The organism is Actinoplanes sp. NPDC051861, assembly GCF_040681145.1.
Taxonomy (GTDB): Bacteria; Actinomycetota; Actinomycetes; order Mycobacteriales; family Micromonosporaceae; genus Actinoplanes.
On record NZ_JBFAYE010000001.1, the window covers coordinates 56,032 to 110,964 of the forward strand.

Sequence of the window (54,933 nt, forward strand, 5' to 3'; positions counted from 1 at the left end):
ACCCCGACGGCCCTGTTATCCGCACTATCGCGGAGGTCATCCGCACCATCGCGGAGAAGGCCGAGGTCACCCGATGACCGACAGCCAGCCACTCCCCGAACTCCCTCGTCACCTGCTCGACTCGATGATCGCCAGGGACCCGGCCGAGCCCGAGCCGACATTCCCGACAGCCCCGGACACGGAAGAGCTGGAGCAGGGCGGGGTTTGGCACGCCGACGGCATCCTGCCCTGCGCCACAGGCCGCCCCTACCCCCACCAGAACACCGCCGAGTGCAGGATGGTCGCCCGCCCGGTAACCACCTTCCGCGAGCAGCGCGAGGCCTTCGAGCTGCCCACCGTCGCCGAGTCCCAGAAGCGCATCACCGCGCTCGAAGAGTCGCTCAAGGCTGCGCTCGCCGAGCTCAGCGAAGCCCATGCCGAGAAAGAGCACTACCACCGGAACTACGCCGCCGCCCTGCTCCACTACGACCACCTGGGCGACGTCGCCGGTGTCCTCGTCCAAACCGTCCGCAACTGGAAGCACGGCGACAGCACCGGACCACTCGACAACGCAGCCGCCAAGGTCGCCGCCGTACTCGCAGCCAACGCCGACGACTACCTCGTGATGGTCCTCCTCACGGCCAAAGGCGAGGAATACCTCGACTCCATTCGATTGCCAAGCGACCACCAGGGAAGCGAGGGCGGTTCGGTTCCCCATAACGCGCAAGAGCCTTCGGATTCGCCGATCTTCGACGCCGTCAAGGGTGTGCGAGAGGAAGTAACCGAAAGTGGTGCGCTACACCATAATGGTCACTATGCGGTACGGAATCCGAGCAGTTTTCGCGCTTCTGTTCCGGTCGTAAACAGCGTCAACGACCGGGGCGAAACGCAAGAACCGGTCACGTCCGAGCGTTACATGATGGCGACCCACGCCCATCACACCTACGCCGGCCAACTCAGCCGCTTCCCCGCCCAACTCGCGATCATCCACGGCGAGGACAGCGACGACTGGGTCGGCGAGTGGGCCGAAGGCTACGGCTACGTCAACGTCCGGTTCCCGAAGAAGACGACCCGGGAGCTGACGCCCGCAGAGATCGACCACTACGACGGCGCGTACATCCAGATCGGCGCCGCGGTCCGGAAGATCCAGCTCAGGCCCACCGGCGACACCGTCCAGGGCACAAGCCAGCCGATCGCGACCGTCGGCGGCCCCATCGCGCCGCAGTACGCCATCGAGGACGACGTTCAATGAGCGACACGATCAGCATCCTCGGCGTCCGCGTCGGCCCTACCGAGGCCCGCATCCTCGCCATGTACGCCGCCGACCTCAGCGCGGACGACATCGTCCAGAAGACGGGCGCTGAGCCCGTCGCCGTCAGCCGCGTGCTGACCAGCGTTCCCGGCGGCGGCCGCGCCGGCGCCGGCCGAATGGTCGCAACCTGGCTGATCCGCACCGGTCGAGTCGACATCGCGACTGCCGCCGCCGCATCAACGACCGACGGAATCTCCGCGGTCGTTGCCCGCGCAATCGCCAGCGAACGGCCGAACCTCGTCTCCCTGGCCGACCGGATCGCCGACCTCGCCGACGACCTGGAGAAGCAGCTCACCGAGCATGAGAAGACGGCCGAGCTGCGCGCCGAAGCCGACAAGCTGGAGGCGCGACTCGCGGAGATCCGAGCCCAGATCGGTACCAGCAGGCGAGGCAAGACCGACCCCGTCACCACACCGTTCCCGGCGCCTGACGCCAAGGCGGTCCGTGCCTGGGCGGCTGAGGCCGGCGTCGACTGCCCGAAGCTGGGCAGGGTGCCTGCGTCCGTGGTCCAGGCCTACGAGCGGGCCCAAGCGACCGGGGGACCGGCATGACGGCCCTGATCGAGCACGTCGACCCCGACCCGAATCTGCTCGGCTGGGCCATGATCGGCTGCGCGCTCATCGGCCTCCGGCTCCTCTGGAGGCTCTGGTGACCATGCCTTTCCGGATTCTGCGCTGGGAAGACCCACCCCACGCCCAGGCACCGGCCAAGGGCGGCGGGCGCAGCAAGTGGACCGAGGTCGCCGACGCACTCCGCGAGGAACCCGACAGGTGGGCGGTTCTCTACGAAGGCCGACCGTACGCGGCCACCACGCTCGCCACGGTCATCCGCTCCGGGAAGATCCGCTGCTTCTGCCCGACAGGCTCATTCGCCGCGGTCAGCCGCAAGCACAACGACGTGGTCACTGTGTACGCCCGCTACGTCGGCGAGCGCGCTACGTGAGCGCACTGGCCCTCGTGTTCGCGGTTCTCGCCGCCGCGTTTGCTGCCGCTCGCTGGGCCGGCCTCGGCCGCTGTCTGGTGTGCGGTCGGCTGTGCCGGTTGTGGACCGACCTCTGCTGGCTTCACCGCAACAACCCGTAGACCCGTGGACCGCCGACCGCCCCCGGCGGCCCACCACACCCAGGAGCACCAATGGCTCAGAAACATGCAACCGTCCACCTGCAGGTCGAGGGAATGCCCGAAGTCAAGGCCCGAATCAGCGCGCTGACCTCGGTACTCGCCGAGCGTGAGCGCGAGCTCCTGGAACTGAAAGGGCCGTGCAGCAGCACGGCGTGCCGGCTCCACTACGCCCACAGCGGCCCCTGCGACACCCGGGAGAAGCGATGACCAAGCAGCAAGCCCTGGCCAGAGCGCACATGATCGCCGCCCAGGCCATCCGGAACGCCATGGCCGACCCAACCGCGCTCGACCACCTTGACCCGGACGAGGCCCTGGAGATCAAGGCCGTGGTGGACGAGCTGGAGGGCAACCACTGGCGGACCGCGCGCCGACTCAACCACGACTCCTGGCCGAAGCCGGAGAGCACCCGATGACCAACGTCAGCATCACGATCGCCCACCCCGACGACGAACACCTCCGCGTCAAGGTCAACGGCAGGACGGTCGCCACCGCAAACCACGACGAGCACGGCTGGTCCGGCATGGATGCCGTCGAGAAGACCGCCCGTGCGATCGCCCAAGCAGCCGGGATCGCCGTCGACGAGACGTGGGACGACGAGGACGACGAGTGATCCAGCATCCGCACCAGTTGCACGCCCAGGCCGCCCTCTGGTCCCTCCGCCGCGCCCTACGCCACCTCCACGACAACCGCGACACGTTCCTCGCCCGCCGCCCCCAACTCGGCCCCAGCACGTCGCGGCCGCGCTCGCTCGCCTCCCTCCAACGACACGACGCGCGTCTCCTCGAGGAGAAGCCCGACCGGATCCGCCTGGCCGGCTCGAAGGCCGGCGCCACCTCGGCGCCCGGCGACGTCCCCGGTCTGAGCGACCTGGAGCGGGAGGTGAACCAGGCCCTGGTCGAAGCCCACGGCCTGCTCGCCTACCATCACCACCGCGATCCGCTGCTCGCCTGGTCCGGGCACTGGCGCCAGCTGCTCGACGAGTGGGGTGTGCGCCGGGACGCACGGTGGACGTGGCTGTCGACGGTGCTGCCGGTGACCCGTCCGAAGATCGCCCAGGCGGTCGGCATCACTTTGGCGGACGCGGATGCCCGGGTGCGCGCGTACGCTCGCCTCGACGAGGACCTGGTCGTCCCGCCGTACGTGCCGCCGTGCCCGGCGTGCGACCGCCGCCGGCTGCGCATCCAGACCAGCGCGCCGGACTCGGCGCGGTGGACGATCGTGTGCGCGCCGTCGTGCATCTGCGCAGGTGAACGGTGCATTCCCTGTGGCGAGGAGTGCGAGGCCGACTGCGAGGGGCACGCCTGCTCGATGGATGTGCCGACCCACGGAGTGAGGCATATCTGGGCTGCGGATTCTCCCCTTGCGGCGTCGATCCGGGCAGGCGTGCAGATTGTGGGGCTGGCCGCATGACGGGCTTCGACGAGTGGCCGGAGGAACTGCTCAATGCCCCTGTGCGGATGTGGTTCTGCCCAGACCGGCAGGTGCACGGATACCCGCTGAATTCGGGTCACGTTGAGTGGGATCGATACGGCATTGCCCGGTGCCTGGCTGACGGATGCGAGCGGACTAGCCGTGATCCGCGATCCTGAGACAGGCCAGCCGTGGGGTACCGCCCGCGAAGTCGCCCAAGAACTTGGCCTGGACCGCCGTACGGGCCCCGAGCTCATACGCTTCTGGGCCCGCCGCAGTCGCGTTGCCCGCAAGCTCCTCCCCGGCCCGGGCCGCGGCATCGTGTACTACAACCTGGCCGAGGCGATCGAGGAGGAACGCAGGTCACGCCGCACGGGGAAAGGCCGGCCTCGCGCTTGACAGAATCGGATCACGAACGCAATATCTGACTTGTCCGTTTGAGCAGGTGCTGACGAACCCTGCCCAAACATCGAAATCTGCGCAGCCCCGGAGTGCCCACGCCACTCCGGGGCTGTTGTCGTCTCCAGAGGCTGCGGGGCCAAGGGCTGGAGACGGCACAGGGTGTGGCCAGGGCACAGGGGACTCCGGCCACACCCGCAGAACTTCGGGCCCGCAAGGCGGGTACCCGGCGACGCCGGCAAGGCCCGGCCCGCACCCACGGAGGCGAAACCATGGGCAAATACCGTCCCGTCACCGAGGAAGAGAAAGACCGAGTCTGGGCACTCCACGCCGATGGCCTCTCCCGGAACGCGATCGCCAAGGAGATGAAGCGCGGCGCCCGCACCATCTCCAAGATCTGCGACGAAGCCGGCCTCCGCTTCGACGCCCACCGCACCAGCGAAGCCGTCCAGGCCGTGAAGGACGACGCCCGAGCCCGCCGCGCCGCCCTCTCGCTGAAGCTCCTGGACGACGCCGAAACGCTGCGCACGCGGATGCACCAGCCGCACACCGTGCACCGGCTCACCAACGACGGCATGATCACCGGCACGATCTCCCGCCCAGACCCGCGGGACCAGCGCGATCTGATGTTCGCCGCCGGCATCGCCATCGACAAGAGCCTGCGCCTGGAAGAGTTCGACGCCGACCCCGGCATCAACGGCGCGAAGAGCATGCTCGGCGCGCTCGCGAAGGGCCTGGGCGAGGCGTACAGCGAGCTGGTCGACCAGCCGCCCAGCGATGGGGATTGATGTCGATGCAGTACGCCGACAGCTGTCGCCGATCCACATCCGCTCCCTGGTGGAGTCGACCGCGCGCCTGAACATCTGGCAGGGCTCGGTCCGCTCGGGCAAGACGGTGGCGTCGCTGCTGCGCCTGCTGATCGCGATCGCGGCCGCGCCCACCCACGGCCGGATCCTGATCTTCGGCAAGACGCGCGAGAGCGTCAACCGCAATGTCTTCTCCGTCCTGCAGGACCCGGACATCTTCGGCCCCCTCGCCAAGATGACGAAGTACAACCCCGGTGCCGCCCTCGGCTCGATTCTCGGCCGCCAGGTCGACGTGCTCGGCGCGAACGACGCCAAGGCCGAACCCAAGGTCCGCGGCATGACGCTGTGCCTGGCCTACGGCGACGAGATCACTACCATCCCCGAAGCCTTCTTCACGCAGGTCCTGGCGCGCCTGTCGGTACGCGGCGCCCAGCTGTTCGGCACCACCAACCCCGACAGCCCAGCGCATTGGCTGCGGAAGAAGTACCTGCTCCGCGGGCAGGGCTACGGCGGCACCGGCGAGCTGAACCTGCGCACCTGGAAGTCCACCCTCGACGACAACCCGCACCTGGACCCGCAGTACGTCCGCGACCTGAAGACCGAGTACGTCGGGCTCTGGTACAAGCGGTTCATCCAGGGCGCCTGGGTGATGGCCGAAGGTGCGGTCTTCGACATGTTCGACGAGGACCGGCACGTCATCGAGACCCTGCCGCCGATGTACCGGTGGATCTCGCTGGGGATCGACTACGGCACCCGCAACGCCACCGCCGCCCTGATGCTCGGTGTCTCCGACGACGGAGAGCTGATCCTGTCGCACGAGTGGCGGCACGACCCGGCGATCGCCCGTCAGCAGCTGACCGACTGGAAGCTGTCGAAGCAGCTGCGCGCCTGGATGGCCGGCCTCGACGACCGGGGTCAGGTGGGCATCTCGCCAGAGTGGCTGTGTGTCGACCCGTCAGCGGCCAGCCTGCGGCTGCAGCTGCACGAAGACGGTTTGACGCCGGCGCTCGCCGACAACGACGTCCTCGACGGCATCCGGCTCGTGTCGTCGATGCTCGGCACCGACCGCCTCAAGGTCCACAAGTCGTGTAAGGGGCTCCTCGACGAGATCCCCGGCTACTCGTGGGACGACGAGGCGGCGGAGAAGGGCGAGGACAAGCCGGTCAAGGCCGACGACCACAGCATCGACGCCGCCCGGTACGCGATCACCACCACGGAGGTCCTGTGGCGGCCGCTCGTCCGGGCGGCCGTCGAACTCGCCGCATGAAGGAGTCTCCCGCATGCCCACGCCCCGCCAAGCAGCACAACAACAGCGCCTGGCCGAGCTCGGACCGTTCCTGAAGGGCTCGGAGGTCGCCGCCATCTTCGGTGTCGACCGTAAGACCGTCGGTAACTGGGCACGGGCCGGGAAGCTCAGCAGCGTGCGCACCCCGGGCGGGCACCGCCGCTACTCGGAGCCGGAAGTCCGCGCCCTCGCCGCCCCAACCCCCGCCTGAACAGGAGTCCTTATGCAGCTCAGCATCGGCCGCACCGTCCACTACAAGCTGTCCGCTGGTGACGTCGTGCAGATCGACAACCGCCTGCCGGTGTACCGCGGCCAGCAGGTCCGCAACGCGGTCCAGGAGGGCCAGGTGCTCCCGGCCGTCGTCACCGCGACATTCGGCGCTGGCCTGACGGCGAACCTGAAGGTCCTGCTCGACGGCGAGGACGACTACTGGGCCACCTCGCGCACCCTCGGAGACGGGCCCGGCCACTGGTCCTGGCCGCCGCGCGTCTGACGCGGGCACGTGAGACCCGTCCGGAACAACAACTATGTCCCGATCGATCTCCAGGACCGCGCCAAGCGCGTCGTACTGAAGCTGGTCAAGGATCGCCTCGACAAGTCCGACCCAGAGATCGAATTCGACCTCTCGAACGTCTTCGTCGTCTGGTTCGCCAAGACCCTCGGCAACTGGAAAGCGCTCGCCTCCACCACCCTGCCCGACGGCAAGTACTACGAGCTCACCTACAACGGCGCCAGCTCCGAGCTCTACGTCGACACCTACGTCAAGGTCGACAACGTCTGCCTCAAGGCCGACGAACTCGACAACTTGCCCTGACCATCTGACCCGAAGGAGGCCAGCGTGCCGATCCCCACCGGCGGCACCTGGCCACCCCCGGAGTTCGTCCCCGCGTACCAGGCCTACCGCGACTGGGACGCCTGGTACGACGGCTCCGCCGACAAACTCCGCGACGTCTACCGCTGGCGCGACAGCAGCGGCCAGTCCCTTCCACCGTCGCAGCGGGCCCGCGCCGGCCAATACGCCGGCGGCGTCATCGGCGCCGTCTCCCGCTGGCTCTGGGGCAGCCCACCTCCAGTCGGCGCCCGCGACGGCCGACTCCACATCCCGCTCCCCGCCGACCTCGCGCGCACAGCCGCGGACCTGATCTTCTCCGAGCCCCCGGCGATCACCAGCGAGAACAAAGCGGTCCAGGAGCGGCTGGAGCAGCTGGAGGAAGACGGCCTCCACACCCTCCTCCTCCACGCCGCCGAAGCCGCCTCCGCCCTCGGCGACGTCTACCTCCGCCCCGTGCGCGATCCCGAGGTGTACGCCGACCGGGCGTTCCTGGCTACCGTGCACGCCGACGGCGCCATCCCCACCATCCGCTGGGGCCGCCTTGTCGAGGTCACCTTCTGGTCGGTCCTGGCCACCGACGGCTCCAAAGTCGTCCGGCTACTCGAGCACCACGAGCCCGGCCGCATCGTCCATGCCGTCCACGAAGGCACCCAGGAAAAACTGGGCCGACCGGTGCCACTCACCGAGTACACCGCCTCGGCGCACCTGGCGGACCTGGTCGACGCAGACGGCGCCGAAGAGACGAGGCTGGGCCGGCTGGATGTGGTCCGGATCCCGAACGCCGGCCCGCAACGCAAGTGGCGCACCATCGCCGGCCTGAAGTACTTGGGCCGCAGCGATTTCGACGGCAATGAGCCGATCTTCGACAACTTCGACGAGACCTGGACGTTGTGGATGCGCGACGTCCGCCTGGCCAAGGGCCGGATCGTCGTCCCGGAGTACATGCTCCAGTCGAACGGCCGCGGCCAAGGCGCCACCTTCGACGCCGACCGCGAGGTGTGGGCCGCCGTAAACGCCTCACCGGGCAAGGACCCGAACCTCGGCCAGCAGCTGTCCGCCAACCAGTTCGACATCCGCTGGGAGGCCCACAAAGCGACGGCGGAATCCCTGTTCGAGCAGGCGCTCCGGCACGCCGGACTGAGTAGCCAGACGCTCGGCGAGGAAGGCGACATCGCGGCCACCGCCACCGAAGTTCAGGCGCGCGAGCGCATGAGCTTCACGACCAGGGGAAACCGGATCTCGGGTGCGTGGCGGCCTGGGATCCCCCAGGCCATCGAGCTGCTTCTGGAGTACGAGAACGCCTGGAACCTCGCCGCCGCGGTGGAGCCGGAGCGGCCCGCCGTGGAATTCCCGGACGGCGTCCAGGACGGCCCGGAAACGATCGCGAGGACCATCCAGCTTCTTGACGCTGCCACGGCCATCTCGATCGAAACCAAGGTCCGTATGCGCAGCCCAGACCTCGACGACACGCAGGTTGCCGAGGAGGTGAAGCGGATCAAGGACGACCAGGGGGCTGGCCTCGATCCGGAGCTGTCCCTCGGCGGCCTCGCCGGAAACAAACCACCCGGCGACAAGGCCGAGAACGAGGTCGACCCTGAGGAGTAGCCGATGGCGGTCGACCCGGAACGCATCGAACAGATCGTCCGAGCCACCGCCGACCTCTACCGCGAAGCCGAACAGCAACTCGTCCGCGCCATCACCCGGCACCTGACCGTCGGGCTCGAGACCCCGCAGTGGGCAACCGAACGCCTCCTCGCCATCGGGAAGGTCCGCGCGGCTGTCGCCGAGATCCTCGACGACCTCCGCGGAGAGCTACCGGACCTGGTGCTGCAGGCGGTGACCGAGGCGTACGAGAGCGCCGACGCCAGCGTCCTCGGCGAGATCCCAGAGCAGGTCGCCGCGCGGCTGCAGGCGGCCGTCGCGCAGCCGGCCCTACCGCGGCCGCAGGTGATCCTGGCCCTCGCCACCGCGCTGGTCCGGGACATCGGCGCACGGCACTCCAACGTGCTGCGCCACGTGATGGACGTCTACCGGCGGGTCATCGCCGAGGCCACCGCGGGAAGCACGATCGGCGGCCTCACTCGCCGACAGGCGGCACAGATCGCCTTCGCTCGGTTCGTCGAGCACGGTGTGGCCAGCTTCGTCGATCGTCGCGGCCGTCGCTGGCGCCTCTCCTCGTACGTCGAGATGGGCGTGCGCACGGTCACCCAGCGGGCGGCCGTGCAGGGCCAGGTCGACCGGCAGCAGCGCCTCGGCCTCGACCTGGTCATGGTCAGCAACGAAGCCCAGGAATGTGTGCTCTGCCGCCCGTACGAGGGTCAAGTCCTCCGGATCGATCCTGGGCCGACTGGGCGGATCACGGTGCCGCACCAGCTCACCGGCGAGCCGATCCAGATTGAGGTGCGGGCGGTGCTGGCTGACGCCCGAGCCGCTGGTTTCCAGCACCCGAACTGCCGCCACAGTGTCCGCGCGTACCTGCCTGGTGTGACGCGGCTGCCGCCGAGGCCGACCGCCGACCCGGCAGGTGACGCAGCTCGGCAGCGGCAGCGTGCGATCGAACGGTCGATCCGGCGGTGGCGCGAGCGCGAGCTGGGAGCGTTGACGCCAGTGGCCGCTGCGCAGGCCCGCGCGAAGGTCCGAGCGTGGCAAGGCCAGATGCGAAAGCACCTGGCCGCCCACCCGAGCTTGAAACGGCTGCCCTACCGAGAGACGATCGGCGCCGGCAGCCAACCCCGCTAGACCGGATCTTCAGTCAGCTCCACGGTCGCTGTCGGCTTCGGCGCGTTGGCCCACTCTCCGCCAGGGAAGGGCGTCGGGATCTGCTCCTCGCCGGCCGGCGGGTCAGCTGGCTCGGTTGGGGTGGCCGGCGTTGTTGTAACGACCGAGACATGCGCGCGGCCAGCTCCGGCGGTCACTTCGACGGCCACCGCCGGTGACTTCTTGCCCGCTTCGATCCCCACTGTGTTCTCCGATCTGGCCTTGGCCGGCTGATCCGACACGCACGCGTTGTACGTCTTCTTGTAACTCCGGTCGGCTGCGACGTCGCCTTTCACCACGCGGTACGGCTTGCCCTCGCGTGCATAGCCGGCCTTGGCGCCCGTCGTGGCGTCGACTTGCCACAGCACGGTGCCGTCCGTGCAGCTGTGCGCCCCGACGGCCTGGATGGTTCCGGACGGGCTCATGCAGCCGGCGGAGGCCTTCGCCTTGTCGACGACCTTGCCCGGGATGAACACGTCGGCGCAGGCCGGTGGCGGCGGTGGCTGGCTGGCGGCGGGGGCGGCCTCGGTCACCACGGGGGCGGGGTCTTCGGTGCCGCAGCCTGTCGTGCTCAGCGCGAGTGCGGCCATCACCACAACGTGACGTGCCCTCATCGATGCTCCTCTGTCAGGGGACGAAATGGGGCGCACGGTAACGACCGCCACGCAAGGCGCGGCGGACAACGAGTCCGCGGACAAGGTGCCGCCATGACACACAGGAGTACCCATGCGTCACACCCGCCGACGTGCCCTGAACCTGATGTCCGGAATCTGGACGGCGCCGCGGCCACCGCGAGGGGGCTGGCACCGCAACGATCCCGGCGACGGCGGAGGGGACGGGAGCGCCGGTGGCGGCCCTGCCGGTGGCGGCGCGAACGACGGCGGCGAGGGCGGTGACAACGCCGGCGACGGCGGCAAGAAGCCGACGTTCGACGGTGACTTCGACGCCGACAAGGCCAAAGCGGCGATCGCCTCAGCCCGCGAGGCAGAGAAGAAGGCCAGGCAGGCCGCCAAGGACAGCAGCGACAAGCTGGCCAGCGTGCTCAAGGCGCTGGGTATCGGCTCCGACGGCAAGGCCGACCCGGAGACCCAGGTCAAGGAGCTGACTGACCGCGCGACCGCGGCCGAGCAGCGCGCGAACGCCCTGGCCGTCAAGGCGGCCGTCCGGGACGCTGCCGACGCGCACCAGGCCAACGCCGGCGAGTTGCTCGATTCCCAGAAGTTCCTCGGCCAGCTGGCTGAGTTCGACCCGACCGCGAAGGACTACGCCGACAAGGTCGGCGAACTGGTCAAGAAGGCGGTCAAGGAGCACCCCGCGAAGTACGGCACCACCACCGCCAAGGGCGGCGGCAGGTCCGGCAGCAGCGACCACACCGGCGGCACCGGCCGCACGCGGCCCACCAGCATCCGCGAGGCCATGGCCCGCAGCAACACCTGAGACCCGCGCCGCACGCCGGCGCCCCGACGACCACGGGAGTAACCGTGACCATCACTCTCGCCGACGCGCAGCGCAACACCGCGTCGGACGTGGACTACGCGGTGATCGACGAGACCCGGCGCACCAGCTGGCTGCTCGACCAGTTCACCTTCGACGACGTCGCCACCCCGGGTGCCGGCGGCGCTACTTTCACCTACACCTACTCGCGGCTCACCCAAACCCGGGGTGGCCAGTTCAGGGCGTTCAACAGCGAGTACACGCCGGCTCAGGCGGCCCGCCAGCAGTACACGGCGCGGCTGTACCCGTTCGGCGGCTCGTACACCCTGGACCGGGCACTCGCGCACCTGGGCCCGCGCGCGACCGACGAGCAGGCGTTCCAGACCAGCGAGCTGGTCAAGGGCGTCGGCGTCACCTTCTCCGACCAGCTGATCAACGGCGACAACGCCGCCAACAGCCTCGGCTTCGACGGCCTGGACGTCGCCCTCACCGGCAGCGTGACGGAGTTCTTCCCGAACACGTCGACCTACTACGCCGACTGGACCGCGGGCACCCTCAACACCACCACGCTGGCCATCCAGGCGACGGACCTGCTCGACGAGTTCCTGAGCCTGCTGAACGGCGAGCCCGGCGCCCTGCTCGGCAACCGGCTCCTGATGAACCGGATCAAGGCGATCGCCAAGCTCGCGGGCATGTACACCCTCGAAACGGACGCCCTGGGCCGCACGATCGAGCGCTACGGCCCGGCCGTCCTGGTCGACCTCGGCACCGTGAACAGCGACATGACCGGGCAGACCAGCTACGTGGTCCCGGTCGAGACCCGCGACCCGGACGGTGGCGGTGGTGGCGGCAACATCACCAACCTCACCGACCTGTACGCGGTGCGTTTCGGCATGGACGGGTTGCACGGTGCGTCCCCGGCCGGTGTGCCGCTGATGCAGCAGTGGCAGCCGGACTGGTCGACGCCCGGCGCGGTGAAGTCGGGCGAGGTCGAGATGATCGCAACCATGGTGCTGAAGCACAGCCGCTCGTGCGGCGTCTTCCGCAACATCAAGGTCAAGTGAGGTCGGCTGATGCGCTACTTCAAGATCTACACCCCGGACCCGACCTACACCGGCCGCATCGGCTCCGTCTCCTTCGCCGACGGCGAAGCGCGGGTGTCCTTCGACGACACCCGCAACGCCGACGGCATCTGCCTGGCCGACGAGCACCAGGTCCAGGTCGGCCGCAGCGCGGTCCTGTTCGCCCGCCGGCGCGGCTACCGCCTCGTCGAAACCGATGAGGCCGGCAAGCCGCTCCCCGACGAATCCGACGAACAGCCGAAGCGGCCAGCGTTCGAGCCGCTGCCCGGCTCCCCGTCACGCGCCGCATCCAAGGCGGACTGGGTCACCTTCGCCACCGACGGCGCCCCAGAGGGCCTGCGGCTGTCGAAGGAGCAGGCCGAGGCCCTCATCCGCGACCAGCTGGCCGAGAAGTACCTCGGCCCGAAGGAGGACTGAGCGATGCAGCTCGGTGGATATACGCGCAACGTGCGCGACCTGCTCGAGTTCGCCAACGCGGCGGACCCGGCCAGCCCGGACACTTTCTTCCGGCGCAACCTGCCCCGGGTAGGCCTGTACGACTCGGCCGGCGACACCGGCCAGGTCGCTCTCGCCACGGGCGTGATGACCTCGGTGCCGGTCTTCCTGAGGGCCGGAGACCTGATCACCAACGTGAACGTCCGGTCCGGCGCGACGGCGGCGAACGGCCCGACCAACCAGTGGGCGGCGCTCTACAGCTCGGCGGGGACGCCGGCGCTGCTGGCCCAGTCGACCGACCGGACCACCGAGGCGTGGGCGGCGAACACCACGCGCACGTTCGCTCTGGCGACTCCGCAGCGGATCGCCGCGGACGGCCTCTACTACGTCGGTCTGATGGTGGCGGCGTCGACGGCGGTGCCGACGCTGCTCGGCAGCGTGGCCGCTCCGGCGATCGTGACGGGGGAGCGGGCGCTGTCGCAGTCGTCCGGCTCGTCGCTGACCGGCAGCGCGCCGAACACAATCGCGTCCACGACGGCGAAGCAGTTCGTCCCGTACGTCGTCCTCACCTGATCTCGGTGCGGGCCTGGGTGCTGAGGAGTCACCTGGGCCCGCACCGTTCTAGCAGCCCAGGAGGGGCGCATGAGCAAGAACATCGGCGGTGGTCGGCCGCTGCGGGTGTGTGACCTGTGCGGCGGCGTGGACGATCACCCGCGGCACGTCCTCACCGACCCAGCCCAGGGGTTCGAGAAGCCGTCGGACGCGGTGGTCGACCAGGTGCTCGCTGAGGCGCCGGCGGCCGAGCGGTCCCGGCTGGTGCGCGAGCTGCTCGACACGTCCGCGTCGGATCGGCACATGGACTGCTGCCGGGTCGCTGGGTGTCCGACTGGCGACTGCGGGACGCAGACGGCTGGTGCGGAGGAGCTGCGGGGTGGGGCGCTGCTGGCGCACCTGATGGAAGGGGCTGGCCGGTGACGACAGGCGTATCGAGCACTTATGCGGACGCGGTCCTGAACGTCCGGCGGAGCACGACCTTCACCGCCTTCACGCCGTACCTGAAGGCGCACACCGGTGACCCGGGCAGCGCGGGCACCAGCAACGCCTCGGCTGAGACCACCCGCAAGGCCGTGACATACGGAGCGCCCAGCACCGTTTCGACCAACCGCTCCATGACCGGCTCGGCGGTCAGCTGGACGTCGTGGTCGGCAGGGTCGGAGACGATCTCCCACGTCAGCGAGTGGGACGCACTGACGTCCGGCAACTTCATGATGTCCGGGGCCCTCGCGAGCAGCAAAAGCGTGACGAACGGGGACACGTTGAGCGTGACGCCGACGGCGACGCAGGGCTCTCTGGCGGCCTGAGATGGCAACCGGGACGATCCTGCTCAATCCGGGGGCGGCCTCGCTCCCGGACGGCAGCGCCAGCAACCTGGCGCCCGGCCTGGCGATGACCAAGTCGTCCGCGACCGCACCAGGCATCTACGTGCTCAAGGCACTGTTCGACGCCACCAACGAAGAATGGTGCTGTTGGCAGCTGCGCATGCCGGACGACTACGCGTCCGGGCTCACCGCCAAAATCCAGTACGCCATGGCCAGCGCCACCTCGGGCGGTGTCGCGTGGGACGTACGGATCTCGGCCACCTCCGACGGCGACGCCCAAGATGTTGACGCGCAGGACTTCGCGTCGGCGAACGTCGGCACGGCAACAGTGCCCGGTACGGCCGGGTACCTCGACGAGGTGTCGATCAGCCTCACCAACGCCGACAGCGTGACAGCCGGCGATTTCGTCGTCGTGCGGCTGGCGCGTGACGTAGCCAACGGGAGTGACACGGCTACCGGCGATGCCGAGCTTCTGGCGTTGGCCTTGAGCTACACGACCAGCTAACCGAGGGGGCGGGCGGATGGCACGCCAGTTCACCACGAGTGGTGACGTTGCCCTGTTCTCGGCAGCATCGGTAACTCGCAGCAACGGCGTGACGCTGGCCGCAGTGATCAGGCCGTCCAGCCTTTCCACCAACGTCTACCCGCTGCAGGTCGGCAATGGCGGCGCAGCAGCGATCCGCATTGAGGCCACCACCACACTAACCGCGCGTTTCGGCGCTACGGCCAACCCCACCTCGAACATGCCGGTGCCCACCAACGCCTGGTCGTTAGTGGCTGTCACGCGCCCGGCCGGATCGACAGTCACACCACGCTGTCATCTGTACGTCTACTCGACGAATACGTGGACACATCTCAACTGCTCCTCCACCGTCACTGCGACCAGCGCGGCGACGGGCGGCCGTATGGGCCACGACTCGATTTTCAACGTCCAGTACGACGGTCAAATCGCCGCCGGGGCAGTCTGGAACCGTGAACTGACCGATGCGCAGCTGGAAAACTTGCCGTACACACTCACGGCATGGAGGTCGCTTAGCCCTCTGAATCTGTGGCTGCTCGATCAGGCATCGACCGGTCAGGCCATCGTCGACCAGATGGGTGTGGCCAACCAGTCATCGCTGACCGGGACGTCGATCGGCACGTCATCGGTGCCGATCGGCTACGGGCTACCGGTCATTCGGGTGTCTCGGACAGCGCCACCGGCCCTGACCGCAGACGCGACGTTCCCCGCCGTGGGGGCTTTGTCCGCGATCGCCGCCACCAGCGCACCGCAGTACCTGTTCACCAACCAGGTACCCACCGCCGGTCACGCCGACGGCACACCGGGGATCACCACCGCGACCAGCGAGGTCTTCGCCAAGGACGGCTATTCCACCGGGATCCGCTTCTACGCCTCCGACACGATCTCCGGCACCTACACGGTGGCGCTGTGGCAGGTCACGGGCGAGGACAACCCCGGCCCGGGTGCGGGGGATCCCCTCGCTACCAAGGTCATGCCGGTGCCGCCAACCCCGGACGCGTGGAATGTCGTCCCGTTCGACGACCCCGTGCCGGTCACCGCGAACACCCTGTACCGGGCCGGTATGCACAACTCCGACGGCCGGTACGTCGCCACCACGAGTTTCTTCACCGGGCCCCTGGTCAACGGGAACATCACCGCCCCGCAGAACGGCGACGACCCGACCGGGCTCGGTAGCCTCCTCCAAGGCACTTACGAGATCAACGCGGCGCTGGCGTATCCGGACAACGCGTTCTCGGCCAGCTGCTACTTCGTTGAGGCGGAGTTCCGGGAGGTCCTGCCGGGCGGCGGCCAGGTCGACGGCGACGCCACGCTCACCGCCGCCGGCGGCCTCACGGCGGTAGGCACGCGCGACGCCGTCACCACAGCCACCCTTGCAGGCACCGGCGGGCTGTCCGGCACCGGCGTGATCGCCACCAGCGCCACAGCCAACCTTTCCGCCGCCGGGGCGCTCACCGCCGCCGGCGTTCTCGCCAAGGTCGCCACGACTGCGCTCGCGGCGACCGGCACCCTGAACGCCGCCGCAGAACGCATCCAGACGGCCACAGCAGCCCTCAACGGCACAGCGGCACTCACCGGCACCGGAACCCTGAGCATGGCCGCCACGGTCACGCTCGCAGCATCGGGTGGGCTCTCCGCGGTTGGGGACGTCACCGGCCTCAACCCCACCGTCGAATTCCCGGCCACCGCCGCTCTCACCAGCGCGGCCAGCCGGACCGCCGTCGACGTCGTCCAGCTGTCCGCGGTCGGCACCTTGGCCGGCACCGCCGCACGAGCAACCGCCGCGGCGCTCACTCTCGCCGGCGTTGGTGCGCTCACCGCCACCGCGGTGGTCACGACGCCCGGCCTCGTCGGATCCGCTCCAACCGACACCTTGGCCACCATCACCCGGCCGACCGTGCTCGGGACGATCACCCGACCTCGGTGGCTCTCCACCGGTCGGCCACCACGCACCACCTGACTGGGAGGCGCCATGCCCCGCTACTTGCTCGGCCAGGGCGTCAACCTGCAGCACACCGTCTACAACCGCGACGGGCAACTCACCGCCGCGGATGTGGTGTTCACGGCCACCGATGAGGACGGCGGCGACGTCGTCCCTTCGGTCACTACGCCGTCGACCGGCCTGTATCGGGCCGCGACCTTCCTGCCCGCGGTCACCGGCCCGTGGACGTACGTCGTCGCCGTCACGGGGGCGGTCAACGACGTCGCCTACGGGGCGTTCACCGTGGTCGACGGCTCCACCCTCACCACCCCACCCACCGGCGCGTACGCCTCCCAGGCCGACCTCGCCGGCGTGCTCACCCCGCTGCCTGACAACGCTGACCAGCTGCTCGTCCGCGCCGCTCTCCAGATCGACCGGGCGCTTCTCACCTCGGTGTACGACACCACCGACACCGGGGTGATTGCCGCGCTGCGCCAGGCGACCCTGGAGCAGATCCTCGGAGACCAGCAGGACGGTGACACCACAGGGCTCGGCGGGGTCACGCAGACGGCCACGAACTTCTCCATCGGCAAGATCAGCGTGCAGAAAGCGGCCACCACCAGCACGCCTGTCCCGCGCGTCGGTGGCCTCGTCGAACAGGCCTGGCTCACCCTGCAGGCCGCCGGTCTCACCGGCGGCGGCCCAGGAGAGCGGTGGGTGAACTGGTGACCTGGGAAGACTTCGTCGCCGAATGCATCCCCAGCGCCATGTCCACGGCGGTCACTGTGCAGCCGCACGAGGGCGCCGGCGCGTACGGCGACGTCCTCGGTACCGCGTTCGCGCTGAGCCCATGCGTCATCGAGGACGTCCGGCGAGCCGTGGTCGTGCAGACCGTCGATGCCTACGGCAAAGAGCAGCTGTCGGCCGCCACGGTGTACGCGCCGCTCGACCCGGAGATCAAACCCGGGTCGCTCATCACGATTCCGTGGCGATCCCGGCCCGCACAGGTCATCGCGGTCGCCCGGCTCACCGCCCCCGGCCTCGCCCTCCCCGAGCACCAAGAACTCAGCCTGGAGTAGCCGTGGCCAAGGATAGCTTCCGGCTCGACTGGGACGGCGAACAGATCAAGGTCGCGATGCGCGCCGCTGAAATGGACGGCCTGGAGCTGGCCGCCGAGCACCTCCTGCAGGTCTCCACCCAGCTGGCCCCGCACGAGGAAGGCGACCTCGCCCGGTCCGGCGAAGTGTCCACCGACGCCAGTCGGCAACAGGCCGCCGTCTCCTACGACCGCGTCTACGCCGCTCGCCAGCATGAAGAGCTGACCTGGCAGCACGACGCAGGCAAGCAGGCCAAATACCTGGAAGAGCCGATGCACACCGAGCGGGACATCATGCTGCAGCTGCTCGCCGGCCCGCTGCGCGAAGAGCTGGGGGAGTGACGTGGCGATCGGAGACGGCTTCACCAGCCGCCTGCTGACCGGGATGGCGGAGCACCTGGCCGACGCCGGCGTCGGCACCTGGGATCCCACCGGAACCGCGTACGCCGATGCGGACACGGCGATCGTGATCCGGGCCATCCCCGACCGGCCGGACCGGCTCATCACGCTGACCGCGTACCCGGTCGACCGGAACCTGCCCGGCATGGCCGATCACTGGGTCGGCGTCCAAGTCCGGCTGCGCGCGGGCCCGGACCCGCGCGACTGCGACGACCTGGCCGACGAGATCTTCGACCTGCTCGACGGCGCGAGAGATCTGACCTGGTCCGAGATCCCCGTCAAGCAGCTGGAGCGGCGCTCGTACACGTCGCTCGGGCAGGACGGCTCCCGCCGCTGGGAGCGCAGCGAGAACTACGCCGTGGACGCCATGCGGGCCACCGCGAACAACACCGACTAGGAGGCCAGCATGGCAACCACGCCCCCCACCAGGGTCACTCAGCTCGCCCGCACACACCGCCTCGACATCAACACCGTCGCCGACCCCGGAACCGGCTACGCCCAGCTGTTCGCCATCGAAGAGATGAAGTACATCGAGGAGCGCCGGACGGAGGATGACGAGGCGTACGAGGACGGCGGCTGGGCCCGCGATGCCGTCCTCGGCGGCAGCTGGCGGCTGGAGATCAAGCTCGACCTGTCGACGAACCTGGCCAAGACCGCCCTCGACACCGTCCACGCGTTCCTGCTGACCAAGTTCAAGGCGACCCGCTCCGCGAGCGCCCAGGCGTCGGAATTCGGGATCCGGTTCTACAACCGCGACGGCCTCGACGACGGTCAATCCTACGAGGGCAGGGTGTACGTCAAGGAGTGGAAGGGCTCCGGCGGAAAGGGCCGCGAGACCCCCGACCTGGTGTTGCAGGGTCAGGGCGCGATCGTCGACATCACCAACCCGCTCGCGTCCGCACTGCCGGTCATCACCAGCCTGTCTCCGGCCGCGGCCGGCACCGCCGCCGGCGGCCTCATCCAGATCTTCGGCCAGAAGTTCACCGGCGCCACCCAAGTGTCGTTCGGAGGCACCAACGCCACCAACTTCACCGTGATCAGCGACGTCCTGATCGTCGCCACCAAGCCCGCCTTGACCGCCGGTACCAAGGACACCGTCGTCACCACAGGCGCAGGCTCCTCCGCCAACACCGCCGCTGACGACCTGGTGATCAGCTAGTGGCAGCCAAGCTCGGCGACCTTGACGACTACTTCAGCCCCGGCCTCACGGTCACGGTCAAGGGCAAGGAGTACACGATCCCGCTCGCTTCGGCGGAGACCGGCCTGTGGTGCCGGCGCATGGCCGTCGCCACCGGGCAACTGCACGAGGCGTCCACTGAGGAAGAAATGCAGGCTGTCGCCGATCGCATGGGCGCGATCCAGCAGCTGCCCGGCGACATGACCCTGCCCGAGTACACCCTCGGCGCTGTCTACACAGAGATGGTCGCCGACGGGGTCGAGGACCCGTACATCGAGTACTGCGGGATGACCGCCTACATCTGGATCATCGCCGGTGAAGATGCCGCCGCGCGCTGGTACCAGTCAGGTGGCCGCCCGGAAGCGACGGGCCCGAACCGGGCGTCTCGGCGAGCCGCGGCCCGAACTGGCGAGACCAGTTCGGGCGCGGCAACCGGCACCCGGTCACGGGCCAGTACGAGTGGTACGACATCCCGCCAGAAGTCCGCGAAGCCGAGGAAGCCCCAGAAATCAGCTGGGTAGATCTTCTGGCCCATTGGGTGCTGATCGAGGCCGACCTGCACGAGCGGTACGGCGTCGACGTGGAGGACCGGGCCCTGATGCGGGCCCGGTCGTGGCGGTGGCTCCAGACGCGGATCCTGGGCCTGCTCTCGGTGCAGAGCAGGCTCCGGCGCGCCCTCAGGCTCGACCAGAAGGACGACGATCATGGCGCTGAAGCTGGGTGAACTGGTCGCGATCCTCGGCGTCGACGACAAGAAGCTGCGCGACGGCCTGGACCGGTCCAAGTCGCGGATGGAGCAGTTCGGCAGCGGGGCTGGGAAGGTTGCCGGGCAGATCGCCAAGGCGTTCGGCCCGGCCCTGCTGCCGGTACTCGCCGCCTCCGCCGCCGGCGTGGCTGGCCTGGGCGCGGCTCTCGCGGGCGCTGGCGCGGCCGGGGTCGTGTTCGGCGCCGTCTTCAAGAGCAACTTCGGGGAGATCAAGGAAGCCTCGGACAAGACGGCCGACCTCCGCGACAAGATCGCCCTGCTGAACGAGCAGATCAAAGTCGCGAAGTCGATGGGCAACAACGAGCTCGCCGGGAACCTGGAGAAGTCCCGCACGCGTGCGACCAACGAGCTGCTGGCCCGGTACAAGCAGCTGCCGCCGGCACAGCGTGCGGTCGTGCAGTCGTACGACCAGATGAAGATGAGCTGGCAGTCGTTCGTCGATGCGAACAAACCTCAGACGTACGCGATCATGACGACCGGCTTCAACACCATCCGCACCATGATCCCGAAGCTGCAGCCGCTGTTCGACGTCGCGAGCGCGGCCGTCTCCCGGTTTGCGGGCTGGCTCGCACACGCGACCGCCACCGGCGGCGTCGACCGGTTCGTAGCCTTCCTCACCGCCCAGGCCGGACCGGCGATCGACCACATCGCGGCGATCGGCCGCAACCTCGGCATCACCCTCGGCGCCCTGTTCAAGAACACCGCGCCATCCGGGCAGGGCATGCTCGGCGCGATCGAGTTGCTGACCGAGAAGCTGGCGAACTGGTCCGCCGGCGGCGGCTTCGAACGGTTCATGCAGTACGTCTCGGCGAACGGGCCCAGTATCTCGGCGACCATGGGCAACCTGGCCACGGCGGCGGGCCAGATCTACGCGATCCTGTCGCCGCTGGCCCCGGTCACCCGGGCGATCGCCACCGCCATGACGCAGCTCATTGCCGCGGTGCCGCCGGAGGTCATCACCACCCTGGTGACGGCGTGGCTGGCCTACAACGTCGTCCTCAAGGCGCACGACGCGATCCTGCTGCTGCTGAAGGGCAAGACGCTGGCGGTGGCGGCTGCCTCGAAGCTGGCGGCTGCTGGGCAGGCGATCTGGAACGCCGCGGTGGTCGCCGGGAACTTCGTGGCCGCTTCGGCGCAGATCGCCGGTTATTTGATCAAGGTGGCTGCGGTGCGCCTGGCTGCCCTGGGCGCGGCCGCAGCGCAGGCCATCTGGAACGCGGCGCTGGTCGTGGGCAACTTCGCCGCGGCGACCGCGCAGATCGCCGGGTACCTCATCAAGGTTGCCGCGGTACGGGTGGCCACCCTGGCCACCGCTGCCGCGCAGGCCATCTGGAACGCCGCCCTCGTCGCGGGGAACTTCGCTGCGGCCACTGCCCAGCTCGCTGGCTTCTTGATCAAGCAAGGCGCGATTGCGATCGCGACCAAGGCGTGGACGGCCGCCCAGTGGCTGCTCAACCTGGCGATGACCGCCAACCCGATCGGGTTGGTCATCGCCGCGGTGGTTGCTTTGATCGCGATCTTCGCTGTGCTCTGGATCAAATCGGAAGGTTTCCGTACTTTCTGGATCAACCTTTGGGAGACGATCAAGAACGCGGCGTCCGCGGCCTGGTCGTGGATCACCACGAAGACGTCCCAGTTCTGGTCATGGATCTCCGCCGTCCCGGGCCGGATCGGCTCGGCCTTCTCCAACGGCTGGTCCACAGTGAAGACGAAAGCCGGGCAGGCGTTCGACTGGGTGAAGAACAAGGCCCTGACCTGGTACAACTGGGTCACCGGCCTCCCGTCCAAGATCAGCTCGAAGATGTCCGGCGCGTTCACCGGCCTCTGGACCGGCTTCAAAGCCGCCGCGAACAAGCTGATCGGTGGCTGGAACAGGCTGTCGTTCGGCATCCCCGGCTTCTCCTTCGCCGGCATGTCCGTCCCCGGGTTGACGATCAACACCCCGGACATCCCGTACCTCGCCCAGGGCGGCATCGTGCCCGCCACCCCAGGCGGCCGTCTCGCCGTCATTGGCGAGGGCGGCCAGGACGAGGCGGTCATCCCGCTCGACCGGCTCAAACAGCTGCTCGGCAGCATGCGCTCGGTCCTGGAGCTGCGCTCCTCCGGATCGGCACTCGACGACCTGCTCGTCGAGATCCTCCGCGGCGCCATCAAATGGCGCGGAGGAGACGTCCAGGTCGTCCTCGGCCAAGGATCAGGAGGCTGACGTGGACGCCCCGTTCGGTGCGCAGATCCAGATCAACGGTGTCTGGACCAACGTGCCTGTGCTCACCGAGGAAGTCGCCCGGATCAGCGGCGGCCGACAGAAGAACGCGGCCGTCGCCGATCCGACCCGGTGCATGCTCAAGCTGCGCAACGACAACGGCGACCTGTCCAGCCGCAACCCCAGGTCGCCGTACCTCGGCTACCTGGGGCGTTCCACACCGATGCGCGCCATCGTGCCCGACACCACCCATCTGTGGATCTCCTCCTCCGGGGACATCTCCTCCACCCCCGACCACAGCTCCCTCGACATCACCGGCGACCTGGACGTGCGGATCGACCTGCAGCCGCTCACCTGGGACGACGAAACCGCTATCTCCTTCGGCGGCAAGTACGTGACCACCGGGAACCAGCGGAGCTGGGCGTGGTGGGTGCAAGACCGGGTGCTGGTCCTGCGGTGGTCGACGGACGGCACCTTTGCCGGCGCGATCACCGTCACGCCCACCGAGCAGTTCGTGCCGCCCGGCGACGGCCGGCTCGCGTTCAGGGCCACCCTGGACGTCAACAACGGGGCCGGCGGGTACACCGTCACCTTCTACACGGCGGCGACGATCGCGGGCCCATGGACGCAGCTCGGCGACCCCGTGACCGGCACCGGTGTCACCAGTATCTTCTCGGGAACCGCCCCGCTGAAGATCGGCTACACGGACATCAACTCCGACGACGGCACCGGCTACTACTACGCCCTGCAGGTCCGCTCGGGCATCGGCGGCACGGTGGTGGCCAACCCGGACTTCACCGCGCAGACCAACGGCGCCACCAGCTTCACCGACTCCGCCGGCCGCCTGTGGACCACGTCGGCCGGTGCCGAGATCCGTGACTTCGACGTGCGCGCCTCCGGCGAGGTCGCGGACTGGCCGATCCGGTGGGTCACGAGCGGCCGGAAGATCACCGCCCAGGTCGAGTTCGCCGGCTGGCTCCGACGCCTCAACATGCCCAGCGAGCCCCTACGGTCGCCGCTGTACCGCGAGGCCACCTCGGCCACCAACCTGCCGCTCATGGTGCTCTACGCACCCTGTGAGGACGGCAGCGACGCCACCTCACTAGCCTCCGGCCTCGGCGGCACCGCGATGACCTTCACCGGGTCACCCAGCCTCGCCGCCAACTCCCGGATCCCCGGCTCCGCCCCGCTGCTGGAGCTGGCCACCGGCGTCACCCTCTCCGGCATCCCCATCGCCCACACCGGCACCGGCGTCATCGCCGTCCGCCTGGTCGCCGACGTCCCCTCCTCCGGCTGGGCCACGGACGCAGTCATCTCCCAGGTCGACGCCTCCGGCGGTTCCTGCGCCCGCTGGGTTCTCGAGGTCTCCAGCACCGGCGGCCTCCGTGTCCGTGGCCTCGACTCCTCCGGTGCTGAGGTCGTCACGAGCGGATACATCGGCTTCGACATCCGCAACCGCCGCCAGATGATCGGCTGGCAGCTGACCCAGACCGGCTCCGACATCTACTGGCAGATCTTCACCCGGCACATCACCACCGGCCTGGACGTCGTCGAAGGCGGCATCGACGGCACCTTCACCAGCCGCACGGTTGGCAAGGCTATGCAGCTGCGGATCGCCCCGAACGGCAACCTCAACGGCGGCGCGATCGGGCACCTCATGCTCGGCACCAGCGCATCACTGGCGGCCGGCATCGACTCGGCGATCGTCGGGAACTCCGGCGAGACGGCAGGCCGCCGGCTGCTACGCCTCGGCGCCGAGCTGGGCATCCCGGTCCGGATCATCGGCGACCCGGACGAGACCGAGCCGATGGGCCCCCAGCAGCCCGGCAAAGTCCTGGACGAACTCAAGGCCTGCGCCGCCGCGGACCGCGGCCTGCTCGGCGAGGCCCGCGACGCCATGGTGCTCGAGTACCGGCCCCGGATCAGCCTCTACAACCAGACCCCGCGCGCGACCCTCGCCTACGGCGCCGAGGGCGAATCCCCGCACCTGGAGCCCGACGAGCCGGCCGAAGACGTCGTCAACGACTACACCGCCGAACGTCGCGGCGGCAGCTCGTACCGGGCGGTCGAGGAGACGGGCCGGCTGTCGGTGGCCGAGTACCCGGACGGGGTCGGGCCGCGCCCAGGCGGCGACACCCTCGACGTCGAGACCGACGCCCAGTTGTACGGGGCTGCGTGGTGGGAGACGCACCTCGGCACCTGGGACGAGTACCGCTATCCGGTCGTGAAGCTGAGCGTGTCACGGCTGGAAGACGCGGGCAAACCCGAGCTCGCCCGTGCGGCCGCGGCCGCACGCCCGGGCGACCGGATCGTCATCACCGACCCGCCGGACTGGCTACCACCGGACCCGATCGACCTGCAGGCCCAGGGCTGGATCGAGGAGATCCGGCCCCGACGTCGCAGCATCACCTTCAACACCGTGTCGCACGGGCCGTGGGTCGTCGGCGTGGTCGGCACCGACCTGGTCGACTCCGACGGAACCACGCTCGTCAGCGGCCTGTCCGCGGTCACCCCGAGCACCTCCCAGGCGGTCTCCGTCACCGTTGTCGGCATCCCGTGGGCGCTGGACTCCGACGTGCCGTTCGTGATGTGGATCCTGCACCCGACCGGGGCGAAGGCCGAGCGGGTCACGGTCACCGCGGTGTCCGGGGCCACCAGCCCGCAGACGCTGACCATCACGCGCGGCCTGGACGGCTACACGCTGGCCCACGACGCCGGCGCCGCGCTCATCCTCTACCAGCCGCTGCGCTGGGCCCGATAGGAGGCGATCGTGCCGCTGATTCCTGGCAAGCCGGCGACGCAATCGAGCCTGGACGACGAGCTGACAACCATCCTGACCGCGATGAAGATCGCGGATGAGACGTTGTCGTCACTCGGCACGGTCCAGGACGACGACCACCTGCTCGTCTCCGTCGAAGCGAACTCGTACTACATCGTCGAGGGCTGGATCCGGTACGTGTCCGCGAGCACCAGCTCGGACCTGCGGATCAACTACAGCTATCCGGCTTCCGCCGCGTTTGCTCGCAACGACTTCGGCACGGCGACGTCGGCGGCCGCCACCGCGGCGGAAGCCGTGGACATGACGGTGGTGACCACTGGCGACAACGGCCGCGGCAGCGGCACGACCGAGCGAGGTGTGTCCGTCAAGGGGTTCCTGCAGACGAGCACGACTGCGGGGACGTTCCGGGTGCGCTGGGCTCAGGTGACGTCGAGCGCGGACAGCTTGACCGTGAAGACGGGGTCCTGGATCAAGCTCACAAAGATCAACTAGGAGGCCTCATGCGGCTCACGACCCAGCTCACCATCGTCATCTGCGTCGGCATCGCCGGCATGGTCTCCATGGTCGCCTTCCTCAGCGCCGCCGGCTGGTCCGAAGGCGGCATCGCCGGGATGGTCACCGGCATCGGCTCAGTGGTCACCGGCCTTATCGTCGCGGTGCGAGCCCAGGCCAAGACCCAGGAGCAACTCACCCAGCAGGACGAGCAGCTCGCCACCATCGCCCACCAAACCAACGGCCTGAGCTCGGAAGAGCGCGAGGACATTGCGCGCCGGGCCGCCGCGGCCGCGCTCACCGCCTACCGGGAGCAGGAAGGAAACCGATGACCAACATCGCCGAGGTGCAGCCCGTCGACCTGGTCGAGGTCGACCCCGATCCGGCCGAACTCGTGGGCCCGCCGCCGCACTGCCCAGCCCCCGACGACGAAGACGAGGAGGCCTGAAGTGGCCACGCTGCTCGGCTTCACCGTGCCGGCGAAGGCCTCCGCGGTGGCGACGTACCTCGTGCCCGGCACGACGGTGAAGCTGACCCTCGCGCGTGATGTGGCGCCCCTGCTGCTTGCGGTAGCGCGGGACTTCGACCGCGAGGTGGAGGAGCTGATCAAGGGGCAATGCGGCGGCTTCAACCCGCGCAAGATCGCGGGCACGGAGAAGTGGTCGCGGCACGCGATCGCCGCCGCGATCGACCTGAACTGGCTCAAGCACCCGATGGGCCGGCGCAACACGTTCTCGCCAGCAAAACAGGACAAGATCCGAGCCATACTGCGCCGCTACACACACAAGGGCGTCCAGGTCATCCGCTGGGGCGGCGCCTACTCCACCCCCGACGACATGCACTTCGAGGTCAACGTTCCTCGGGCCGCAGCTGTCGCCGCGGTGAAGGCGCTCCAGAAGCCACGCAAGCCAGCGCCCGCCGGCGGGCCGAAGCCGGGCGACCGCACGCTACGGCAGGGCGCGAGCGGGCCGGACGTGGCGTACCTGCAGCGCTGGGTTGGCGCCGAGGACGACGGAAAGTTCGGCCAGCAGACCCGGCTTCGGGTGATCCGGTACCAGAAGATCGTTGGTGTGCCGGCGACCGGTGTTGCCGACTCGAAGACCTGGGCCAAGATCCTCGGCCGGTAGCGCGGCAGCCCATCCGATCGTCATACTCGAACCCATGTACGAACCGGATGGGCTTTCTCTGGTCGCGCGCGGCTGGCTGCAGGACAAGGCGGACCGCGACTACGGCGGCGACCTGGCCCGCGCCGCAGACGCCGTACTGGAAGCCGCGTGCGCCGCCGAGCTTGCCCCGGATGATCCATGGGCTGGCCTGCAGGTGCAGGTGGACAGCCGACCGGTACACCCAGGGCGCCCTGGGCGCCTCGCCGGCGAAGCGAGGCGGGCCGCCATGGGTAACCCCTCGCAGGACTCCGCTATCTGACCAGAAGTGCCCTCCGTCACCAGGCCGCCGCGCCTGGTGACGGAGGGCACTTCTTTCGTGTGTCCGAGATCGTGTGACCGGGTATTCGCGCAGTACCGTCGATATTGGCGGGCGGCCCACACCGCACAGCACGCGACCTGGGGAGGCGCGATGCCCAACACCATCGGCGACCCGAGCAACATCGGCGGCAACGTGGCCTACTGGCGCAAAAAGCGCGGCAAGAACCAGCGCGTCCTGGCCGGCCTCGCCAGCATGAGCCAGCCCTATCTCTCCCAGATCGAGCGCGGCATCCGCTCCGTCAACAACCGCGGCACCCTCGCCGCCCTGGCCAACGCCCTCGAAGTGTCGATCGCCGACCTCACCGGCCAGCCCGGCGACCCCAACGAGCCCTCCCGCGCCGCCGCGGCCGCGCACGTGCCGGCCATCCGCGAAGCCCTGATCCGCCGCGAATTCGGCGAACTCGAGGAGCCGCGCCACGACGTGCGCCAGCTGATGGTCGCCGGCGGCCGCTACGACTTCGCCACCGTCGCCCCCCAGCTGCCGAACATGCTTGGCGGGCTCCGCGGCGGCGACCTGGTCCAGGTCGCCCACGTCGGCGTCTACACACTGAAGCACCTCGGATACGCCGACCTCGCTCGCGAGGCCGCCCGCCTGGCCGTCACGGAGGCGCGCGAGCTCGGGGATCCCGCCTGGATCGGCATCGCCGAGTTCATCCGGATCCTGGCCATGCCGCCGGAGATGCCCGGTGCTCCGACCCGGCTCGCTCAGCGGGTCGCGGACGAGCTGCAGCCGCACATCGGGGACCCGCGCGTGAGGCAGGCGTACGGAATGCTGCACCTGCACGCTGGTCTGCGCGCGGCCGTCGACCGCCGCGGTGACACTGCCCACGACCACCTCCTCGAAGCCGGCCAGGCCGCGCGCTCTCTCGGCGAACCGGAAGACGATTTGGGCCTGGCGCGGTTCGCGTTCGGGCCGACGAACGTCGGATTCTGGGAGGTCGCGATCGAGCTGGAGCTCGGTGAGCCGCAGCGGGCTGTCGAGGCGTCGGACCGGGTCGCGCCTGGGCGGATCCCGCTGGCCAACCGGCAGGCTCCGTACTTTGCCGATGTCGGCACCGCGCTGGTCCAGGCAGGCCGCGACCACGAGGCGATCGCCGCGTTCCTGCGCAGCGAGGCGGCCGGCCCGCAATGGTTCCGGCTCCGGCCGACGGTGCGGGACACGATCGGCTCGGTGGTACGCCGGACAAAGCGCAACGCGGTGACGAAGCAGATGCGCCACGCCGCCAACGCGGTCGGCCTGCAGGAGCTGGTCAAGGACTGATTGCCGTCTGATAGCAGGTAGCAATCACGCACGCCTGGTGCGCTAATAACGTGCCGTTCTGGGTCGCGGTCCTGCCGTCGCACGTGGGCAACGGTGTGGCGGTGGAAAACGCGTCCCAGCGGCGGCGGTTCCGCTCGAGACGGGGGTGTGTCTCAGCAGGCTCCCCCGGTGGACCGCCGCCGCCCCGACCTCGAATCGGTGGCGGAGGCGATCGCCGTGAGCTCAGGTTTCCGGATCTTCAGCCAGCAGGTGACGGTGCTCAGGATGGGCGGTCATCCAGGCGTCGACGTCCTCGACCAGCCACACCTGGACGCCGCCCGGGAGGACGTCGAAGGGCTCGGGGAAGAATTTGCGGCGATCGTTGGTGATGGCGAGTGCGTACTGGCGTGTTACGCCAAGCATGTCGGCGATGTCACCGGTTGTGTAGAGCCGCCGTTTTCTCTCGCCCACGGTGATCACCGTAAGCACCAGCGTAGTTCACAATGGACATTCCCAGCGTGTTTACCATGGACAACTGCCCAGGTAATCTTGCTGACGCGGGCGCCGCTCCCCTTGTGGGTAAGGGTGAGCTGCCGCCTGCACGCGGCAGCGGACCGTGTCGTAGCTGTCCGGTCCGCTGCCGCCCACACCTGCCGCGCTCGGAGGTGATGGGGCATGGCGAAGTACACGATCAACCACGGCCCCCGCCGCCACCTCCTGCGCCCATGGCGGCGTGACTGCCGATGCGGCTTCGAGGTCTATCCGTGCCCGCCCGTCCGTCTCGACGTCGTCAAGCCCGCCAGCAGCCGCACCAGGTGGTCGTGGTGACCGGGCACGAACCCACCTGGCCGACGGGTACCTGCATAGCGTGCGGACAGCTCTGGCCCTGTGAGCCGGCCGTGGCCGCCCTGATCGAGGAGTTCGGCGACGGGCTTCCGCTGGCGGCCGCGCTGTGGTGCCTGTTCGACGAGGCGGCGCAGGCATTGCCGCTGGCCTCGTTCCTGGCGCTCTACGAGCGGTGCGTCCGGCAGCCGCTTCGCGCCCGAGGAGCCGGCGAATGAGGCCGCCATCGCGCCGGCCGCTGCCGGGCGCTGGTGATCTTCTGCGTATCACTGCGGCCGCCAGCGTCCAGTTCGCACAGCGGCCGTTCCTGTTCCGCGTGATCCGTGTCCTGCCGCACATCACCTACGACGGCTGGGTGTGGCTGGACGGCTACCAGCTCGACGGGGCGGGCGACGCGGTGGAGCGGCGCTCCATCTTCGTGCAGATCGGCGGGCTGCGCCTGATCGTCAGGGCGCAGCCGGATGCGCGCGCACGCAACTCGCGGCGGCCCAGCACCGGGAGCAGCGGCCGCGACGCCCATCGGTCCCGACGGGCGTAGGAGCCCTACCCACCGCAGACGAAAGAGCCGCCTCCTCTTCCCAGGGGGCGGCTCTTTCGCCTGGTGGGTGGTTCAGCTGGCTGCCAGGATCACCAGCCCACCCAGGAGAATCACGGCGGCCGCCAAGGCGATCGCTCCGAGCGCGGTTCTCCAGCGGGCCCGGGCGACGCTTACGTAGCCAGCCGCTACCGCGCTTGCCGCTGCGGCTGCCTCGTACCGTCGGCCGCCCTGGAATGCCGCGAGACCGCCGACGATCACCCCGAGCCCGAAAGCGATCAACGCTCCCATGATTCACTCTCCGTCACTTCACGTCGTTCGCACGGTTCGCACCGATGTTCACATGGCGCATCGACAGTGCCCATATACAGGACCCGGCCGGACCCGATGGCACGGTGCACACCGTGCACACCAAACCCGTCTTGATCACTGAACGTCATACCTCGATCGGCACCAGAATCCGGTACACGCCCCGCTGGGCCTTGGCCAGCATCGGCTCCTCGCCTGTCACCAGCTCCGACAGCGCGCTGTACAGCCAGGACCCCGACAGGCCCGTCTGCGCCAGCACGTCCCCAAGCTCGCTCGGCTTCACGTACTCCGCGCCGGCGTTGGCCAGATCGAAGATGTACGACCTAAGCAGGCCCATCGCGGCAGTAGTCGGCATCTTGCGCCCACCGTCGAACGCGATCCGGGGCATCCCCTCCGGGATCCGGATCGGCGCTGACGGGTCGACGTCGTCCGGCGGAGCAGCCGGATCCACCCCCGGCACCGGCTCGCCGCCGACCCCGGGTGCGCCGTCACCAGGATCGGCGGCCGCCGAGGCAGCCTGCTCCGTATCGCCGGCCGCCTCCGCGCTCCAGCCCAACACCTCCGCGACGTCCGCCGAGCGCTGCTCGTCATCCTCGATGAAGCTGCGGCACGGCGCCGACCACAACTCCTGCTCGCGGCCAGCCCACTCCAGGTAGAAGTAACCCGGCCGGCCGTTCTTCCACTTCCACGGCGCCGCCCCGGCCCGGAGCGTGTCCTCCGACAGCGAGGCCTCCGCGTCGTCCTCACGCTGGACACCCAGCACCACCCAAGTGGTGACGTTGCTGCGTGCCGACGTCGGCAACCGGTCGTACGTGGCGCGCTGCATCTCCAGGACCATGCAGATGCCGACCGAGCGGACCGACTCCGCCAGGTCGACGATCGCCGGGTTGCCGGCCACGACCGCGGCCGCCTCGAAGATGACGTAGACCTCGAACGGGATGCCGCAGCCCTTCTCCCACTGCTTGAAGCCACGCTTGCCGAGCTCCTCGGCGCGCGACGCCACCCTCTGCTCAAGGGTCTCCAGGAGCGCCTCGGCGTTGTCGCGGCCAGCGGCGGCCTTCTTGGACGCCCTCTTCAGCCAGATCGGTAGCTGGCCGGCCTTGCGGGCGTCGGCGATGAAGAGGTCCGCGTCGTGGCGAGTGACGACCTCCTTGGCCAGCCGGAGCAGCAGCTCGGTCTTCCCGGAGCCGCTCATGCCCACCACACCCATCACACCGACGGCGTTGCGATGCACGGCAGGGTCGCCCGGCAGGATGACCGCCGCGTCGCTGCCGTCCTCAGCCCGCCCCAGCACGATCGGCTCCGCGATCGACCCGCCCGGCGCCGACGGGCCGGGGTCGACGATTGGACCACGCAGCTGGTCGACCGGGACCGCGGCGAGCACGCCACGCCGCTCCGAGTCCGGATCCTCGATGGTGCGGATTGACGTTGCCTTCACATCGAGCAGGGACGCTACCTGTGACTTCGCCTCGGCGACCTCGGCGAATGTCCTGCCCGGTGGCATCTCGATTGCCGCCGTGACCTTCGCACCGTCGATCTTCGGCCGAGCGAAGCGGACGTCCTTGAGCTGCTTCACGGCGTCGCCGAGCTCGGCGAACTCGCCCTGAAGGATGCGCCCGCTCTCGATGTCGCCGCGGCCCTGCCGCATGATCCGGTACACCGCGCAGGCAACGGAGATCACGATCGTGCCCAGCAACCACGTACCGACCATGGCCTTCGACAGGGGACCCTCCAGTATCGCGGGGATCAGCCACAAGAACGCCAGCACCGTGTTGCCGGTGGCCATCCACCGCATCACGATCCCGCGTGGCCGGGACGCCACCGCGACGAACAGGATCAGGCCCACGGCAGCAAGCGCGAGAGCAAACCCAGTCCACCCGGCGTCGATGCCGCGGCCGAAGAAGTAGTGCACTACCCAGGCGCCCGGCAGCGCGGCCAGGCAGCACAGCGGCGCTACCAGGTACGGCCACAGCGGAACGCGGACAGTGTGCACACTGCCGTACCCGTCGTTGGCCGGCCGGAGGTTCGCCTTCTTGACCACGTCAGGCCCTCCGCCTTCCGTCGAGCAGCCCGTACATGGCGACGTGGCGTGCTCCGGCGATAGTGCTGTCGTAGTCGGCCATTCGCTGCACCAGGGCCTGCCGCGACTCGCCGGGCAAACGCTCGATACCGCGAGCCTCCATCTGCTCCCGGAGCTCACCGGCAGTGAGTCCCTCGAACACCTCGGCGCCCATCACATCGCCCGGAACGCGTGACCGGTGCCGCCCGTGTGGCCTTTCCAGCCGGCGGCTTCCAGCTCAGGCAGGTACACCGCCTGGTACCGGTTGCTCGCGGTGATGATGTACCTGGATGCCGCCACGAGGGCCTCGCCGGCCTGCGCGATCGGATTCGACACCTGGTGTGCCCGGTACACCGAGCTCATGTGCGCGATTACCAGGCCCCGGGAGACCCGCCGGAAGCGAGCGTCGGCCTCGGAAGCGAAGATGCCCAGCTCCAGGGCGCCGACGTGCAGGACTTTGCGGGCTCCCTCACACCACTCCAGGAACGTGACGTTGTCCTGCAGGGCGCCGGCGTCGACGCCGAGAAAGCTCGGGCGGGGCCCGGTGTTGGGCTGCGTCATGTTTCTCCTTGATCAGGGGAAGAGGGCATTCACAGGTACCGCGACTTGCGTGCCGCGGGGCAGAAAGTCGCTGACCAGCCGTTGCCGGATACCGGTGACGTCGTCCGAGGCGATGTCGAAGAGGAAGCCGAGCATCCCCACGTGCGGGCGTGGAGCCTGCTGGACGATGTGCGTCGCCTCGTGGACGGTCTTGCACTCGGACAGGTGCAACGGCAGCGCCAGCATCTTCTCTCGGTCGCGGATCCAGTGCTCGATGTCCTCGAAGGTGCCTTGCCGCTGGTCCTCCGGTCCGGCCGAGACTGCTACCAAGAGTTCGCCCAGCCAGTCGTTCAGGCGAGGCGGCCGGTCTGCCGCTCTTGCTGGCGAGAACCGCACCGTCAGCCGAGTCCACGGGTGGAGACGGGGGTATTCGAACGTCCGGGAGGCCCAGGCCGTCCAGCTGCCTTCGGTGGGCTCGTGGAACTTCCATCCTCTGCGTGCGGTGGCCCAGGCGTGCAGGCCATCGGTCATCTCGTTGGCTCTGCGGATCGCCTCGGCGTTCCGGTTGTGCTTTCGCACCCAGCCCGGCTGGCTCATTTGCGGTCTTCTCCTCGTAGTTCGGGGTGCCTTCCGTTGACCGGCACCGTGGGTTGGCCCGGCTGGAGTGCGCGAAGGAGGCCTCGGACTGTGGATGGCGGCACATCGGTCACACGGGCGATCTCGCGTTGCGGCAGCTTCGGGTAAACGATCTTGACCGCCCGGACGGCCAGCTCCTTCTGCTGCGCGGAGCGCGTGTCCTCACGTGGCACCTGAACAGGCCGTTCGCGGATGATCGGGTGCGCGGCGCAGACCCGGCGGCGGGGGCGCCTCTCGCGCACCTTCACCGCCTTCTCCCGCGCAGCCAGCCACGCCGACACGCGGGGAACCGGCGTCGGCTCCGAAGCCTCCTCAAACCACATCGCCCGGTCGACTTGTGCCCGAACGGTGCCGATGATCTCGTCGTCCGCGCTCAGCGACAGGCGGGCAAGCCGCCCAGCCGCGCGTTCACGCTGGCGGTCGGTGCCGTGCCGGCGGCGGAACTCCAGGCGGACCATCTGCTGTGTGAGCCGCTCGCGGTGCACGGTCTCCACGTCGCGCTCGCCCGGCTCGATGGCGCCGATCCGGAGCAGGAGCCGGCGGGGTGTCCACCGCCAGCTGGTCACCCACGCCGGCCGGTGCACCTGGTCGCCGACGAGGCCGTCCCACCACTGCTTGGTGAGCAGCAGCGGGATCGCGAGCCGTAGCAGCGCCTCTGCCAGGCTGTGGGAAACGGCGGCCGCGACGAGGCCCATGGAGACGGCGATCGTCCATGCTGTGTTGCCGGCACGCCCGGGCCAGCCGTGCTCGCGGACATGCCGGTCAGCTCGAATCATGCTGACTACCAGCAGGATCTCGAAGACCGCGAAGAGCAGAAGCCGGGGGCCGGCGGGGAAGCCTGGGATGCGGCCGGTCAGTTCCCAGATGGCCTCCGACGACCAGCCGAGGCCGATGAGCATGGCGATCCGGGACAGCGGCCCGTCGGGGCGTTCGGACCGGGCGATCCGACGGCAGGCCCAGGCGAGGAGTAGCACTGCGGCCAGAAGGCCCAGTAGGACTTCCCGGCGCTCGAAGAGCATGTGGTCGAGAGTCACGACCCCTCCGTGTTTGTGTCTCGATTCCTGTCCGACAATAGGACATGATGCGAGACAGTAAAACACCCGAGAGGGGAGATGTGCCATCGTGGGACATGCGAGTGATACGGTTCCCGACGTGATCAGACCGTCCTGGGAGGGCTCCGAACAGCAGAAGGAGCTCCTCAGCGAGACGGTCGCCGCGTTCCAGGAAGCGCGCCGGGTCGCCCAGGAGGCCGAGAACGCCGCGTGGGCGAAGGCGCAGCAGGCACGTGCCGCCGGAGTGCCGGACACCGTGATCTGCAACCGGGCTGAGGTCACCCGGTCGACGCTGAACCGCAAGCTGGGGCCTCGCCCGGAGCGGTAGACACAGGTGCGCCCGAGACCTGTGGGCGAAGTCTCGGGCGCGTGGCGGGAACGGAATTCAGCTGGGTTGGTCGGCCTCGGCTGGGGTGATACCGGCGATCCGGTCCGAGGCGCCGCGGAGATATCCGTCGGCGTAGCCCTCGTGGTACGCGGCCTGGAGGGCGCGCCGCCACCGGCGCCGGAGGGCGTACGCGGACAATACGCCCGCGACGATCGTGAATCCTGGCCATCCGTGGGTGCTGGCGATTTCGTGCGTGCGGTTAATCCACCACATCGCGAATGCCGATACGCAGACGGCAGTGGGCAGGATCAGCGGGCTGACCGTGCGGCCTATCCCTTTCGGTGCGGCGGTTTTCGTCTTCTCCCACATTCACTTTCCCCGTTGGTCGAGGGTTGACAGTTTCCTGTTGGGTGTCGCCTCCCCAGTTCCGGATTACTTGTCCGACGTTAACTAATGGTCATGATCCATTGAATGGCACAGATAGGGGTATAGGTTGACCGAACGACGTACCACGAAAGGACGCATGCCCGTTTCTGAGCGTCGTTAGAAGTCGCCCATGACGCGGTCATACGCTCGGACCGCGCGAGCGTTGCGGGCCGACCGCCCGTAGTGTGCCAACATCTGGTGACTGTCCCATCCATTGAGTTCCATAAGGTCGCCGCCCTCGCCTCCCCGATCCAGGTAATTATGGGAGAACGTGTGACGCCATTTATGTAGCCAAGTCTCGATACCCAGGGCTTTGGCCCGTTTGGTCACAGCCCCGGTAATGCCGCTGGTGGTCATCCGCCAGCCGTGGCTACGTACACGGCCGATCCAGAGCGGCGCGGCGTCGCCCATCGGGACGTTCTTCACCTTTGCCCGAACCCTCAAGTACCGGTCGAGGGCGATCGCCGTCTTGGAGTCGTACCGGATCCGCCGTTCCTTCCCGCCCTTTCCCCGCACGACCGCCTCTCGGCGAGCAATGTTCAGATCGCCGAGGTTCAGGCCGTGCATTTCCTCGCGCCGAATCCCGGACGCCGCAAAGAGGCGGATCATGGCCGCGTCGCGGCGGCTCTTGAAGTCCCGCCCCTTCTCAGCGTCCTTGATCAGAAGTTCGAACTCGGCGTCGTCATGCACAGGCACCAGTGACTTCCCGACACCCTGTTGAGCAGGCAGCTCAACCCCGTCGACCGGGCTCATGGCGTCTTCCTCCGCCGCCCACCAGGCGTAGAACTGCTGCACGCCGACCGCAGCGTGCCTGACATAACCGATCGCGTACCCCTCACACGCGGCGGGCGCCGGATCGCCAGCGAGCAGCTGATGCGGGCACGGCACCCCCTTGGCCTGGAGCCAGACGAAGTAGTGGCGGATGTCGGCCTTGCAGACGTCCTCCCAGTCCCGGTAGGCCGGCCGGTGCCGCAGGAGCCAGCCGACGAAGAGCCGCAGGTCCTCGACGTAGCCGGTGACGGTCTTCTCGCTGCGCCGTGCGGCCTGGAGCGAGAGTTGCCAGGAGTCAATCCACGGGCGGTACGGACCGAGCTCGTAGAGGGACGGCCTGGTCGTGCGCGGGTGCTGCCGTGGCATGCCCTACCACCCCGATCCGGTGGTGGATCGTGGACTAGACGGGTGGTCGTTGTGCATCGTGCCCTCCCCATGGCGCTGTGGTGATGTTGCGTTTGCGCAGGTGAGGGGTGGTGTAGAGCCCCCGGTCGGGATCGAACCGACGACCTCCCGTTTACAAGACGGGTGCTCTGGCCATCTGAGCTACAGGGGCGAGACGGACCTCAGCATAACGTCCTGTGATGCGGGCGCCATCTTGGCAGGTCACCCAAAAACAAATACGGTTGCGGGGCTGTTCCTTCTACTCGGATCGTCCGGCACGTTCCTGCCGGTGGAAAGGAAGTCGATTCACCATGGCTACCGTCACTTATGACAAGGCCTCCCGGATCTATCCGGGCTCCGAGCGCCCCGCGGTCAACGAGCTGAACCTCGAGATCGGCGACGGAGAGTTCCTCGTTCTGGTCGGCCCGTCCGGTTGTGGTAAGTCCACGAGCCTGCGCATGCTCGCCGGCCTGGAGGACGTGGACCGCGGCCGGATCCTGATCAACGACAAGGACGTCACGCACCTTCCGCCGAAGTCCCGTGACATCGCGATGGTGTTCCAGAACTACGCGCTGTACCCGCACATGACGGTGTACGAGAACATGGCGTTCGCCCTGAAGCTGCGCAAGACCCCGAAGTCGGAGATCGACACCGCTGTGAAGGAGGCCGCGCGCCTTCTCCAACTGGAGGAGTACCTGTCGCGCAAGCCGAAGGCGCTCTCCGGTGGTCAGCGTCAGCGTGTTGCCATGGGCCGCGCGATCGTGCGTAAGCCGCAGGTGTTCCTCATGGACGAGCCGCTGTCGAACCTCGACGCGAAGCTGCGTGTGCAGACCCGTTCGCAGATCGCGACGCTGCAGGCGACGCTCGGCGTCACCACGGTGTACGTGACGCACGACCAGGTCGAGGCCATGACCATGGGTCACCGGGTGGCGGTCATGCTGGACGGCGTGCTGCAGCAGGTGGACACCCCGCGGGCGCTCTACGACACCCCCGGCAACGTCTTCGTCGCCGGCTTCATGGGCTCCCCGGCGATGAACATCAAGACCGTTCCGCTGAACGAGACCGGCGCCCACTTCGGCTCGCTGAACCTTCCGCTCACCCGTGAGCAGGTCGCGGCCGCGCAGGGTGGCGACGGCAAGGTCACCATCGGTTTCCGTCCCGAGGCCGCCGACGTCGTCGGTGAGGCTCCGGACGCGCTGGCGATCAAGGTGGACCTGGTCGAGGACCTCGGTTCGGACGCCAACGTCTACGGTCACGCCGACCTGCCGGGCGGTGCGGAGCGGTTCGTGGTCCGCACCGAGCGCCGCAACATGCCGCACATGGGCGAGACGATCTTCATCAAGCCGCAGACGAACTCGCTGCACGTGTTCAACGCCGGCTCCGGCATCCGGATCTGACGCACCGCAGTTCATGAAATGGGCGGTCCCGCGAGGGGCCGCCCATTTTCATGAGAACCGGTAGAGCAGGAACTGTTCCTTGCCCACGCAGGCGAGGACGGTGGTGTTCCACGAGCAGCTGCCGGTGTAGACGTCGCGTACCTCGTCCATCGGCACCGGGTTGTCGCCGAGATGGACGCCGGAGAGCGACCTGTTGCCGAGTGAGCTGGTGAGCGGGTCGGCGAAGCGCAGGATGTTCGCGCCGTCGAGTCGTGCGGCCCGGCCGGTGGCGGTCCACTCGGTGGCACCGCCGGAGTCGAGCAGGGTGACCTGGTCGGTGTCGGCGCTGGTGGTGACGAGCAGGGAGTCGCCGACCGGGGTCAGCGCGTCGACCTCGGCCACGGGTTTCTCCCACGCCTTGCCGCCCTTGGCCGCGTCGACCGCCACCACCCTGTCCTTGGCCCGGTCGTACCCGTCGGTCTCGACGAAGCACAGCCGGGTGCCGCAGGGTGTGAAGGTGCCCAGGGTGGCGTTCTCCGGAGCCGTGTAGAGCGTGACCGGTTCGCCCAGTTCGTCCAGCGAGTAGGCGAAGATCCGGTCGGCGGTTCCGGTGGTGTCCTCGACGAACAGCCGGCCGTCGTGGGCGAGCACGTCGCTGCTCGTGGACGCGACGCTATCCCGATCTTTCAGCGTTTTTCCGGTTTTGAGGTCGAGGACCCGTACCGAATTGTTGCCGTTGATCTGAATGACCCGATTGTCGGTGAGCTGCGCGTTCAACCCGCGGCCGAGCGTGGACGTGGGCCCGGTGAGATCGGCAGGAGTGGTGACCGGGACGATGACGGACGAATCGGTGTCGTCCTCCTCATGTGCGACCTTGCCCGATTGAAGGTCCACCCAGAGCAGCCGGCCCTCGCCCTTGTCGAGCACCAGCGCGTTCTCGGTGCCCAGCTGCACGGTGTCGGAGCTGCCCAGCGGCCGGTCCCAGAGCTTCTTGCCGCCGTCCTCCAGGTCGAGGACCACCATCGTGATCTTGCTGGAGGCGTTCAGCGTGGAGTAGAGCACCACCTCGCCGGGTGTCGCGACCATGCTGTCCCAGCCGGTCACGCCCGGTTCGGTGATCGTCGTGCGCCAGAGCTCCTTGCGTGAGCCGGTGTCGACCGCGACGACGCCGAGCGCGCCGTTGTCGCCCACGCTCGCGAAGACCGCCCGCTCGCCCACCACCTCGGCGTCCGACCACAGCGACGAGATGGAGCCGACGGGTTGATAGCGGCTCTCCTCGTCGAGCGAGTGGAAGTCGAGGGCCGGGAAGTCCGGCCAGAGGAGCACGGCGGCGGTCACCCCGAGTGCGACGGCGCCGGCTGCTGCCGAGATCAAGAGCCCTTTACGGTACGCGGTGAGCACCCGTTTCCGAGTCGGCGCAGGCTGTGGCACCGTCTCGCTGCCGGGCGCCCCGGGGATCGTCCACGTCGAGTTCGGCTGTGCCGGGGACTGGGGATCCGCCAGATGGGACGGCACATGTCCGTCGTTGGCGACCGCGGCCGCCTCGGCAGTGGCCCACGGGTCCACCGGATCCGCGTACTGCATCAGCGCCTCGGTCCGGTCCTCCGAATCGGGACGTGGTCGGCCGCCGGAGTCGCCCTCGCCGGGACCCGCCATCACGCAACTCCCCCCTCGCCACTTCGGTCCGTCATGTTACCCAGGGCAACGTCGATGGTTATCGTGGCGCATGCGCATTGAGCGAGTCACCGCCGCTGCCGAGGTGCACCGCGCGGCCGACCTCTTCGACGCGCCGCCGATCCCGGTCGCGACCGACCGTTTCCTCGCCGACCCCACCCATCATCTGCTGCTGGCGTACGACGACGCGAACCGCCCGGTCGGCATGATCAGCGGCGTGGAGACGACCCATCCGGACAAGGGCACCGAGATGCTCGTCTACGAACTGGGCGTGGCACCGGTCGCGCGGCTGCAGGGCATCGGCGCGGCGCTGGTCGGCGCGCTCGCCGAAGTGGCGCGGGAGAAGGGCTGCTACGGCATGTGGGTGGCGACCGAGAACGACAACAAGGCCGCGCTGGCGACCTATCGGCGGGCCGGTGCCTGCGAGGAGATGACCTTCACGCTGCTGAGCTGGGATCTGAGCCAGGAGGGGTGAGGGGACCAGGCACTCCGGGACCGCGCGGGGCTGGTAGACAGGGGGCGCTGGCGACCGATCGGCGAGGCTGTGAGGGTGACATGGGCGGGCCTCTTGTCGGGCGCGACGACGAATTGCGCCTGCTGTTCGGGCGCCTGCGCGAGGTCGGTTCCCGGGGCGGCGCGATCGGGCTGCTCGGTGAGCCGGGGGTCGGCAAGAGCGCGCTGCAGGCGGAGGTCGTGGAGCACGCCCGGTCCCTGGGGTTCACCGTGCTCACCGCACGGGGCAGCCAGTCCGAGGCGCACCTGCCGTTTGCGGGCCTTCACCAGGTGCTCCGGCCGCTGCTGTCCCGGGCCGACCGGTTGCCGGTCATGCAGCGCGACGCCCTCCTCGGCTGTTTCGCCATGGGTGAGCAGGCCGAGGTCAACCCGTTCTTCACGTTCCTCGCGGTGCTGGAGTTGCTGGTCGACTCGGCGGGACAGGCGCCGGTCCTGGTGTGCGTCGACGATCTCCACTGGCTGGACCAGCCCTCCATCGACGTGCTGGCGTTCGTCAGCCGCCGGATCGCCGACGAGCAGGTGATCGTGCTGTGCACGGCGCGGATCGAGTCCGTGCCCCGCACCGACGCGCACACGGTTGAGTGGCTGGAGCTGAACGGCATCGGCGAGACCGCGTCGGCCGCGCTGCTGGCGGCGCGAGCGCCGCAGTTGTCCTCGGCGGTGCGCGACCGCGTGCTGGGACAGGCGCGCGGCAACCCGCTCGCCCTGCTCGAGTTCGCCGCCGCGCTGAGCTCGGAGCGGTACCCGGCGACGGGCCTCGACGAGGACCTGCCCATGACCACGCGCCTGGAGCGGGCTTTCGCGGTCCGGGCGGATCACCTCGACCCGGCAGTACGCGCGATCCTGACCGTTGCCGCGATCGACGACGGCGACGACGTCAACGACCTGCTCGCGGCCGCGCAGATCATCCACGGCGCGCCGCTCGACCGCGTCGTGGCGCAACCGGCGTTCGAGCACGGGCTCCTGACCGTGGCCGGCGAGCGGTACCGCATCGCCCACCCGCTGGTCGGTTCGGCTCTGCGGCACGCCATGTCGCCGGCCGTGCGTCAGCAGGCGCACGCGGCGCTGGCCCGGGTCCTGGCCGCGTACCCGGACCGGGCGGTGTGGCACCGGGCCTCCTCGGTGTCCGGACACGACGAGCAGGTCGCGGCGGAGCTGGAACAGGCGGCGGGCAACGCCCAGCGTCGCGGTGCGATCGCCTCGGCCGCCGCCTGGCTGGAGCGGGCGGCCGCGCTGAGCCCGGACCCGCAGTCCCGTGCCGCTCGCCTGCTCAGCGCCGCGGAACTCGGTTTCCAGCTGGGCAGGTTCAGCCAGGTGGAGCAGATCAAGGCGCGGGTCGCCGGGGTGACGCTGCGGCCGCGGGACCAGTCCCGGCTGGCCTGGCTCGAGGGCGTGTTCCACGACGGCTCCACGGGTGAGCCCGCCGAGGTCCGTCACCTGGTCGGGCTGGCGCAGGACGCCCTCGCGGCGCAGGACGTGGACCTCGCGATGCAGCTGCTGGTCGGCGCGGCCCGCAGGGTCTGGTGGCGCGACCCCGGAGAGACCGTGCGGCACGCGATCGTCCGGGCCGCCCAGCAGGTGGGTCTTCCGGCCGGCGACCCTCGACTGCTCGCCATCTACGCTCTCTCCGAGTCCCACGAGCAGGGACCGATTGTCATCGAGCAGCTTGCCCGATGGGCGCCGGACGCCGGTGGGCGCCCGGATCTGGCGGGCCTGCTGGGCATCGCCGCGTTCTGTACCGGTGACTTCCCCCGCGCGGTGGTCTTCCTCTCCACGCCCGTCCAGGAGCTCCGCGCGCAGGGCCGGATGAGCCTGCTCGCCGAGGCGCTGGCCATCCGGGCGTGGGCGGAGATCTACCTGGGCGTCTTCGACGTGGCGAGTTCGGCCGACGAGGCCATGCGGCTCGCTGACGAGACGGGCCAGTCCCTCTGGGCCGGCACCGCACGCATCGCGGTGGCCCTGATCGAGGCGGTCGGTAAGGGCTCGGACACCCGTCACCGCCTGCTCGCCGAGGCCGAGCAGGTGGCGTTGCGGACCCCGAACGCCGCGTCGTCCCTGCTCGCCGGCGTGCAGATCGCCCGGGGCATCGCCGAGCTGGGCCAGGACCGGCACGAGCAGGCGTACGGCGAGCTGCACCGGATGTACGTGCCGACCGATCCGGCTTTCCAGCGGGTCCAGCAGGTGTGGGCACTCAGTTATCTGGCCGACGCCGCCGTCCGCACCGGTCGCGGTGCCGAGGCGAGGTCCGTGCTGAGCGCCATGCAGGATCTCGCGGGCTCGTCACCCTCGACGGGTTCGACCATCGCCCTGGAGTACTCGAGGGCGGTGCTGGCGGACGACGAGTCGGCCGAGTCGCTCTTCCTGAGCGCCATGGACGGTGCGGCCGCCCGGCTGCCGTGGCACCGGGCGCGGGCCGAGCTGGCGTACGGCGCATGGCTGCGGCGGCGCCGGCGCGTCGTCGACTCCCGTGACCCGTTGCGGTCGGCGCGGGGCACCTTCGACGCCATCGGTGCCCGCACCTGGGCGCAGCGAGCCGACCAGGAGCTGCGGGCGACCGGCGAGCGTGGCTGGCAGCCGACGCCGCATCCGCGTGAGCTGCTGTCGCCGCAGGAGGCCCAGATCGCCGGGCTGGCGGCGCGAGGGCTGTCCAACCGCGAGATAGGACAGCGCCTGTTCCTGTCGCACCGGACGGTCAGCTCGCACCTGTACCGGATGTTTCCGAAGCTCGGGATCGCCTCTCGCGGCCAGCTGGCCGCGGTGCTGGGCAACGAGGTTGAGTCAGGTGACGCTAGCGGGCGCCGCTGACGCTGAACATCGCGGTGCGGAGACTCACGCTCGCGACCGAAGTCGGCGGCTCCTCCACCGTCGTACGGTCGGGTCGGCGGCTGAGGTGCGTCCGGCACCCGGCCCGAACGAGTGGAGATCGACCGTGGCAACGCCCGTGCTCTTCATCCATGGACTCTGGCTGCACGCGTCGTCCTGGGACCCGTGGGTGCAGCGGTTCCAGGACGCCGGCTACGAACCGCAAGCTCCGGGCTGGCCGGGCGACGGCGACACCGTCGCCTCGTCGCGGGCGAATCCCGATGCGATCGCCGGTCACGGCATCGATGACGTGGTGGCACACTTCGCCGGCGTCATCGAGCGGCTGCCCTCGGCGCCGATCCTGATCGGGCACTCCTTCGGCGGGATGATCGCCCAGAAACTGCTCGGTCTCGACCTCGCCGCCGCTGCGGTGGCAATCGACGCCGCCCAGATCAAGGGCGTGCTGCCGCTGCCGCTGTCGACGTTGCGCGCCGGCTTCCCGGTGCTCAGCAACCCGGCGAACAAGAGCAGGGCGGTCTCGCTGACGCCCGAACAGTTCCGCTACGCGTTCGGCAACGCGATCTCCGAGCAGGAGTCCCGCGAGCTGTTCGACCGATGGTCGATTCCCGCACCCGGCAAGCCCCTCTTCGAGGCTGCCGGCGCCAACTTCAATCCGCACTCGTCGGCCAAGGTGGACACGGCGAACGAGTCCCGCGGCCCGCTGTTGCTCATCGCGGGCGGCAAGGACCACACGGTGCCCGAGACGGTGGTGCGGGCGACGCTCAAGCAGTACCGCCATTCCCACGCGGTCACCGACATCGTCACCTTCCCGGACAAGGCGCACTCGCTGACCATCGACGCCGGCTGGCCCGAGGTGGCCGAGACGGTTCTGACCTGGCTGAAGGGGCAGAACCTCTGATGGACCTCGCGCTGTCCGGCAAGACCGCCCTGGTCACCGGCGCCAGCCGCGGTATCGGGCTGGCGGTCGTGCGCGCTCTCGCCGAGGAGGGCGTGAGCGTGGTCGCGGGGGCACGCGGCACGACGCGAGAGCTGGCCGCGCTCGCCGAGACCTCGCGGGTCCACCCGGTCACCGCCGACCTCAGCACCCCGGACGGCCCGGCCGCACTGGTCGAGGCCGGAACCGCCCTGCTCGGTGGCCGGCTCGACATCCTGGTCAACAACGTGGGTGGCGTGCGCCCTCGTACCGGCGGTTTCCTGTCGGTCACGGACAGCGACTGGCTGGAGGCGCTGACCATCAACTTCCTCGCGGCGGTGCGGGTCACCCGTGCCGCCCTGCCGTACCTGCTGGAGAACGGTGGCTCGATCGTCACGATCGGGTCGGTGAACTCGTCGCTTCCCGATCCGCTGGTCGTCGACTACAGCGCGAGCAAGGCGGCGCTGGCGAACTTCTCCAAGGCGCTGTCGAAGGAGGTCGGCCCCCGAGGCGTACGGGTCAACACGATCAGCCCCGGTCCGGTGGCGACCGACCTGTGGCTGGGACCCGGCGGCGTGGCCGAAACCGTCGGCGGTGTGCACAACCTCGCACCGGAGGACGTCGCCAAGGGCGCGGTCAGCGGGACCGCGACCGGGCGCTTCACCCGTCCCGAGGAGGTCGCGGACCTGGTGCTCCTGCTGGCCGGCGGGCGCGCGGCGAACATGACCGGCGCCGACGTCCTCATCGACGGTGGCCTGATCACCACGATGTGACCCGGCTGGAACGCGAGAGCGCGCGCCGCTGGACGTTGGCGGCGCGCGCTCTCACTCGGGTAATGACTAGTCGCCGACGAATCCGTCGACGGGCTCCTCGTAGAGGCGGGGGTCGTCGGCCTCGGTCGCGGAGAAGCCGTGGTTGCGCGCGATCGAGGGCGCGGGGGCCGGGGTCTCGGCGGCAGGCGAGTCAGTCGTCGCGGCGCCCGCCGGCTCCGATGCCGGCTCGGCGGCGGACGGCGTGTCGCCGGCCGCAGTGGTGGGCGTCGTGGTGGGCGGAACCGGCTTCGCGCCGCGGCGCAGCGGGGTGCCGCCGATCGGCAGACCGGAGAAGTCGGTCTGCAGGTCGATCATGCGGCGCTGCAGGTCGCTCACCGTGTTGGTGGTGCCGTCGAGGCCGCCGAGCACCGGGAAGTCGGTTGTCGTGGCCTCAGTGCGGCCGAATGCCGACGGGCGCTCGTCCGGGGAGAACGCCCGCGTGCCGGGGAGCGCGGTGGTGCCCGCCGGGCTCAGGCTGCCCAGGACCGGAAGCGCCCCGACGTAGCCGTCGACCGGCGTGTTCCCGAGGGTGAAGTCCTGGCCGGCCATCGGCATCGGGAGGCCGCTGACCGGGACACCGCCGAGCGCGCCGGTCGGCCGCTGAGCCGGGTCCTTGCGGGTGCTGCTGATCACGTCGGCCGCGGGCAGCAGCGGGCGCCGGTCGGCCGGCTTCTCGATCCGCTTCGCCTGCTGCTGCGCCGTCTTTTGCCGCGGCAGCATGTTCGTGAGGTCGGAGCCGTTGCCCGGCTCCAGCTGGACGAGTTTGCGCCCGCCGCCGGGTTCGGCGGTCACCAGCGGCTCGCCGCTGAGCGGATCCGACGCGAGAGGGCTACCCAGCCGCCAGCCGTTGGTCGGTTCCAGCGCGTATCCGAGAGCGTTCAGCGGTGCTTCGGCGACGCCGGGGTTCGGGAGCGGCTCCGCGTGGGCGGGTGCTGCTCCGAGGAGGATTCCGCAGGCGATCGCTCCGGCACACCACAACTTGCGCACTGATCTTCTCCTGGCCACATCGGACGATGGCTTGACGGGTCATACCCACCAAGTCGGACGAATGGTTCGGATGGGGCAACGAGCGGCCACGGGAGCGGGTTCCGGCTGACTACGATCTGCGAACGTGAGTGTCGTTCCCGCCGCAGACGTGCCCAGCCCCGACCCGTCCGATGCGGACAGACGCCCTCACCTGGTGCTCTGTGGTGCCGACGCGCTGGTTTACACCCTTGCCGAGGAACTCGCGAATTCCCGCCACCGGATCCGCGTCACCGTGATCACTCCGCACCGGGTTCGCCCGGACGTGCCCGATCTGGCCGGCCTGCGGGACCGCGGGGTGGAGTGGCACAAGGCCGACCGGCTGGACGAGCGGACGTTCCGCGAGGCGGGCCTGGAGGGTGCCGCCGGACTCGCCCTCGTGATGCCGGACGACATGATCAATATGCACGCCGCGCTCTGCGCCCGTGAGGTCGAGGCGCATCTGCGGGTCGTGGTCCGGATGTTCAACACCCAACTCGGGCACAGCGTGCTCCGGCTCTTCCCGGACTGCGCGGTGCTCTCCGACGCGGAGATGGCGGCACCGGCGTTCGTCGCGGCGGCGCTGGGCGAGGTCGCGCCGACGCATTTCCGGCGCGCCGACCGTACGCTCTATGTCGCTCACCGTGCCGACGTCGCTAGCCGGCGCGTGATGCTGACCTTGACCACCGCCAACGGTGACGGCGACGGTGACGTGCGGGTCCTGCCCGCCGAACCGGGCCCGGAGGAGGCGAAGCCGACCGACCTCGTCCTGGCCGAGGCCGTCGGCCGGCCCGCCGGCGACGACGTGACCCGGCGCCTGCTCTCCCGTGCCGGACGTCGCCGGCGTCCCCTGCTCGCCGTCGGGCGGGCGCTCCGCGCGGCGCTGAGCCGCAAGCTGGGCATCGCCGTGCTGATCACGCTGGCCACCACGGCGGTCGCCGGGATCCTGCTCGCCAGGTTCGACGAGCCGCAGCACGGATTCTGGGAGTCGATCTACATGACGCTGCTGACCGCGGTCGGCTCGTCCGATGTGGAGGTCGACCGGGAGCCGGTCGCGCAGGCCGCCCAGCTCGTGCTCACCATCGCCGGTCTCGCGCTGATCCCGCTGATCACCGCGGCCGTGGTGGACGGCATGGTGAACGCGCGGCTCGCGCTGAGCCAGGGGAAGATCGCCGGGGAGATGAGCGACCACATCGTGCTGGTCGGGCTCGGCAATGTGGGCACCCAGGTGCTGCGCCAGCTCACCGACCTGGGCCTGCGCGTGGTGGCGATCGACCGGGTGCCGGACGCGCGCGGTGTGAAGAGCGCGCAGCGCCGTGGCATCCCGGTGATCGTCGGGGACGCGTCGGCGGAGGCGACCCTGCAGGCGGCCTCGATCGACACCTGCCGCGCGCTCGTCGTGCTCTCCACCAACGACTCGGTGAACCTGCAGGCGGCGCTGCAGTCCCGGGTGGCCCGGCCGGACCTGCGGGTGGTGCTGCGGCTCTTCGACGACGACTTCGCGCAGCGCGTCGAGTCGGCGTTCCAGATCAACGTCTCCCGCAGTGTCTCCCGGATCTGCGCACCCGCCTTCGCCGCGGCGCTGCTGGAACGCGACGTGCACGCCACCATCCCGGTCGACCGGCACGCCGTCATGGTCGGCACGGTCACCGTGCACGCCGGATCCATCCTGGACGGCGCGCCGCTGGACCACGCCGACCACCCCGGCGCGTCCCGGGTGATCGGGATGTCCGCGGCCGGTGAGCAGTGGATCGACTGGCGGCCGGACCGCCGGCGCGTGCTCGCCGACGGCGATCGCATCCTGGTGGCGGCCCGCCGCGACGGGCTGCGCGGCCTGGTCGAGCTGGCCAGCCCGCCGCTGGGATCAGACGAGTCCGCTGCTGAGTGAGTCCGCCTCGACGCCCAGCACGGCCTGCTCGTCCGGCTTGTTGACCAGCACCTCGGTCAGGTAGGACTGGACGGCCGGGCCCATGCCGACGTCGCGTCCGGCCTGCTCGGAGAGCAGCCACTTGTGCTGGATGATCTGCGAGAAGATCTCCTGCGGCTCCAGCTTGCGGCGCAGGTTCACCGGCACCGCGCGGACCACCGGCTCGAAGACCTCGATCAGCCAGCGGTGCGCGGCCTGCTGCTCGTCGGTGAGGTGGCTCTCCGCGCGGTACGTGTCCAGGTCGTTGAGCAGCTGGCGCGCCTGGTTCTCCTCGGCGTCCAGGCCGGTCAGCCGCATCAGCCGGCGGGTGTGATAGCCGGCGTCGACGACCTTGGGCCGGACTTTGTAACCGTCGTCCACGGTGGACATCGAGACCTCGGCGACGTCGAAGCCCATCTCGTTGAGGCGCCGGATCCGCCGCTCGATGTGGTGACGGGCGTCCTTCGCCACCTCCTGCTCGTACGTCACCTCGTGCCACAGGCGCTCGTAGCGCGCCACGATGTCGTCGACCACGCTCTCCGGGTCGATCGACTCGTGCAGCAGCTCGGCGGCCTGCAGGTCCAGGCACTCGCCGAAGATGTTCAGCCGCAGGATCTCGATGTCCTCGCTGCGCTGGCCCTCGGAGAGCTTCGGGTACAGATTGCCGGTCTCGGCGTCCACCAGGTATGCCGCGAAGGCGCCCGCGTCCCGCCGGAACAGCGTGTTCGACAGCGAGCAGTCGCCCCACGAGAAACCGGTCAGGTGCATCCGCACGACCAGCGCGGCCAGCGCGTCGAGCAGCCGGTTCATCGTGTCCGGGCGCAGCACGCGGGAGAACAGAGCTCGGTACGGCAGGGAGAACTGGAGGTGCCGCGTGACGAGCACGGTCTCCAGCGGCTCGCCGTCCTTGGTCTGCCGGTCGGTGGCGATGGCGACCGCCTGCACGGCCGGGAAGTCGATCCGCTCCAGCGCGCGGAGCAGGTCGTACTCCTTCTCGGCGATGCGTTCCCGGGTCTCCTTCATCGCGTACACCACGTCGTTCAGCTTCACGAAACGCACGATGTGGCGGGAGATGCCCTGCGGCAGAGCGACCAGGTGGTCCGCCGGCCAATCCTCGAGCGGGATGTGCCAGGGCAGGTCCAGCAGTGCTGGGTCGACGAGGGCGGAGGTGATGCGCACCGAACAAGTGTGCCGTGTCGGTCGGCGCGTCGCGTGCGTACGTGGCTCGTTACACAGGTGCGAAACGGGCCGACGAACGTATCGGGAGTGGCATGCGACGCAGGACAGCCATCGTCATCGGAGCATGCGCCGCCCTGGCGCTGGTCGGTACGGCCGGCGCGGTGGCGTTGACGCAGATCAGCGACCGGGAACCGGTTGTCTGGCACGAACCGCCGGCTGTCGTTCGCACCCCGGTGGCGGCACAGGCGCACGCCCGCGCCGCGACCACCGATCCGGCACCGGCGGGACAGCCGGCCGCACCCGGGTCCGGGAAATCGGGCGGTGTGCCGGAAAACACGCGCTCGGCGCCGGAATCCGCAACCGCGTTGCAGCGGCGGGGTGACCGCCGGCTCGAGTCGGCGCCCACCAGCGGCCGTCAGCGGGTCGGCGCGCTGCTCTCGGTGAGCCGGCTGCTCGGTTACCTGGCCGGGCCGAGGACAGAGCGGTTCAGCTATCCCGGTGCCTCGTACGTCAAGGTGCACTTCGACAGGCTGACGCTGCTGCCCGGCGACTACGTGACCGTGTCGAACCCGCAGGGCACCGAGTCCTACCGGTACGACGCGGCGGACGCGGCCGGCCGCTGGGCCATGTCGATCACCGGTGACACCGCGGAGGTGGAGGTGCACCGGGCGGTCAACCCGCTCGGCCTCGGTTCGGCGCTCGGCAACCTGGGTGTGCAGGTGGATCAGGTGGCGCGCGGGTTCAAGCGGTCCGAGCTGCCGGCCGGTCCGGGACGCGAGGAGTCGATCTGCGGTACCGACACGTCCAGCGACGCGGTCTGCTACCAGTCGAAGGATCCGGTGGCGTACACCAAGTCGAAGGCGATCGCCCGTCTGCTGATCAACGGGACGGAGCTGTGCACCGGATGGCGGGCCGGTCCCAAGAACCGCATGATCACCAACAACCACTGCCTCACCACGTCGGGGGAGGCGTACGAGACCGAGGTGTGGTTCAACTACCAGTGCGCCAAGTGCGGCGGGTACGACGTGTTCAAGCCGACCAAGGTCTGGGGCGACAAGGTGATCGCCACCGACCGGGTGTACGACTACACGCTCTTCTCCGTGGACAGTTTCGCCTCGATCCAGAAGTTCGGGTACCTCACGATCGACACCGCGCGGCCGGCGAAGGGGCAGGCGCTGTACGTGCCGCAGCACCCGGCCGGTGAGCCCACCCGGATCGCCGGTGGGCAGGGCGACAAGGCGGGCAACTGCGCGGTCGACAACCCGGACTACACGGGGTACGCGGAACATTCCGACGTTTCGTACTACTGCGACACCGCGGGCGGCTCCTCGGGATCGCCGGTGCTGTCCCGCGCCACCAACAAAGTCGTGGCACTCCACCACTTCGGCGGCTGCCCCAACTCCGGGGTCCGGGGGGACCTGCTCGCGGCCAAGTTGCGCGCACACCTCTAGCGTTGAGGCTGTGATCTACTCTCCACGCCCTCGAAGCTGGTGGCCCGACGTCTTGGCTCTGGCCGGGTTCGTGGTTATTTCGGTGATTCTGGCCCGCGGTCATCTGCTCGACCTCGATCAGCGGGTGGCCGACTGGGCGTTCGCCAACCAGCCGGAGCCGGTGTACTGGGGCGCCCGGGTTCTCAACTACCTGGGCCAGGGCGGTCAGGTGCTGACGCCGGTCGCGCTGATCCTCACCGGGGTGCTGCTGTACCGGACGCGGTCGGTGCGGGCGGTGCTGCCGTTCGCGGCGGCGTTCGTGCTGACGTATCTCACGATCGGGCCGGCGAAGATCTTCTTCGACCGGGCGGCGCCGGCGTTCACGGGGCCGGAGAAGACGATCCTGTTCAACCCGCATGCGTCCGGGAAGTACGCGATGAGCTACCCGTCGGGACATATGGGAAATGTCCTGGTCTGGTACGCGGTGATCGCCATCCTGGTCGTCGCGCTCCTGAAGCGGCAGCTGACCCGGTGGGAGTGGTTCGCGCTCCGCGTCGCTCCGGTCGTGATCGTCTTCGTGACGACGGTCTACCTGGGCTTCCACTGGGTCACGGACTCGGTGGCGGGCGTGCTGCTGGGGTTGGTGCTGGCCCGCCTGCTGGAGCGGGTTCCCTGGGACACGCTGCCACTGCCGCGATTGCGGGGCTGGGAGCAGCGGGCCGGGTTCTGACCATTCTCCGTGTCCCGGCGGTCGCCGGGCGGCCTTGAGCGGCAGCCTGGCCGCGGGTCTAGAAGGGGCAGAGCACGAGTCGCGTACCCCTAGATGTTCTTGCCCTTGCGCATCACGCGCTTGAGGGTGAGATCGGCGGAGAGGGTGACCACGTCGGCGCGGAGGCCGGGGAGCAGCGAGCCGACGGTGCCGGAGAGGCCCAGGATGCGGGCGGGAGTCGTCGACGCCATCGCGACCGCCTCGACCAGCGACAGCCCCGCCTCGACCGCGTTGCGCAACGCCACGTCCATGGTCAGCGTGCTGCCGGCGATCGAGCCTCCGTGTGCGAGACGGGCGACGCGGTCGGCGACGACGACCTCCTGGCCGCCCAGTTCGTAACGTCCGTCCGGCGTGCCGGCGGCGTCCATCGCGTCGGTGACCAGCACGGACCGGTCCGGGCCCGCGCTGCGTGCGGCGAAGGCCAGCATGCCGGGGTGCAGGTGGATGTTGTCGGCGATGAGCTCGACCACTGCTTTGGCGTGCAGCACGCCGACGACCGGGCCGGGCTCGCGATGATGCGGCGGCCGCATGCCGTTGAAGAGGTGGGTGGCTACGGTCGCGCCCGCTGCGACACCGGCGAGGGTTTGATCGTACGAGGCATCGGTGTGCCCGATCGCGGCGATCACACCGTTGTCACGCAGGAACGTGATCGCCTCCAGCGCGCCGGGAAGCTCGGGGGCGATCGTCATCATCCGGACCGCTCCCTCGCCGATCTTGACGAGCTCGGTGAGTTCGGCGGGGACCGGGTCGCGCAGGTAGGCCGGGTTCTGCGCGCCGCAGCGGGCACCGGACAGGTACGGCCCCTCGAAGTGGATTCCGGCGATCACACCGTCGGTGACCAGCGGCCGGTACGCCTCGGTGGCCGCGCGCATCAGCTCGAACGGTGAGCTGACCAGGCTGGCGAGCAGCGTGGTGGTGCCGTGGCCGAGGTGGAAGGCCGCCGCGCCACGGGCCGCCTCCGCGTCGCCGGTGGTGAAGGTGTGCCCGCCGCCGCCGTGGCAGTGCAGGTCGACGAAACCGGGGACGATCACGTCGTCGCCGGCGGCGGGGTCCGGCACGATCGCGGCGATGTCGGGGCCGTCGAGGTCGAGGTGCCCGGGGATGACGGCGGTGGGGGTGACGATCCGGCCGGAGATCCGGGTCATTGTTCGCTGTTTCCTAGGTGGTCTAGTGCGAGCAGGGCGGAACCCAGGCAGCCGGCGGTGTCGCCGAGTTCGGCCCGGACGATTTCGGGGGTGCGGTGGAAGGTGACGCCTTGGGTGACCGCTTCGCGCACGGGGATGACGAGGTCGTCGCCGGCCTCCGCGAGTCCGCCTCCTAGGACTACGACTCCTACGTCGTAGAGCGCCTGGGCGGTGAGGAGGCCCTGGGCGAGTGCCTCTACCGCGTCCTGCCAGACGCGTTTGGCCAGCGGCTCGCCCTGTCGGGCGCTGGTTGCGACGTCGAACGCGGTGGCGTCCGATTTTCCCGAAATTTCGGCATATCGTTGGCCGATCGCCTTGGCGGAGGCCTCGGCTTCCAGGCAGCCGTGCAGGCCGCAGCCGCACGGGCGGCCCTCCGGGCGGATCACGATGTGGCCGATCTCGCCGGCCGCGCCGTGTGCGCCGGGATAGCCGGTGCCGTCGACGACCAGGCCGCCCGCGATGCCGGTGCCGATCGCGACGAACAGGACGTGCCGTCGCCCGCGTCCGGCGCCGAGGCGGGCCTCGGCCAGAGCACCCACCCGGACGTCGTGGCCGAGCGCGGCGGGGATCCCCAGCCGCCGCACGGCGAGGTCTCTCAGGGGTACGTCACGAAAGCCCACGTTCGCCGACCAGACCGCCACGCCGTTCACCTCGTCGACGACGCCCGGCACGGCGATGCCCGCGGCGACCGGGGTGAGGCCGTCGGTGCGTGCCCTGGCGGCCAGCCCTTCGGCCACGGCCAGGATGTTCTCGGTGACCGCCTCGGGGCCGCGGGCGGCCAGGGTGGGGTGGCGTTCCTCGTGGTGGACGGTGCCGTCGGGGCGTACCAGTGCGCACTTCATCCCGGTGCCGCCCACATCCAGGGCGACGACGACAGCCTGCTTCATGGAAGGACGACAGATCTGGTCAGATTGCGTGGATTGTCGGGGTCGAGGCCCTGGGTGGTGGCGAGCAGGACCGCGACACGCTGCGCCAGGACCAGGTCGGCCATCGGGTCGAGCGGGGCGCGCCCACCCACCCAGCGGCCCAGCGAGGCGTAACCGCCGTGGTGCCGGCTGTGCAGGTACGCCGCGCCGGTCGCCTCCACCTCGTCGGCGAGCCCGGCCGGCACGTCACCGAACGCCCACACGACGCGGCGCGGGCCGGCGATCGAGATGGGGCCGTGCCGGTAGTCCATGGCCGGGTACGACTCGGTCCAGAAACCGGCCGTCTCGCGGCATTTGAGCGCGGCCTCCTCGGCCAGGCCGACGGTCCAGCCCCGGCCCAGGAACGTGATCTGGTCGACCAGGGCGGGGTGCACCGGCAGGGGAAGGCGCACGGCCACCTCGCCGTCCATGGCCACGGTCTCGATGTCGTGACCCAGGTGGGCGCGGAGCACGGCCAGGACGCTGGTGGCGAACCGGGTCTGCACCACCGACTCCTCGTCGGCGAAGTCCAGCACCACGGCGTCACCGGCCAGGTCGACGGCGGGCTTGGTGGGGTCGGCGGTCAGCACGGTCACCGGCGTGGTCTCGCCGACGGTCTGCATCACGTCCAGGATCTCGGTCGTGGTGCCCGAACGGGTGATCGCCACGAGACGGTCGTAGCGACGGCCGTACGGGAAGTCGGAGGCCTGGAACGCGTCGGTCTCGCCGTGGCCGGCCTGTTCGCGCAGGGTCGCGTACGACTTGGCCATGAACCAGGAGGTGCCGCAGCCGACGACGGCGACCCGCTCGCCGCGCTCGGGAAGGCCCGGTGACCCGGCTAGTTTCGCGGCCTGCCGCCAGCACTCGGGCTGGGTGGCGATCTCCGCCTTCACATGGCTCATGGCTTCCCTCACCGGTCGGTTTAGCTGCGCATTCGCGCTCGGTTCCCGGGCCTTTCGAGCGTTATTGTGCTCACGACGCTGCCGCCGGGGCAAGCTCCCAAGGTCGTTCGCGCATCAGGTGGCTTTGCTTCCGGGCCTTTCGCGCACTAATGTGCACACACTTATCATGAAACGTGCATCTGGGAGTGTCGGGTGGACCGGTACGCGCGGTGGAATGCCCTGCTCGAGCTACTCACGGAGAGCGGCCGGGTAACGGTCGAGGAGGCCTCGGAACGACTCGACGTCTCCCAGGCCACCATTCGCCGCGACTTCGACCAGCTCGCCCAGCAGCAGATGATCACGCGCACCCGGGGTGGTGCGGTCGCCAACGGAGTGTCGTACGACCTGCCGCTGCGATACAAGAGCGCCAAGCACTCGGCCGAGAAGCAGCGCATCGGCGAGGCCGCCGCCCGGCTGGTCACCCCCGGCACGGTCGTCGGCCTCAACGGCGGCACCACGATCACCGAGGTGGCCCGAGCCCTGGCCGTCCGCCCCGACCTGAACGTCAGCGGCGACGGAGCCCAGCTCACGGTCGTCACCAACGCCCTGAACATCGCGAACGAGCTGCTCGTACGCTCCCGCATGAAAATCGTCGTGGCGGGCGGGGTGGTCCGGCCCCAGTCCTTCGAGGTGGTCGGCCCCCTCGGCGGCGCCCTCCTCAAAGAGGTCACGCTCGACATCGTGCTCCTCGGCGTCGACGCCCTGGACGTGGAATTGGGCGCGGCGTCCCACCACGAGGGCGAGGCCTCGATGAACAGCCTGATGGTGGCGCGGGCCAAGCGGGTGGTGGTGATCGCGGACTCGTCGAAGCTGGGCGGGCACGCGTTCGCCCGCATCTGCCCCATCACGAAGGTGGAGACGCTGGTGACGGATTCGGGGGCGCCGGCTTCGGTGGTAGCGGCCTTCCGCGAGGCAGGCGTCGAGGTCATCACCGCCTGACCTGGCTGGGAGGATCATGGGATCGCCTCGGACAGCGTTCGTGACCTAGGGTGCGGCAATTGGCTTCCTTCCCCGCGGAAAGGACGGGGACTTCCCTTGGTCGCCCTCGGGAGTTCCTGTTTCGCTGACGACTGCCCCGTTCGGGAGGATTCCCGTTGAGGTCTTACACCGTCTCCACAGGCTGTCACCGCCAGCCCGGCGGCCAGAATGTTGCGTGCCGCGTTGACATCGCGGTCGTGGACAGCGCCGCAACGGCACGTCCAGGTCCGTATGTGAAGCGGCATCTTGTCGGCGGCAGTGCCGCAGCACGAACAGATTTTGCTGGACGGATACCAGCGGTCGACGGCGATCACCTCACGGCCGTACCAGTCGGCCT

Annotated in this window: 67 protein-coding genes and 1 tRNA gene (2 of these 68 cut by a window edge); 50 read left to right on the forward strand and 18 right to left on the reverse strand. The window is 69.5% G+C overall.

Annotated features, from left to right (window positions below):
* From AB0M02_RS00300 to AB0M02_RS00370, 15 genes are all read left to right on the forward strand, one after another.
* On the forward strand, positions 1-77 hold the end of the coding sequence (locus tag AB0M02_RS00300) for a VVA0879 family protein (RefSeq protein ID WP_364219083.1). It extends 349 nt beyond the left edge of the window; the window shows 77 of its 426 coding nt (coding positions 350-426); the start codon falls outside the window, past its left edge; its stop codon occupies positions 75-77.
* Positions 74-1,231: a hypothetical protein gene (locus AB0M02_RS00305; RefSeq protein ID WP_364219086.1), complete on the forward strand. Its 1,158-nt coding sequence runs from the start codon at positions 74-76 to the stop codon at positions 1,229-1,231. The genes AB0M02_RS00300 and AB0M02_RS00305 overlap by 4 nt, the downstream gene beginning before the upstream one ends.
* On the forward strand, positions 1,228-1,842 hold the full coding sequence (locus tag AB0M02_RS00310; protein ID WP_364219089.1) for a histone-like nucleoid-structuring protein Lsr2: 615 nt from the start codon (positions 1,228-1,230) through the stop codon (positions 1,840-1,842). Before AB0M02_RS00305 ends, AB0M02_RS00310 begins: the two co-directional genes overlap by 4 nt.
* 97 nt (positions 1,843-1,939) lie before the next feature.
* Entirely contained in the window at positions 1,940-2,233 is a 294-nt protein-coding gene (locus AB0M02_RS00315; RefSeq protein ID WP_364219092.1) for a hypothetical protein, read from the forward strand.
* A gap of 191 nt (positions 2,234-2,424) precedes the next feature.
* Positions 2,425-2,619: a hypothetical protein gene (locus AB0M02_RS00320; protein ID WP_364219094.1), complete on the forward strand. Its 195-nt coding sequence runs from the start codon at positions 2,425-2,427 to the stop codon at positions 2,617-2,619.
* Positions 2,616-2,825 (forward strand): hypothetical protein, encoded by a 210-nt coding sequence (locus AB0M02_RS00325; protein ID WP_364219097.1) that lies wholly within the window; start codon positions 2,616-2,618, stop codon positions 2,823-2,825. Before AB0M02_RS00320 ends, AB0M02_RS00325 begins: the two co-directional genes overlap by 4 nt.
* Positions 2,822-3,022 carry a hypothetical protein gene (locus AB0M02_RS00330; protein WP_364219099.1) on the forward strand — a complete coding sequence of 67 codons (201 nt, stop codon included), beginning with the start codon at positions 2,822-2,824 and terminating at the stop codon, positions 3,020-3,022. The genes AB0M02_RS00325 and AB0M02_RS00330 overlap by 4 nt, the downstream gene beginning before the upstream one ends.
* On the forward strand, positions 3,019-3,822 hold the full coding sequence (locus AB0M02_RS00335; protein WP_364219102.1) for a hypothetical protein: 804 nt from the start codon (positions 3,019-3,021) through the stop codon (positions 3,820-3,822). Before AB0M02_RS00330 ends, AB0M02_RS00335 begins: the two co-directional genes overlap by 4 nt.
* 671 nt (positions 3,823-4,493) lie before the next feature.
* On the forward strand, positions 4,494-5,009 hold the full coding sequence (locus tag AB0M02_RS00340) for a helix-turn-helix domain-containing protein (protein WP_364219104.1): 516 nt from the start codon (positions 4,494-4,496) through the stop codon (positions 5,007-5,009).
* Complete coding sequence (locus AB0M02_RS00345) at positions 4,999-6,294, forward strand: PBSX family phage terminase large subunit (RefSeq protein ID WP_364219107.1); 1,296 nt, start codon at positions 4,999-5,001, stop codon at positions 6,292-6,294. Before AB0M02_RS00340 ends, AB0M02_RS00345 begins: the two co-directional genes overlap by 11 nt.
* Before the next feature lie 49 nt (positions 6,295-6,343).
* Complete coding sequence (locus AB0M02_RS00350; protein ID WP_364222413.1) at positions 6,344-6,523, forward strand: BldC family transcriptional regulator; 180 nt, start codon at positions 6,344-6,346, stop codon at positions 6,521-6,523.
* 12 nt (positions 6,524-6,535) lie between these two features.
* Positions 6,536-6,805, forward strand: a complete 270-nt coding sequence (locus AB0M02_RS00355) for a hypothetical protein (protein ID WP_364219110.1) — start codon at positions 6,536-6,538, stop codon at positions 6,803-6,805.
* Between the two features lie 9 nt (positions 6,806-6,814).
* Positions 6,815-7,126 carry a DUF6275 family protein gene (locus AB0M02_RS00360; protein ID WP_364219113.1) on the forward strand — a complete coding sequence of 104 codons (312 nt, stop codon included), beginning with the start codon at positions 6,815-6,817 and terminating at the stop codon, positions 7,124-7,126.
* 24 nt (positions 7,127-7,150) lie between these two features.
* A complete protein-coding gene (locus tag AB0M02_RS00365) occupies positions 7,151-8,749 on the forward strand; it encodes a phage portal protein (protein ID WP_364219116.1) in 1,599 nt (532 codons plus the stop codon).
* Positions 8,750-8,752: 3 nt separating this feature from the next.
* A complete protein-coding gene (locus AB0M02_RS00370) occupies positions 8,753-9,883 on the forward strand; it encodes a phage minor capsid protein (RefSeq protein ID WP_364219119.1) in 1,131 nt (376 codons plus the stop codon).
* On the opposite strand, the gene AB0M02_RS00375 is transcribed toward AB0M02_RS00370, so the two are convergent.
* Complete coding sequence (locus tag AB0M02_RS00375) at positions 9,880-10,491, reverse strand: hypothetical protein (RefSeq protein ID WP_364219122.1); 612 nt, start codon at positions 10,489-10,491, stop codon at positions 9,880-9,882. The two genes, AB0M02_RS00370 and AB0M02_RS00375, sit on opposite strands and share 4 nt — an antisense overlap.
* A 136-nt stretch (positions 10,492-10,627) precedes the next feature.
* Between AB0M02_RS00375 and AB0M02_RS00380 the strand changes: the two genes are divergently transcribed.
* The 22 genes from AB0M02_RS00380 (at position 10,628) to AB0M02_RS00485 (ending at position 28,329) form a co-directional block, all read left to right on the forward strand.
* Entirely contained in the window at positions 10,628-11,338 is a 711-nt protein-coding gene (locus tag AB0M02_RS00380) for a hypothetical protein (protein ID WP_364219125.1), read from the forward strand.
* Positions 11,339-11,382: 44 nt separating this feature from the next.
* Positions 11,383-12,399 (forward strand): major capsid protein, encoded by a 1,017-nt coding sequence (locus tag AB0M02_RS00385; RefSeq protein WP_364219128.1) that lies wholly within the window; start codon positions 11,383-11,385, stop codon positions 12,397-12,399.
* A 9-nt stretch (positions 12,400-12,408) separates the two neighbouring features.
* The gene (locus AB0M02_RS00390; protein ID WP_364219131.1) at positions 12,409-12,834 is read left to right on the forward strand and encodes a hypothetical protein; all 426 of its coding nucleotides are present in this window, start codon (positions 12,409-12,411) and stop codon (positions 12,832-12,834) included.
* Between the two features lie 3 nt (positions 12,835-12,837).
* On the forward strand, positions 12,838-13,425 hold the full coding sequence (locus AB0M02_RS00395) for a hypothetical protein (protein ID WP_364219134.1): 588 nt from the start codon (positions 12,838-12,840) through the stop codon (positions 13,423-13,425).
* A gap of 69 nt (positions 13,426-13,494) precedes the next feature.
* Entirely contained in the window at positions 13,495-13,827 is a 333-nt protein-coding gene (locus tag AB0M02_RS00400) for a hypothetical protein (RefSeq protein WP_364219137.1), read from the forward strand.
* Positions 13,824-14,213 (forward strand): hypothetical protein, encoded by a 390-nt coding sequence (locus tag AB0M02_RS00405; protein ID WP_364219140.1) that lies wholly within the window; start codon positions 13,824-13,826, stop codon positions 14,211-14,213. Before AB0M02_RS00400 ends, AB0M02_RS00405 begins: the two co-directional genes overlap by 4 nt.
* Before the next feature lies 1 nt (position 14,214).
* Positions 14,215-14,736, forward strand: coding sequence for a hypothetical protein (locus AB0M02_RS00410; RefSeq protein WP_364219143.1), 522 nt, complete (start codon positions 14,215-14,217; stop codon positions 14,734-14,736).
* A gap of 16 nt (positions 14,737-14,752) precedes the next feature.
* On the forward strand, positions 14,753-16,711 hold the full coding sequence (locus AB0M02_RS00415; RefSeq protein ID WP_364219146.1) for a DUF4082 domain-containing protein: 1,959 nt from the start codon (positions 14,753-14,755) through the stop codon (positions 16,709-16,711).
* A 12-nt stretch (positions 16,712-16,723) separates the two neighbouring features.
* Positions 16,724-17,401 (forward strand): hypothetical protein, encoded by a 678-nt coding sequence (locus tag AB0M02_RS00420; protein WP_364219149.1) that lies wholly within the window; start codon positions 16,724-16,726, stop codon positions 17,399-17,401.
* Entirely contained in the window at positions 17,398-17,751 is a 354-nt protein-coding gene (locus tag AB0M02_RS00425) for a hypothetical protein (RefSeq protein WP_364219152.1), read from the forward strand. The genes AB0M02_RS00420 and AB0M02_RS00425 overlap by 4 nt, the downstream gene beginning before the upstream one ends.
* A gap of 56 nt (positions 17,752-17,807) precedes the next feature.
* Positions 17,808-18,110: a hypothetical protein gene (locus AB0M02_RS00430; protein ID WP_364222416.1), complete on the forward strand. Its 303-nt coding sequence runs from the start codon at positions 17,808-17,810 to the stop codon at positions 18,108-18,110.
* A gap of 1 nt (position 18,111) precedes the next feature.
* Positions 18,112-18,564 (forward strand): minor capsid protein, encoded by a 453-nt coding sequence (locus tag AB0M02_RS00435; protein WP_364219155.1) that lies wholly within the window; start codon positions 18,112-18,114, stop codon positions 18,562-18,564.
* Between the two features lie 9 nt (positions 18,565-18,573).
* Positions 18,574-19,326, forward strand: coding sequence for an IPT/TIG domain-containing protein (locus tag AB0M02_RS00440; RefSeq protein WP_364219158.1), 753 nt, complete (start codon positions 18,574-18,576; stop codon positions 19,324-19,326).
* Positions 19,326-19,865, forward strand: a complete 540-nt coding sequence (locus AB0M02_RS00445; protein ID WP_364219161.1) for a hypothetical protein — start codon at positions 19,326-19,328, stop codon at positions 19,863-19,865. The genes AB0M02_RS00440 and AB0M02_RS00445 overlap by 1 nt, the downstream gene beginning before the upstream one ends.
* Positions 19,853-20,068: a hypothetical protein gene (locus AB0M02_RS00450; RefSeq protein ID WP_364222419.1), complete on the forward strand. Its 216-nt coding sequence runs from the start codon at positions 19,853-19,855 to the stop codon at positions 20,066-20,068. Before AB0M02_RS00445 ends, AB0M02_RS00450 begins: the two co-directional genes overlap by 13 nt.
* A complete protein-coding gene (locus tag AB0M02_RS00455) occupies positions 20,049-22,316 on the forward strand; it encodes a hypothetical protein (RefSeq protein ID WP_364219164.1) in 2,268 nt (755 codons plus the stop codon). The genes AB0M02_RS00450 and AB0M02_RS00455 overlap by 20 nt, the downstream gene beginning before the upstream one ends.
* A gap of 1 nt (position 22,317) precedes the next feature.
* Positions 22,318-25,074 carry a hypothetical protein gene (locus AB0M02_RS00460; RefSeq protein ID WP_364219167.1) on the forward strand — a complete coding sequence of 919 codons (2,757 nt, stop codon included), beginning with the start codon at positions 22,318-22,320 and terminating at the stop codon, positions 25,072-25,074.
* A 9-nt stretch (positions 25,075-25,083) separates the two neighbouring features.
* Complete coding sequence (locus tag AB0M02_RS00465; protein ID WP_364219170.1) at positions 25,084-25,584, forward strand: hypothetical protein; 501 nt, start codon at positions 25,084-25,086, stop codon at positions 25,582-25,584.
* Between the two features lie 8 nt (positions 25,585-25,592).
* The gene (locus AB0M02_RS00470) at positions 25,593-25,916 is read left to right on the forward strand and encodes a hypothetical protein (RefSeq protein WP_364219172.1); all 324 of its coding nucleotides are present in this window, start codon (positions 25,593-25,595) and stop codon (positions 25,914-25,916) included.
* 117 nt (positions 25,917-26,033) lie between these two features.
* A complete protein-coding gene (locus tag AB0M02_RS00475; protein ID WP_364219175.1) occupies positions 26,034-26,711 on the forward strand; it encodes a M15 family metallopeptidase in 678 nt (225 codons plus the stop codon).
* 34 nt (positions 26,712-26,745) lie between these two features.
* Entirely contained in the window at positions 26,746-27,009 is a 264-nt protein-coding gene (locus AB0M02_RS00480; protein ID WP_364219178.1) for a hypothetical protein, read from the forward strand.
* Between the two features lie 150 nt (positions 27,010-27,159).
* The gene (locus AB0M02_RS00485) at positions 27,160-28,329 is read left to right on the forward strand and encodes a helix-turn-helix transcriptional regulator (RefSeq protein WP_364219180.1); all 1,170 of its coding nucleotides are present in this window, start codon (positions 27,160-27,162) and stop codon (positions 28,327-28,329) included.
* Positions 28,330-28,551: 222 nt separating this feature from the next.
* Here the strand turns inward: AB0M02_RS00485 and AB0M02_RS00490 are convergent, their stop codons facing one another.
* Entirely contained in the window at positions 28,552-28,797 is a 246-nt protein-coding gene (locus AB0M02_RS00490; protein ID WP_364219183.1) for a DNA-binding protein, read from the reverse strand.
* Positions 28,798-28,983: 186 nt separating this feature from the next.
* Here AB0M02_RS00490 and AB0M02_RS00495 point away from each other — a divergent pair, with 186 nt between their 5' ends.
* The 3 genes from AB0M02_RS00495 to AB0M02_RS00505 are packed head-to-tail and all read left to right on the forward strand — an operon-like array spanning position 28,984 to position 29,689.
* Complete coding sequence (locus AB0M02_RS00495; protein ID WP_364219186.1) at positions 28,984-29,136, forward strand: hypothetical protein; 153 nt, start codon at positions 28,984-28,986, stop codon at positions 29,134-29,136.
* On the forward strand, positions 29,133-29,369 hold the full coding sequence (locus AB0M02_RS00500) for a hypothetical protein (RefSeq protein WP_364219189.1): 237 nt from the start codon (positions 29,133-29,135) through the stop codon (positions 29,367-29,369). Before AB0M02_RS00495 ends, AB0M02_RS00500 begins: the two co-directional genes overlap by 4 nt.
* Positions 29,366-29,689: a hypothetical protein gene (locus AB0M02_RS00505; RefSeq protein ID WP_364219192.1), complete on the forward strand. Its 324-nt coding sequence runs from the start codon at positions 29,366-29,368 to the stop codon at positions 29,687-29,689. The genes AB0M02_RS00500 and AB0M02_RS00505 overlap by 4 nt, the downstream gene beginning before the upstream one ends.
* A gap of 72 nt (positions 29,690-29,761) precedes the next feature.
* Here the strand turns inward: AB0M02_RS00505 and AB0M02_RS00510 are convergent, their stop codons facing one another.
* From AB0M02_RS00510 to AB0M02_RS00535, 6 genes are all read right to left on the reverse strand, one after another.
* The gene (locus AB0M02_RS00510) at positions 29,762-29,977 is read right to left on the reverse strand and encodes a hypothetical protein (protein ID WP_364219194.1); all 216 of its coding nucleotides are present in this window, start codon (positions 29,975-29,977) and stop codon (positions 29,762-29,764) included.
* 145 nt (positions 29,978-30,122) lie between these two features.
* Positions 30,123-32,036, reverse strand: a complete 1,914-nt coding sequence (locus AB0M02_RS00515) for a hypothetical protein (protein ID WP_364219197.1) — start codon at positions 32,034-32,036, stop codon at positions 30,123-30,125.
* A gap of 1 nt (position 32,037) precedes the next feature.
* Complete coding sequence (locus AB0M02_RS00520; RefSeq protein WP_364219200.1) at positions 32,038-32,217, reverse strand: hypothetical protein; 180 nt, start codon at positions 32,215-32,217, stop codon at positions 32,038-32,040.
* Positions 32,218-32,228: 11 nt separating this feature from the next.
* Positions 32,229-32,615, reverse strand: a complete 387-nt coding sequence (locus tag AB0M02_RS00525) for a hypothetical protein (protein WP_364219203.1) — start codon at positions 32,613-32,615, stop codon at positions 32,229-32,231.
* 12 nt (positions 32,616-32,627) lie between these two features.
* The gene (locus tag AB0M02_RS00530) at positions 32,628-33,191 is read right to left on the reverse strand and encodes a hypothetical protein (protein ID WP_364219206.1); all 564 of its coding nucleotides are present in this window, start codon (positions 33,189-33,191) and stop codon (positions 32,628-32,630) included.
* Entirely contained in the window at positions 33,188-34,264 is a 1,077-nt protein-coding gene (locus AB0M02_RS00535) for a hypothetical protein (RefSeq protein WP_364219209.1), read from the reverse strand. Before AB0M02_RS00535 ends, AB0M02_RS00530 begins: the two co-directional genes overlap by 4 nt.
* A gap of 118 nt (positions 34,265-34,382) precedes the next feature.
* Between AB0M02_RS00535 and AB0M02_RS00540 the strand changes: the two genes are divergently transcribed.
* Positions 34,383-34,610: a hypothetical protein gene (locus AB0M02_RS00540; protein ID WP_364219212.1), complete on the forward strand. Its 228-nt coding sequence runs from the start codon at positions 34,383-34,385 to the stop codon at positions 34,608-34,610.
* A 57-nt stretch (positions 34,611-34,667) separates the two neighbouring features.
* On the opposite strand, the gene AB0M02_RS00545 is transcribed toward AB0M02_RS00540, so the two are convergent.
* The 3 genes from AB0M02_RS00545 to AB0M02_RS00555 all read right to left on the reverse strand — a co-directional run bounded on the left by AB0M02_RS00545 (position 34,668) and on the right by AB0M02_RS00555 (position 36,363).
* Complete coding sequence (locus AB0M02_RS00545) at positions 34,668-34,979, reverse strand: hypothetical protein (RefSeq protein ID WP_364219215.1); 312 nt, start codon at positions 34,977-34,979, stop codon at positions 34,668-34,670.
* A gap of 174 nt (positions 34,980-35,153) precedes the next feature.
* Positions 35,154-36,173: a tyrosine-type recombinase/integrase gene (locus AB0M02_RS00550; protein ID WP_364219218.1), complete on the reverse strand. Its 1,020-nt coding sequence runs from the start codon at positions 36,171-36,173 to the stop codon at positions 35,154-35,156.
* A 116-nt stretch (positions 36,174-36,289) separates the two neighbouring features.
* Positions 36,290-36,363, reverse strand: a tRNA-Thr gene (locus AB0M02_RS00555).
* 139 nt (positions 36,364-36,502) lie between these two features.
* Between AB0M02_RS00555 and ugpC the strand changes: the two genes are divergently transcribed.
* On the forward strand, positions 36,503-37,588 hold the full coding sequence (gene ugpC / locus AB0M02_RS00560) for a sn-glycerol-3-phosphate ABC transporter ATP-binding protein UgpC (RefSeq protein WP_364219221.1): 1,086 nt from the start codon (positions 36,503-36,505) through the stop codon (positions 37,586-37,588).
* A gap of 48 nt (positions 37,589-37,636) precedes the next feature.
* Here the strand turns inward: ugpC and AB0M02_RS00565 are convergent, their stop codons facing one another.
* On the reverse strand, positions 37,637-39,223 hold the full coding sequence (locus tag AB0M02_RS00565) for a PQQ-binding-like beta-propeller repeat protein (RefSeq protein WP_364219224.1): 1,587 nt from the start codon (positions 39,221-39,223) through the stop codon (positions 37,637-37,639).
* 70 nt (positions 39,224-39,293) lie between these two features.
* On the opposite strand from AB0M02_RS00565, the gene AB0M02_RS00570 reads away from it, so the two are divergent.
* The 4 genes from AB0M02_RS00570 to AB0M02_RS00585 all read left to right on the forward strand — a co-directional run bounded on the left by AB0M02_RS00570 (position 39,294) and on the right by AB0M02_RS00585 (position 44,263).
* Positions 39,294-39,716 carry a GNAT family N-acetyltransferase gene (locus tag AB0M02_RS00570; RefSeq protein WP_364219227.1) on the forward strand — a complete coding sequence of 141 codons (423 nt, stop codon included), beginning with the start codon at positions 39,294-39,296 and terminating at the stop codon, positions 39,714-39,716.
* A gap of 80 nt (positions 39,717-39,796) precedes the next feature.
* Positions 39,797-42,559, forward strand: coding sequence for a LuxR family transcriptional regulator (locus AB0M02_RS00575; protein ID WP_364219230.1), 2,763 nt, complete (start codon positions 39,797-39,799; stop codon positions 42,557-42,559).
* Between the two features lie 124 nt (positions 42,560-42,683).
* Entirely contained in the window at positions 42,684-43,475 is a 792-nt protein-coding gene (locus tag AB0M02_RS00580) for an alpha/beta hydrolase (RefSeq protein ID WP_364219233.1), read from the forward strand.
* Positions 43,475-44,263, forward strand: a complete 789-nt coding sequence (locus AB0M02_RS00585; protein ID WP_364219236.1) for an SDR family oxidoreductase — start codon at positions 43,475-43,477, stop codon at positions 44,261-44,263. The genes AB0M02_RS00580 and AB0M02_RS00585 overlap by 1 nt, the downstream gene beginning before the upstream one ends.
* A gap of 66 nt (positions 44,264-44,329) precedes the next feature.
* Here the strand turns inward: AB0M02_RS00585 and AB0M02_RS00590 are convergent, their stop codons facing one another.
* On the reverse strand, positions 44,330-45,289 hold the full coding sequence (locus AB0M02_RS00590; protein WP_364219239.1) for a hypothetical protein: 960 nt from the start codon (positions 45,287-45,289) through the stop codon (positions 44,330-44,332).
* Between the two features lie 124 nt (positions 45,290-45,413).
* Here AB0M02_RS00590 and AB0M02_RS00595 point away from each other — a divergent pair, with 124 nt between their 5' ends.
* Entirely contained in the window at positions 45,414-47,192 is a 1,779-nt protein-coding gene (locus AB0M02_RS00595) for an NAD-binding protein (RefSeq protein WP_364219242.1), read from the forward strand.
* Here the strand turns inward: AB0M02_RS00595 and AB0M02_RS00600 are convergent.
* Positions 47,169-48,389: a DUF4032 domain-containing protein gene (locus AB0M02_RS00600; protein ID WP_364219245.1), complete on the reverse strand. Its 1,221-nt coding sequence runs from the start codon at positions 48,387-48,389 to the stop codon at positions 47,169-47,171. The genes AB0M02_RS00595 and AB0M02_RS00600 overlap by 24 nt on opposite strands.
* A 92-nt stretch (positions 48,390-48,481) precedes the next feature.
* Here AB0M02_RS00600 and AB0M02_RS00605 point away from each other — a divergent pair, with 92 nt between their 5' ends.
* Together AB0M02_RS00605 and AB0M02_RS00610 are read left to right on the forward strand one after the other, a co-directional pair.
* Positions 48,482-49,840, forward strand: a complete 1,359-nt coding sequence (locus tag AB0M02_RS00605; protein WP_364219248.1) for a serine protease — start codon at positions 48,482-48,484, stop codon at positions 49,838-49,840.
* Positions 49,841-49,850: 10 nt separating this feature from the next.
* Positions 49,851-50,549, forward strand: coding sequence for a phosphatase PAP2 family protein (locus AB0M02_RS00610; RefSeq protein WP_364219251.1), 699 nt, complete (start codon positions 49,851-49,853; stop codon positions 50,547-50,549).
* 89 nt (positions 50,550-50,638) lie between these two features.
* Here the strand turns inward: AB0M02_RS00610 and nagA are convergent, their stop codons facing one another.
* Genes nagA through AB0M02_RS00625 form a run of 3 tightly spaced genes read right to left on the reverse strand, consistent with a single transcriptional unit; the run spans position 50,639 to position 53,579 of the window.
* Positions 50,639-51,733 carry an N-acetylglucosamine-6-phosphate deacetylase gene (nagA, locus tag AB0M02_RS00615; RefSeq protein ID WP_364219254.1) on the reverse strand — a complete coding sequence of 365 codons (1,095 nt, stop codon included), beginning with the start codon at positions 51,731-51,733 and terminating at the stop codon, positions 50,639-50,641.
* Positions 51,730-52,659, reverse strand: coding sequence for an ROK family protein (locus tag AB0M02_RS00620; RefSeq protein ID WP_364219257.1), 930 nt, complete (start codon positions 52,657-52,659; stop codon positions 51,730-51,732). Before AB0M02_RS00620 ends, nagA begins: the two co-directional genes overlap by 4 nt.
* The gene (locus AB0M02_RS00625) at positions 52,656-53,579 is read right to left on the reverse strand and encodes a sugar isomerase (protein ID WP_364219260.1); all 924 of its coding nucleotides are present in this window, start codon (positions 53,577-53,579) and stop codon (positions 52,656-52,658) included. The genes AB0M02_RS00620 and AB0M02_RS00625 overlap by 4 nt, the downstream gene beginning before the upstream one ends.
* Before the next feature lie 192 nt (positions 53,580-53,771).
* Here AB0M02_RS00625 and AB0M02_RS00630 point away from each other — a divergent pair, with 192 nt between their 5' ends.
* Entirely contained in the window at positions 53,772-54,557 is a 786-nt protein-coding gene (locus AB0M02_RS00630) for a DeoR/GlpR family DNA-binding transcription regulator (RefSeq protein ID WP_364219263.1), read from the forward strand.
* Between the two features lie 14 nt (positions 54,558-54,571).
* Here the strand turns inward: AB0M02_RS00630 and AB0M02_RS00635 are convergent, their stop codons facing one another.
* Positions 54,572-54,933, reverse strand: partial view of an RNA-guided endonuclease TnpB family protein gene (locus tag AB0M02_RS00635; RefSeq protein ID WP_364222422.1) — the 3' end only. The gene runs 901 nt beyond the window's last position; the window shows 362 of its 1,263 coding nt (coding positions 902-1,263); its start codon lies off the right edge, out of view; it ends in the stop codon at positions 54,572-54,574.

Bases quoted from the DNA above. Each gene is read 5' to 3' on its own strand.
- AB0M02_RS00305 (WP_364219086.1), top strand. From the start codon at position 74: ATGACCGACAGCCAGCCACTCCCCGAACTCCCTCGTCACCTGCTCGAC.
- AB0M02_RS00310 (WP_364219089.1), top strand. From the start codon at position 1,228: ATGAGCGACACGATCAGCATCCTCGGCGTCCGCGTCGGCCCTACCGAG.
- AB0M02_RS00320 (WP_364219094.1), top strand. From the start codon at position 2,425: ATGGCTCAGAAACATGCAACCGTCCACCTGCAGGTCGAGGGAATGCCC.
- AB0M02_RS00325 (WP_364219097.1), top strand. From the start codon at position 2,616: ATGACCAAGCAGCAAGCCCTGGCCAGAGCGCACATGATCGCCGCCCAG.
- AB0M02_RS00330 (WP_364219099.1), top strand. From the start codon at position 2,822: ATGACCAACGTCAGCATCACGATCGCCCACCCCGACGACGAACACCTC.
- AB0M02_RS00340 (WP_364219104.1), top strand. From the start codon at position 4,494: ATGGGCAAATACCGTCCCGTCACCGAGGAAGAGAAAGACCGAGTCTGG.
- AB0M02_RS00345 (WP_364219107.1), top strand. From the start codon at position 4,999: ATGGGGATTGATGTCGATGCAGTACGCCGACAGCTGTCGCCGATCCAC.
- AB0M02_RS00355 (WP_364219110.1), top strand. From the start codon at position 6,536: ATGCAGCTCAGCATCGGCCGCACCGTCCACTACAAGCTGTCCGCTGGT.
- AB0M02_RS00370 (WP_364219119.1), top strand. From the start codon at position 8,753: ATGGCGGTCGACCCGGAACGCATCGAACAGATCGTCCGAGCCACCGCC.
- AB0M02_RS00375 (WP_364219122.1), bottom strand. From the start codon at position 10,491: ATGGCCGCACTCGCGCTGAGCACGACAGGCTGCGGCACCGAAGACCCC.
- AB0M02_RS00380 (WP_364219125.1), top strand. From the start codon at position 10,628: ATGCGTCACACCCGCCGACGTGCCCTGAACCTGATGTCCGGAATCTGG.
- AB0M02_RS00390 (WP_364219131.1), top strand. From the start codon at position 12,409: ATGCGCTACTTCAAGATCTACACCCCGGACCCGACCTACACCGGCCGC.
- AB0M02_RS00395 (WP_364219134.1), top strand. From the start codon at position 12,838: ATGCAGCTCGGTGGATATACGCGCAACGTGCGCGACCTGCTCGAGTTC.
- AB0M02_RS00400 (WP_364219137.1), top strand. From the start codon at position 13,495: ATGAGCAAGAACATCGGCGGTGGTCGGCCGCTGCGGGTGTGTGACCTG.
- AB0M02_RS00410 (WP_364219143.1), top strand. From the start codon at position 14,215: ATGGCAACCGGGACGATCCTGCTCAATCCGGGGGCGGCCTCGCTCCCG.
- AB0M02_RS00415 (WP_364219146.1), top strand. From the start codon at position 14,753: ATGGCACGCCAGTTCACCACGAGTGGTGACGTTGCCCTGTTCTCGGCA.
- AB0M02_RS00420 (WP_364219149.1), top strand. From the start codon at position 16,724: ATGCCCCGCTACTTGCTCGGCCAGGGCGTCAACCTGCAGCACACCGTC.
- AB0M02_RS00430 (WP_364222416.1), top strand. From the start codon at position 17,808: ATGCGCGCCGCTGAAATGGACGGCCTGGAGCTGGCCGCCGAGCACCTC.
- AB0M02_RS00440 (WP_364219158.1), top strand. From the start codon at position 18,574: ATGGCAACCACGCCCCCCACCAGGGTCACTCAGCTCGCCCGCACACAC.
- AB0M02_RS00455 (WP_364219164.1), top strand. From the start codon at position 20,049: ATGGCGCTGAAGCTGGGTGAACTGGTCGCGATCCTCGGCGTCGACGAC.
- AB0M02_RS00470 (WP_364219172.1), top strand. From the start codon at position 25,593: ATGCGGCTCACGACCCAGCTCACCATCGTCATCTGCGTCGGCATCGCC.
- AB0M02_RS00480 (WP_364219178.1), top strand. From the start codon at position 26,746: ATGTACGAACCGGATGGGCTTTCTCTGGTCGCGCGCGGCTGGCTGCAG.
- AB0M02_RS00485 (WP_364219180.1), top strand. From the start codon at position 27,160: ATGCCCAACACCATCGGCGACCCGAGCAACATCGGCGGCAACGTGGCC.
- AB0M02_RS00495 (WP_364219186.1), top strand. From the start codon at position 28,984: ATGGCGAAGTACACGATCAACCACGGCCCCCGCCGCCACCTCCTGCGC.
- AB0M02_RS00505 (WP_364219192.1), top strand. From the start codon at position 29,366: ATGAGGCCGCCATCGCGCCGGCCGCTGCCGGGCGCTGGTGATCTTCTG.
- AB0M02_RS00510 (WP_364219194.1), bottom strand. From the start codon at position 29,977: ATGGGAGCGTTGATCGCTTTCGGGCTCGGGGTGATCGTCGGCGGTCTC.
- AB0M02_RS00525 (WP_364219203.1), bottom strand. From the start codon at position 32,615: ATGACGCAGCCCAACACCGGGCCCCGCCCGAGCTTTCTCGGCGTCGAC.
- AB0M02_RS00530 (WP_364219206.1), bottom strand. From the start codon at position 33,191: ATGAGCCAGCCGGGCTGGGTGCGAAAGCACAACCGGAACGCCGAGGCG.
- AB0M02_RS00545 (WP_364219215.1), bottom strand. From the start codon at position 34,979: ATGTGGGAGAAGACGAAAACCGCCGCACCGAAAGGGATAGGCCGCACG.
- AB0M02_RS00550 (WP_364219218.1), bottom strand. From the start codon at position 36,173: ATGCCACGGCAGCACCCGCGCACGACCAGGCCGTCCCTCTACGAGCTC.
- ugpC (WP_364219221.1), top strand. From the start codon at position 36,503: ATGGCTACCGTCACTTATGACAAGGCCTCCCGGATCTATCCGGGCTCC.
- AB0M02_RS00565 (WP_364219224.1), bottom strand. From the start codon at position 39,223: ATGGCGGGTCCCGGCGAGGGCGACTCCGGCGGCCGACCACGTCCCGAT.
- AB0M02_RS00570 (WP_364219227.1), top strand. From the start codon at position 39,294: ATGCGCATTGAGCGAGTCACCGCCGCTGCCGAGGTGCACCGCGCGGCC.
- AB0M02_RS00575 (WP_364219230.1), top strand. From the start codon at position 39,797: ATGGGCGGGCCTCTTGTCGGGCGCGACGACGAATTGCGCCTGCTGTTC.
- AB0M02_RS00585 (WP_364219236.1), top strand. From the start codon at position 43,475: ATGGACCTCGCGCTGTCCGGCAAGACCGCCCTGGTCACCGGCGCCAGC.
- AB0M02_RS00605 (WP_364219248.1), top strand. From the start codon at position 48,482: ATGCGACGCAGGACAGCCATCGTCATCGGAGCATGCGCCGCCCTGGCG.
- nagA (WP_364219254.1), bottom strand. From the start codon at position 51,733: ATGACCCGGATCTCCGGCCGGATCGTCACCCCCACCGCCGTCATCCCC.
- AB0M02_RS00620 (WP_364219257.1), bottom strand. From the start codon at position 52,659: ATGAAGCAGGCTGTCGTCGTCGCCCTGGATGTGGGCGGCACCGGGATG.
- AB0M02_RS00625 (WP_364219260.1), bottom strand. From the start codon at position 53,579: ATGAGCCATGTGAAGGCGGAGATCGCCACCCAGCCCGAGTGCTGGCGG.